68 protein-coding genes and 1 other annotated feature (2 of these 69 running past the window's edge) are annotated in these 56,265 nt (G+C 48.8%); of the genes, 63 read left to right on the top strand and 5 right to left on the bottom strand.

Annotation, left to right across the window (positions count from 1 at the left end):
- Window positions 1-35 carry the 3' portion of an ATP-binding protein gene (locus tag MKY48_RS11780; RefSeq protein ID WP_076320939.1) on the top strand. The gene continues 1,399 nt to the left of window position 1, outside the view, so only the last 35 of its 1,434 coding nucleotides appear in the window; its start codon lies beyond the left edge, outside the window; it ends in the stop codon at window positions 33-35.
- Window positions 36-158: 123 nt separating this feature from the next.
- On the opposite strand, the gene serA is transcribed toward MKY48_RS11780, so the two are convergent.
- On the bottom strand, window positions 159-1,751 hold the full coding sequence (serA, locus tag MKY48_RS11785) for a phosphoglycerate dehydrogenase (protein ID WP_076320940.1): 1,593 nt from the start codon (window positions 1,749-1,751) through the stop codon (window positions 159-161).
- 191 nt (window positions 1,752-1,942) lie between these two features.
- Window positions 1,943-2,173: a binding site (T-box leader), on the bottom strand.
- Between the two features lie 225 nt (window positions 2,174-2,398).
- On the opposite strand from serA, the gene MKY48_RS11790 reads away from it, so the two are divergent.
- The 3 genes from MKY48_RS11790 to MKY48_RS11800 are packed head-to-tail and all read left to right on the top strand — an operon-like array spanning window position 2,399 to window position 4,210.
- Window positions 2,399-2,983 (top strand): CPBP family intramembrane glutamic endopeptidase, encoded by a 585-nt coding sequence (locus MKY48_RS11790; RefSeq protein ID WP_339272142.1) that lies wholly within the window; start codon window positions 2,399-2,401, stop codon window positions 2,981-2,983.
- 1 nt (window position 2,984) lies between these two features.
- Window positions 2,985-3,395 carry a hypothetical protein gene (locus tag MKY48_RS11795; RefSeq protein ID WP_339292967.1) on the top strand — a complete coding sequence of 137 codons (411 nt, stop codon included), beginning with the start codon at window positions 2,985-2,987 and terminating at the stop codon, window positions 3,393-3,395.
- Window positions 3,392-4,210 (top strand): metallophosphoesterase, encoded by an 819-nt coding sequence (locus MKY48_RS11800; RefSeq protein WP_339292968.1) that lies wholly within the window; start codon window positions 3,392-3,394, stop codon window positions 4,208-4,210. The genes MKY48_RS11795 and MKY48_RS11800 overlap by 4 nt, the downstream gene beginning before the upstream one ends.
- A 51-nt stretch (window positions 4,211-4,261) precedes the next feature.
- Here the strand turns inward: MKY48_RS11800 and MKY48_RS11805 are convergent, their stop codons facing one another.
- Entirely contained in the window at window positions 4,262-5,173 is a 912-nt protein-coding gene (locus tag MKY48_RS11805; RefSeq protein WP_339292969.1) for a polysaccharide deacetylase family protein, read from the bottom strand.
- A 93-nt stretch (window positions 5,174-5,266) separates the two neighbouring features.
- Here MKY48_RS11805 and MKY48_RS11810 point away from each other — a divergent pair, with 93 nt between their 5' ends.
- The 45 genes from MKY48_RS11810 to MKY48_RS12030 all read left to right on the top strand — a co-directional run bounded on the left by MKY48_RS11810 (window position 5,267) and on the right by MKY48_RS12030 (window position 43,533).
- A complete protein-coding gene (locus MKY48_RS11810) occupies window positions 5,267-5,641 on the top strand; it encodes a hypothetical protein (RefSeq protein WP_339272146.1) in 375 nt (124 codons plus the stop codon).
- Window positions 5,642-5,842: 201 nt separating this feature from the next.
- Entirely contained in the window at window positions 5,843-6,454 is a 612-nt protein-coding gene (locus tag MKY48_RS11815) for a genetic competence negative regulator (RefSeq protein WP_076320946.1), read from the top strand.
- 57 nt (window positions 6,455-6,511) lie between these two features.
- Window positions 6,512-7,207, top strand: coding sequence for a glutamic-type intramembrane protease PrsW (gene prsW / locus MKY48_RS11820; protein WP_076320947.1), 696 nt, complete (start codon window positions 6,512-6,514; stop codon window positions 7,205-7,207).
- A gap of 73 nt (window positions 7,208-7,280) precedes the next feature.
- A complete protein-coding gene (locus tag MKY48_RS11825; protein ID WP_009595221.1) occupies window positions 7,281-7,427 on the top strand; it encodes a hypothetical protein in 147 nt (48 codons plus the stop codon).
- 90 nt (window positions 7,428-7,517) lie between these two features.
- A complete protein-coding gene (gene ypeB / locus MKY48_RS11830; protein WP_339272147.1) occupies window positions 7,518-8,867 on the top strand; it encodes a germination protein YpeB in 1,350 nt (449 codons plus the stop codon).
- A gap of 198 nt (window positions 8,868-9,065) precedes the next feature.
- Entirely contained in the window at window positions 9,066-9,728 is a 663-nt protein-coding gene (locus MKY48_RS11835; RefSeq protein WP_339292970.1) for a flagellar brake domain-containing protein, read from the top strand.
- A 64-nt stretch (window positions 9,729-9,792) separates the two neighbouring features.
- On the top strand, window positions 9,793-10,080 hold the full coding sequence (locus tag MKY48_RS11840; protein WP_076320950.1) for a DUF5359 family protein: 288 nt from the start codon (window positions 9,793-9,795) through the stop codon (window positions 10,078-10,080).
- A gap of 176 nt (window positions 10,081-10,256) precedes the next feature.
- Entirely contained in the window at window positions 10,257-10,937 is a 681-nt protein-coding gene (cmk, locus tag MKY48_RS11845; protein ID WP_076320951.1) for a (d)CMP kinase, read from the top strand.
- A gap of 21 nt (window positions 10,938-10,958) precedes the next feature.
- A complete protein-coding gene (locus MKY48_RS11850) occupies window positions 10,959-11,549 on the top strand; it encodes a lysophospholipid acyltransferase family protein (protein ID WP_076320952.1) in 591 nt (196 codons plus the stop codon).
- 120 nt (window positions 11,550-11,669) lie between these two features.
- Complete coding sequence (gene rpsA, locus MKY48_RS11855; protein WP_076320953.1) at window positions 11,670-12,887, top strand: 30S ribosomal protein S1; 1,218 nt, start codon at window positions 11,670-11,672, stop codon at window positions 12,885-12,887.
- A 211-nt stretch (window positions 12,888-13,098) separates the two neighbouring features.
- Entirely contained in the window at window positions 13,099-14,421 is a 1,323-nt protein-coding gene (gene der, locus MKY48_RS11860; protein ID WP_076320954.1) for a ribosome biogenesis GTPase Der, read from the top strand.
- Between the two features lie 11 nt (window positions 14,422-14,432).
- Window positions 14,433-15,059: a glycerol-3-phosphate 1-O-acyltransferase PlsY gene (gene plsY, locus MKY48_RS11865; RefSeq protein ID WP_076320955.1), complete on the top strand. Its 627-nt coding sequence runs from the start codon at window positions 14,433-14,435 to the stop codon at window positions 15,057-15,059.
- The gene (locus MKY48_RS11870; RefSeq protein WP_076320956.1) at window positions 15,052-16,092 is read left to right on the top strand and encodes an NAD(P)H-dependent glycerol-3-phosphate dehydrogenase; all 1,041 of its coding nucleotides are present in this window, start codon (window positions 15,052-15,054) and stop codon (window positions 16,090-16,092) included. The genes plsY and MKY48_RS11870 overlap by 8 nt, the downstream gene beginning before the upstream one ends.
- 63 nt (window positions 16,093-16,155) lie before the next feature.
- A complete protein-coding gene (locus MKY48_RS11875; protein WP_006209456.1) occupies window positions 16,156-16,431 on the top strand; it encodes a stage VI sporulation protein F in 276 nt (91 codons plus the stop codon).
- Window positions 16,432-16,573: 142 nt separating this feature from the next.
- Window positions 16,574-16,753, top strand: a complete 180-nt coding sequence (locus tag MKY48_RS11880; RefSeq protein WP_071223929.1) for a DUF2768 family protein — start codon at window positions 16,574-16,576, stop codon at window positions 16,751-16,753.
- Window positions 16,754-16,794: 41 nt separating this feature from the next.
- Window positions 16,795-17,379: a hypothetical protein gene (locus MKY48_RS11885; protein ID WP_339292971.1), complete on the top strand. Its 585-nt coding sequence runs from the start codon at window positions 16,795-16,797 to the stop codon at window positions 17,377-17,379.
- A gap of 69 nt (window positions 17,380-17,448) precedes the next feature.
- Window positions 17,449-17,808, top strand: a complete 360-nt coding sequence (locus tag MKY48_RS11890; protein ID WP_071223933.1) for a 2Fe-2S iron-sulfur cluster-binding protein — start codon at window positions 17,449-17,451, stop codon at window positions 17,806-17,808.
- A gap of 23 nt (window positions 17,809-17,831) precedes the next feature.
- Window positions 17,832-18,584: a hypothetical protein gene (locus MKY48_RS11895; protein ID WP_339293498.1), complete on the top strand. Its 753-nt coding sequence runs from the start codon at window positions 17,832-17,834 to the stop codon at window positions 18,582-18,584.
- 603 nt (window positions 18,585-19,187) lie between these two features.
- The gene (gene spoIVA, locus MKY48_RS11900) at window positions 19,188-20,666 is read left to right on the top strand and encodes a stage IV sporulation protein A (protein WP_076320959.1); all 1,479 of its coding nucleotides are present in this window, start codon (window positions 19,188-19,190) and stop codon (window positions 20,664-20,666) included.
- Between the two features lie 259 nt (window positions 20,667-20,925).
- Window positions 20,926-21,198, top strand: a complete 273-nt coding sequence (locus MKY48_RS11905; protein ID WP_006209463.1) for an HU family DNA-binding protein — start codon at window positions 20,926-20,928, stop codon at window positions 21,196-21,198.
- Window positions 21,199-21,282: 84 nt separating this feature from the next.
- A complete protein-coding gene (gene mtrB / locus MKY48_RS11910; RefSeq protein WP_071223937.1) occupies window positions 21,283-21,507 on the top strand; it encodes a trp RNA-binding attenuation protein MtrB in 225 nt (74 codons plus the stop codon).
- 172 nt (window positions 21,508-21,679) lie between these two features.
- Complete coding sequence (locus MKY48_RS11915; RefSeq protein ID WP_339272151.1) at window positions 21,680-22,252, top strand: DoxX family membrane protein; 573 nt, start codon at window positions 21,680-21,682, stop codon at window positions 22,250-22,252.
- A gap of 127 nt (window positions 22,253-22,379) precedes the next feature.
- On the top strand, window positions 22,380-23,342 hold the full coding sequence (locus tag MKY48_RS11920) for a 1,4-dihydroxy-2-naphthoate polyprenyltransferase (RefSeq protein WP_339292972.1): 963 nt from the start codon (window positions 22,380-22,382) through the stop codon (window positions 23,340-23,342).
- A gap of 113 nt (window positions 23,343-23,455) precedes the next feature.
- Window positions 23,456-23,998, top strand: a complete 543-nt coding sequence (locus MKY48_RS11925) for a hypothetical protein (protein ID WP_339272153.1) — start codon at window positions 23,456-23,458, stop codon at window positions 23,996-23,998.
- 112 nt (window positions 23,999-24,110) lie between these two features.
- Window positions 24,111-24,971: a heptaprenyl diphosphate synthase component 1 gene (locus tag MKY48_RS11930; RefSeq protein WP_339272154.1), complete on the top strand. Its 861-nt coding sequence runs from the start codon at window positions 24,111-24,113 to the stop codon at window positions 24,969-24,971.
- A gap of 36 nt (window positions 24,972-25,007) precedes the next feature.
- A complete protein-coding gene (locus MKY48_RS11935) occupies window positions 25,008-25,739 on the top strand; it encodes a demethylmenaquinone methyltransferase (protein WP_339293499.1) in 732 nt (243 codons plus the stop codon).
- A complete protein-coding gene (locus tag MKY48_RS11940; RefSeq protein ID WP_339272155.1) occupies window positions 25,732-26,604 on the top strand; it encodes a UbiA-like polyprenyltransferase in 873 nt (290 codons plus the stop codon). Before MKY48_RS11935 ends, MKY48_RS11940 begins: the two co-directional genes overlap by 8 nt.
- A complete protein-coding gene (locus MKY48_RS11945; protein WP_213645127.1) occupies window positions 26,604-27,206 on the top strand; it encodes a flavin prenyltransferase UbiX in 603 nt (200 codons plus the stop codon). The genes MKY48_RS11940 and MKY48_RS11945 overlap by 1 nt, the downstream gene beginning before the upstream one ends.
- Window positions 27,207-27,394: 188 nt before the next feature.
- Window positions 27,395-28,369 carry a polyprenyl synthetase family protein gene (locus MKY48_RS11950; protein WP_339292973.1) on the top strand — a complete coding sequence of 325 codons (975 nt, stop codon included), beginning with the start codon at window positions 27,395-27,397 and terminating at the stop codon, window positions 28,367-28,369.
- 112 nt (window positions 28,370-28,481) lie between these two features.
- The gene (ndk, locus tag MKY48_RS11955; protein WP_098743022.1) at window positions 28,482-28,925 is read left to right on the top strand and encodes a nucleoside-diphosphate kinase; all 444 of its coding nucleotides are present in this window, start codon (window positions 28,482-28,484) and stop codon (window positions 28,923-28,925) included.
- A 40-nt stretch (window positions 28,926-28,965) separates the two neighbouring features.
- Window positions 28,966-29,766: a protein-glutamate O-methyltransferase CheR gene (locus tag MKY48_RS11960; RefSeq protein ID WP_339292974.1), complete on the top strand. Its 801-nt coding sequence runs from the start codon at window positions 28,966-28,968 to the stop codon at window positions 29,764-29,766.
- Window positions 29,767-29,936: 170 nt separating this feature from the next.
- Window positions 29,937-31,106: a chorismate synthase gene (gene aroC, locus MKY48_RS11965; RefSeq protein ID WP_339292975.1), complete on the top strand. Its 1,170-nt coding sequence runs from the start codon at window positions 29,937-29,939 to the stop codon at window positions 31,104-31,106.
- Window position 31,107: 1 nt separating this feature from the next.
- On the top strand, window positions 31,108-32,202 hold the full coding sequence (gene aroB, locus MKY48_RS11970) for a 3-dehydroquinate synthase (RefSeq protein WP_339292976.1): 1,095 nt from the start codon (window positions 31,108-31,110) through the stop codon (window positions 32,200-32,202).
- Window positions 32,203-32,205: 3 nt separating this feature from the next.
- Window positions 32,206-32,580, top strand: coding sequence for a chorismate mutase (gene aroH / locus MKY48_RS11975; protein WP_009595253.1), 375 nt, complete (start codon window positions 32,206-32,208; stop codon window positions 32,578-32,580).
- Between the two features lie 355 nt (window positions 32,581-32,935).
- Window positions 32,936-34,489: an anthranilate synthase component I gene (trpE, locus tag MKY48_RS11980; protein ID WP_339292977.1), complete on the top strand. Its 1,554-nt coding sequence runs from the start codon at window positions 32,936-32,938 to the stop codon at window positions 34,487-34,489.
- A gap of 19 nt (window positions 34,490-34,508) precedes the next feature.
- Window positions 34,509-35,549, top strand: coding sequence for an anthranilate phosphoribosyltransferase (trpD, locus tag MKY48_RS11985; protein ID WP_339292978.1), 1,041 nt, complete (start codon window positions 34,509-34,511; stop codon window positions 35,547-35,549).
- The gene (gene trpC / locus MKY48_RS11990) at window positions 35,539-36,348 is read left to right on the top strand and encodes an indole-3-glycerol phosphate synthase TrpC (RefSeq protein WP_076320971.1); all 810 of its coding nucleotides are present in this window, start codon (window positions 35,539-35,541) and stop codon (window positions 36,346-36,348) included. The genes trpD and trpC overlap by 11 nt, the downstream gene beginning before the upstream one ends.
- 12 nt (window positions 36,349-36,360) lie before the next feature.
- Entirely contained in the window at window positions 36,361-37,035 is a 675-nt protein-coding gene (locus MKY48_RS11995) for a phosphoribosylanthranilate isomerase (RefSeq protein WP_339292979.1), read from the top strand.
- Window positions 37,032-38,228 carry a tryptophan synthase subunit beta gene (gene trpB / locus MKY48_RS12000; protein WP_076320973.1) on the top strand — a complete coding sequence of 399 codons (1,197 nt, stop codon included), beginning with the start codon at window positions 37,032-37,034 and terminating at the stop codon, window positions 38,226-38,228. Before MKY48_RS11995 ends, trpB begins: the two co-directional genes overlap by 4 nt.
- Entirely contained in the window at window positions 38,225-39,031 is an 807-nt protein-coding gene (gene trpA, locus MKY48_RS12005) for a tryptophan synthase subunit alpha (RefSeq protein WP_339292980.1), read from the top strand. Before trpB ends, trpA begins: the two co-directional genes overlap by 4 nt.
- 40 nt (window positions 39,032-39,071) lie before the next feature.
- The gene (hisC, locus tag MKY48_RS12010; RefSeq protein WP_339292981.1) at window positions 39,072-40,169 is read left to right on the top strand and encodes a histidinol-phosphate transaminase; all 1,098 of its coding nucleotides are present in this window, start codon (window positions 39,072-39,074) and stop codon (window positions 40,167-40,169) included.
- A gap of 55 nt (window positions 40,170-40,224) precedes the next feature.
- A complete protein-coding gene (locus MKY48_RS12015) occupies window positions 40,225-41,313 on the top strand; it encodes a prephenate dehydrogenase (protein WP_179090573.1) in 1,089 nt (362 codons plus the stop codon).
- 411 nt (window positions 41,314-41,724) lie between these two features.
- Window positions 41,725-42,318: a sigma-70 family RNA polymerase sigma factor gene (locus MKY48_RS12020; protein WP_076321323.1), complete on the top strand. Its 594-nt coding sequence runs from the start codon at window positions 41,725-41,727 to the stop codon at window positions 42,316-42,318.
- Window positions 42,315-42,917, top strand: coding sequence for a zf-HC2 domain-containing protein (locus tag MKY48_RS12025; protein WP_076320977.1), 603 nt, complete (start codon window positions 42,315-42,317; stop codon window positions 42,915-42,917). Before MKY48_RS12020 ends, MKY48_RS12025 begins: the two co-directional genes overlap by 4 nt.
- 28 nt (window positions 42,918-42,945) lie before the next feature.
- Window positions 42,946-43,533 carry a histidine phosphatase family protein gene (locus tag MKY48_RS12030; RefSeq protein WP_339272166.1) on the top strand — a complete coding sequence of 196 codons (588 nt, stop codon included), beginning with the start codon at window positions 42,946-42,948 and terminating at the stop codon, window positions 43,531-43,533.
- Between the two features lie 85 nt (window positions 43,534-43,618).
- Here the strand turns inward: MKY48_RS12030 and MKY48_RS12035 are convergent, their stop codons facing one another.
- Window positions 43,619-44,074 carry a hypothetical protein gene (locus MKY48_RS12035; protein ID WP_076320979.1) on the bottom strand — a complete coding sequence of 152 codons (456 nt, stop codon included), beginning with the start codon at window positions 44,072-44,074 and terminating at the stop codon, window positions 43,619-43,621.
- Between the two features lie 153 nt (window positions 44,075-44,227).
- On the bottom strand, window positions 44,228-44,986 hold the full coding sequence (locus tag MKY48_RS12040) for a class I SAM-dependent methyltransferase (RefSeq protein ID WP_339292982.1): 759 nt from the start codon (window positions 44,984-44,986) through the stop codon (window positions 44,228-44,230).
- A 364-nt stretch (window positions 44,987-45,350) separates the two neighbouring features.
- On the opposite strand from MKY48_RS12040, the gene MKY48_RS12045 reads away from it, so the two are divergent.
- The 8 genes from MKY48_RS12045 to MKY48_RS12080 all read left to right on the top strand — a co-directional run bounded on the left by MKY48_RS12045 (window position 45,351) and on the right by MKY48_RS12080 (window position 51,346).
- Window positions 45,351-46,502, top strand: a complete 1,152-nt coding sequence (locus tag MKY48_RS12045) for a hypothetical protein (protein ID WP_339292983.1) — start codon at window positions 45,351-45,353, stop codon at window positions 46,500-46,502.
- A 112-nt stretch (window positions 46,503-46,614) separates the two neighbouring features.
- Window positions 46,615-46,794: an IDEAL domain-containing protein gene (locus MKY48_RS12050; protein ID WP_006209497.1), complete on the top strand. Its 180-nt coding sequence runs from the start codon at window positions 46,615-46,617 to the stop codon at window positions 46,792-46,794.
- 104 nt (window positions 46,795-46,898) lie between these two features.
- Window positions 46,899-47,324 (top strand): DUF2487 family protein, encoded by a 426-nt coding sequence (locus tag MKY48_RS12055; protein ID WP_339292984.1) that lies wholly within the window; start codon window positions 46,899-46,901, stop codon window positions 47,322-47,324.
- A 181-nt stretch (window positions 47,325-47,505) separates the two neighbouring features.
- Window positions 47,506-48,051, top strand: coding sequence for a ubiquinol-cytochrome c reductase iron-sulfur subunit (locus MKY48_RS12060; RefSeq protein ID WP_015734548.1), 546 nt, complete (start codon window positions 47,506-47,508; stop codon window positions 48,049-48,051).
- 15 nt (window positions 48,052-48,066) lie between these two features.
- Complete coding sequence (locus MKY48_RS12065; protein WP_006209500.1) at window positions 48,067-48,738, top strand: cytochrome b6; 672 nt, start codon at window positions 48,067-48,069, stop codon at window positions 48,736-48,738.
- A gap of 21 nt (window positions 48,739-48,759) precedes the next feature.
- Window positions 48,760-49,647, top strand: coding sequence for a menaquinol-cytochrome c reductase cytochrome b/c subunit (locus tag MKY48_RS12070; RefSeq protein ID WP_076320983.1), 888 nt, complete (start codon window positions 48,760-48,762; stop codon window positions 49,645-49,647).
- A 139-nt stretch (window positions 49,648-49,786) separates the two neighbouring features.
- Complete coding sequence (locus MKY48_RS12075; RefSeq protein ID WP_098743039.1) at window positions 49,787-50,419, top strand: DUF1405 domain-containing protein; 633 nt, start codon at window positions 49,787-49,789, stop codon at window positions 50,417-50,419.
- 66 nt (window positions 50,420-50,485) lie between these two features.
- Complete coding sequence (locus MKY48_RS12080) at window positions 50,486-51,346, top strand: sporulation protein YpjB (RefSeq protein ID WP_339292985.1); 861 nt, start codon at window positions 50,486-50,488, stop codon at window positions 51,344-51,346.
- A gap of 45 nt (window positions 51,347-51,391) precedes the next feature.
- On the opposite strand, the gene MKY48_RS12085 is transcribed toward MKY48_RS12080, so the two are convergent.
- Window positions 51,392-52,261, bottom strand: a complete 870-nt coding sequence (locus MKY48_RS12085) for a YitT family protein (RefSeq protein WP_076320986.1) — start codon at window positions 52,259-52,261, stop codon at window positions 51,392-51,394.
- A 224-nt stretch (window positions 52,262-52,485) separates the two neighbouring features.
- On the opposite strand from MKY48_RS12085, the gene MKY48_RS12090 reads away from it, so the two are divergent.
- The 6 genes in view from MKY48_RS12090 to bshA are tightly spaced (at most 49 nt apart) and all read left to right on the top strand, a layout consistent with a single transcriptional unit that may run on beyond the window.
- Complete coding sequence (locus MKY48_RS12090) at window positions 52,486-52,815, top strand: nucleotide pyrophosphohydrolase (RefSeq protein ID WP_076320987.1); 330 nt, start codon at window positions 52,486-52,488, stop codon at window positions 52,813-52,815.
- A 49-nt stretch (window positions 52,816-52,864) separates the two neighbouring features.
- Window positions 52,865-53,404 carry a tetratricopeptide repeat protein gene (locus MKY48_RS12095; protein ID WP_339272179.1) on the top strand — a complete coding sequence of 180 codons (540 nt, stop codon included), beginning with the start codon at window positions 52,865-52,867 and terminating at the stop codon, window positions 53,402-53,404.
- 17 nt (window positions 53,405-53,421) lie between these two features.
- Window positions 53,422-54,225: a 4-hydroxy-tetrahydrodipicolinate reductase gene (gene dapB, locus MKY48_RS12100; RefSeq protein WP_339292986.1), complete on the top strand. Its 804-nt coding sequence runs from the start codon at window positions 53,422-53,424 to the stop codon at window positions 54,223-54,225.
- A gap of 18 nt (window positions 54,226-54,243) precedes the next feature.
- Complete coding sequence (gene mgsA, locus MKY48_RS12105; protein ID WP_098743043.1) at window positions 54,244-54,663, top strand: methylglyoxal synthase; 420 nt, start codon at window positions 54,244-54,246, stop codon at window positions 54,661-54,663.
- On the top strand, window positions 54,663-55,370 hold the full coding sequence (bshB1, locus tag MKY48_RS12110) for a bacillithiol biosynthesis deacetylase BshB1 (protein WP_339292987.1): 708 nt from the start codon (window positions 54,663-54,665) through the stop codon (window positions 55,368-55,370). The genes mgsA and bshB1 overlap by 1 nt, the downstream gene beginning before the upstream one ends.
- A 31-nt stretch (window positions 55,371-55,401) precedes the next feature.
- Window positions 55,402-56,265, top strand: the 5' portion of a protein-coding gene (bshA, locus tag MKY48_RS12115) for an N-acetyl-alpha-D-glucosaminyl L-malate synthase BshA (protein ID WP_076320991.1). Its footprint extends 300 nt past the window's final position; 864 of the gene's 1,164 nt are visible here — the first part of the coding sequence; its start codon is at window positions 55,402-55,404; its stop codon lies off the right edge, out of view.

Raw genomic sequence — 56,265 nt, forward strand, 5'->3', positions numbered from 1 at the left:
CGATGATCATTCCAACAAAATCGGCAGAATCTTAGGGAATGTCTCCACAAAAGACAAAACACGCTCACAGGGAGCGTGTTTTTTTGTTGAAATTAAGAGGTTAATCTTGTTCTACGTGGAACAATGATTAACCCCTTATATCTTAAATTGGCCTGAATTTAGCCCAGCGCGATTTGCTGCGCGGTGTTCAGTTCCGGCAGCCCGGTAAGCTTGATCAGAACGTCCTTAGGAACGTCTTTATCCACCGTCAGAAGCATGATGGCTTCCCCACCGATGACTTTACGTCCAACCTGCATGGAGGCGATGTTGACATCGTTCTCGCCGAGCAGCGTTCCGACACGACCGATAAGGCCCGGTTTGTCGTTATGGGAAATCAGAATCAGATGACCTTCCGGAGAAATATCGACCGGGAATTTATCCAGACGGACGATCCGTTCGCCGTAACCCAGCAGGAGGGTACCTGCAACAATTCGCTCCAAACCGTTTTGCGTTTTAAGCGTAACGGTAACGAGGTTGGTAAAGTCTTTGGTTTTTGGTGTCTGAGACACAACGACGTGCAGATCACGGCTCTTCGCCAAATGCATGGAGTTTACAATATTCACTTCGCTTCCGAGGTGGCGTTCCAGCACACCCTTCACGATGTATCGGGTCAGGGCTTGCGTATCGACTTCAGCCAGCTCGCCTGCATAGTCAACGTGAATCTCCTTCACCGCGTGTGCGGTGATCTGAGCAGCTACACTGCCCAGTTTCTCGCCGAGCGAGAAGTATGGCTGCAGCTTGTTCATCACGCTAGCCGCTACAAGCGGGAAGTTGACCGCATTCTTAAACGGCTCGTTGCGCAGGATATGAAGCACTTGTTCCGATACATCAATCGCAACGTTCTCCTGAGCCTCAACGGTAGATGCACCCAAATGCGGGGTTACAATAACCTTAGGATGGTTCAGGAACGGATGATCGCTTTCAGGCGGCTCATGTTCGAACACGTCAAATGCGGCTCCGGCAACAATGCCTTCATCGATGGCTTCCACGAGGGCACGTTCGTCAATAATGCCGCCACGGGCGCAGTTCACGATGCGCATGCCGCGCTTCATGACTTCGAATTGCGGTCTTGCGATCATATGGCGGGTTTCCGGCGTAAGCGGAGTATGGACCGTAATGAAGTCTGCGCTGCGGATAATGTTATCTACCGAGGAGAGTGTCACGCCCAGTTTGTCCGCACGCTCTTCCGTCAAGAACGGATCGAAGGCAAGGATGTTCATGCCGAAAGCCTTGGCGCGTTTAGCTACCTCGCTGCCGATCCTTCCCATTCCCATAACGCCCAGCGTTTTGTTGCGCAGCTCAACGCCGAGGAAGGATTTGCGGTCCCAGGATCCACCTACCGTCTTGGCATAGGCCTGCGGGATGTGGCGGGCGAGGGCAATCATCATGGCAAATGTATGCTCTGCAGTGGTAATCGTGTTACCGTCAGGCGCATTAATAACAACGATCCCGCGTTTCGTAGCGGCTTCAAGATCGATATTGTCAACGCCAACACCAGCACGGCCGACAACCTTGAGATTGGTTCCTGCATTCATAATGCGTTCTGTCACACGTGTCTGACTCCGTACGAGGAGCCCGTCATATTCACCGATAATGGCAGTGAGCTCATCTTCATTAAGCCCCGTTTTTTTGTCTACCTGCACATCGGCGGCATCCATTAATTGCTGGATCCCCAAATCACTGATCGGATCCGATACCAATACTTTAAACATGGTTTCTCTTCCTCCTTAAAATCCTCTATAAATTGCGGTATTGCAATATTGAATAAGGATTACGCTGGGCGTATTCCGTTATACACCAAAGATTCCAATAGAGCTGCAAGAGGTCTATACAGGTTTGACGCGGTGTCGTGGCAAAGAGACAGGAACATAAAAAAACTCCCAATCCGCATACTACCTCCGTAGTAAGGGACGAGAGTTATTCGTGGTGCCACCCTTATTCGCTGCCAAGATGCGGCAGCCTCAAGCGGTCTGTTCAGACCATGATTGGTAACGGATATCATCCGATTTGCGCCTACTTCAAGTTTCAGCGAAATATCTCAGGAACGCTTAAGAATACTTTTACGCCACCGATTTACACCAACCATCGGCTCTCTGAGGACGTTACAGCTTCTCTTTTCCATCATCGGTTTTCACAGATTAATTTTTTCATAATGTATCATGGCTCTAACATTGTGTCAATAGGTGTTTATTCCGTCCATAGGCCTTATAGTAGGGAAGAATCAAGGGTTAGCCTTGAATGTCATGCCGTTAATTTGCTATGATGCATATGCCCGCCTATGATTGAATTATTCTGATATTACTATGGTTGTCCACGAAAATATCTTTAAAAATCAAGATGAAAGACAGGCCCATCTTCTATGAAAAAATTTAAAATACGCGTAAAAAGAATCGAGGCCCATCAATTAAATGATCGGCTGCTGCTTATTAATCTGTATCTTACCCAAGCATTGACGCTAATTGCAGGTTTGATCTGGATCCTGTTTCAGCAGAGGAATCCGTTTGGGCTCTTTATCATTCCGAAGGATATCGAGTTTGTATATTGGGGGCTCGGACTTGCTGCAGCAATGCTGGTCGTGGATTTTGTATTATCCCGGTTTGTGTCAGAGGATAGTATGGACGATGGCGGAATCAATGAAATGTTGTTCCGAAAAAGGCCGGTTTGGCATATTTTTATTATAGCTCTGATCGTATCCATCTGTGAGGAGTTATTGTTTCGAGGAGCCATCCAGCATGCGTTCGGACCATATTGGACTAGTATCTTGTTCGCACTTATTCATGTCAGATATTTAAAACATTGGCTTCCAACCGGATGGGTTTTTTTGAGCAGTTACGGTCTGGGTTACGTTTATATTCAAACGGGTACCATTTGGGCGCCCATCTTGTGCCATTTTCTGATTGATTTCATATCAGGAATGTTGATTCGGTTTCGGAGGAAAGAGTAACATGAACGAACTTAGCAGAATGCAGCGACATCAGAGCCGAAAAAAAAGCCGCAAGAACAAGTCAACGGCTCAATCAGAAAAAAGAGCGGCAGCGAAATCGCGACAAGCAGATGAAACATCGAGTCGATCTACATCGCCACCTTCCACAAGTTCCGTGGAACAAAAGCACCAGAGAAGCAGCACAGGGGATGGATTGAGTCGTTCCAGATCGACCCGGTCCCGCCAGCGTCAAGCAGAGGAAGAAGCGTCTGCTCCTAAACGAACGAATACATATTCCTCGTATCGCGTAAGAATGAGCAAATGGTTTGTGAACTCATTGATCGTCATTTTCATATTGTTAATGGTGGGTCTTCTGTGGTGGGGACTTATCGGAGCGCCTCCATTAAAGGAATTATTAAAGGAGTTATTATGAGTGTGTTGATGTGGATAGCAGGTGCTGCGGTACTTGGTGCAGGCGCTATCGGCTGGATGAGGGCTGAAGCCAGGGGCTATCGGGTGCGTGAAGAAGAAGTGGTATCCGAACGTGTCCCTCACTCGTTTGACGGGTTTCGGATATTGTTCATTACCGATATACATCGCAGACAATTATCAGAAGAAAAGCTATTATCCAATCTATCATCGGTGGATTGCGTACTGCTTGGTGGAGATATTACGGAAAGAGGCGTGCCCCTTCAGCGTATGAGGCATAATATGTCGGTGCTGGTCCGTATCGCACCCGTGTATGCCGTCTTGGGGAATCATGATTTGAATGCAGGCAAGGACGCCGTCCGTAAAGTATTACGGGAGAGCGGCGTTACTCTGCTGAATGACAAGACCGTTACGTTAAAGCGCAGTAACGAGCTTATGGTTCTCAGCGGGGTAAGGCAGCCGGCAAGCCGGAAGCACCCGTATACAAGATTTCGGGGTAAGGCAGCCGAAGACCAGTATCACATTATTCTGGTGCATGATCCAATATGGGTCAAAGACAAGGATGCGGTGCATGGGGATCTCGTGCTGGCGGGACATACCCATGGGGGGCAGATTGTACTGCCAGTTGCAGGAGCCGTTCGATTGACACGTTTCTACAAGAAGTTTAAATCCGGATGGTATACGCTGCCGAGAAAGGCGGGCGAAACCAAGCATTCTTCCAGGATGCTGATCAGCCGGGGATTCGGCACTTCACATATCCCGCTGCGCTTGCAATGTCCCGCAGAATATCATGTGATTACACTACGCAAAAAACCTTAATTCGATCGTCAGATGGTGACGGCAGAATTAAGGTTTTTGTGTTTTCTCGGATTATCTTATTTTAGGTTCGATGAATTGCGGATCCACGAAGCCATACCCTTTGGCTTCAAGCTTGGTCAGTAAGGTATCGAGGGCCTCTACGGTCCACGGAAGCTCATGCATCAGAATGTTGCTGCCAGGGTGAAGCTGTTCCAGCACATTACTGACTACGGCATCGGGTTTATTTTTATTTTTGCTTTCCCAATCGAGCGAACCGTTGGACCAGGTCATGAACAGCAGGTCATGATTCAGGGCAACTTCCTTTACAGTATCTCCGCCGGAGCCGAACGGAGGACGGAAAAACTTCGGTTCCGATCCGGTCGCTTCCTTAACGATTTGCTGCACATCCCCAATCTGTTTCTTCACTGTCTGTTTGGTTTCTTTTTTCAGGTCGATATGATCCCAGGAATGATTCCCAATGATTTGACCGCGGTCATGGATCAGTTTCAACAGCTCTGGATGAGCCTTCGCACGGTATCCATTGACGAAGAAAATCGCTTTGGCATCATGTTTGTCCAGCGTGTCGATCATTTGGTTGATCATGGTTTCGTCCTTTGGGCCGTCATCAAACGTGAGCAGCACGACTTTTTCGGGGACGGACTCATGATTGGGGACGATGCGATACACCTTATTCATGTGATACTTCGGTTCAACCGGTGCCTCGGCATCGGGACTTTTATCGGTTCCATCTGATGGGTCCGCGGATTTATCCACGTCAGGCTCGGCTTCAGGCTTGTCTGTTTCGGTTGCCTTCTCGGTACCTTCTTTCGGAGTGGACACTGCTCCAGAGGTTTCATTTTGCTGCGCTGCTCTGTCATTACCGACTTCCGTGGCCGTGCCTTGCTTTTGATCCATTCCGTTGTTGCCGCATGCGCTGAGCATAAGGCAGCAAGCCAGCAGAAGTACTGTTCGTGTTTTAACCATGATTCCATCTCACTTTCCTGTATTTATGTAGCATGAGTTTCTGGCGGTGCGAGAACAATAATCTCGAGTTTATCATAGAAGGAGGTATCATGTGTGAAGACTTCGTCATTTCTATATGGTGTCATTATCGGTGCCGTTGCATGCCGAATCATTTCCCGGAATAACAGCAGACTTTTCTCCTCGATGATGAAAGATGCGAATCTTGGCCGATTTGCGGATACCGCGATGAGTAAAATTCAGGGCACTAAGAGCCAGAAGTACTCTGGCTCGAGCCGAGAAAGCGTGTCTCCCAGTTCAGGCCGACATGATTCCACTCATTCCAATGGAACTGCAGGGGTACAGACATCGACTCATTCGAAGGCTGCCAACCTGAAACAAGTCAAGGATTTCATCCGAAACAACCCTGATGTCAAGAACGAAGTCGAACAGATTTTGAAAGAGACCCACACCGTCATACCGGGTTTGTAAACGGCATGAACCATTTTGAATCATTCACGGGGAGCGGCCACATGAATCCCTGTGAATGATTCTTTTTTCTTCAGCTACATATTTGCGTGCATTTGTGGTTATTAAATGATAAAATCAATTATATAAAACCATTTTTATCACGTCATAATCCAGACATCATAATTTGTTATAAACTTTTGTTTACGTAAGGAGGATCCTGTCATGAAAATAGAGCGTTTGAGTCAAGATAAGATACGGATTTTCCTCACGTTTGACGATCTGAGTGAGCGAGGGATCCAGAAGGAAGAGATGTGGCAGGAAATACCGAAAGTTTATGACCTGTTTACGGAGATGATGGATCAGGCATACAGTGAACTCGGATTTGATGCCACCGGACCTCTTGCCGTTGAGGTGTTTGCACTGCCTGCCCAGGGCATGGTGGTTATTGTGACGAGAGGGAAATACGATCATCATTTCGGCGGCTTGTCCGAAGAAGATATGCCGGACGAGATTTATGAAATGGAAGTAACGCTGGATCAAAGTGATACTATCGTCTATGTTTTTCAAGATTTTGAAGTGCTCATTGAAGCATCGCATATGTTGAAGGATCTTGTAGGCGGAGCGGGTAAGCTCTATCACTATATGGATAGATGGTTTTTGTACTTCGACCCTGAGGAATTGGATAGCGAGAAGCTGCCGGCGGTGATTGCGATGCTGGCTGAATTCGGTGAATCCTCCTCAGTAACGGAGGCTATGCTGGAGGAATACGGGAAGAAAGTCATGCCTCAGCAAGCGATTGAGGTAATCTGTACACACTTCCAGCGTCAGCATTAATCAAGGTGGGCGTGCGTGCCGGACTTCAGGCCCGCAACTAACGGAAGGGGAATTTTAGTGCTGGTGTTCTCGGTAATTGCGTCAGCTTTGGCGCCGGGACTCGCATTGCTCACGTATTTTTACCTGAAAGATAGGTATGATCAAGAGCCCCTGCACATGGTGATCAAGGTGTTCATGCTAGGGGTTCTGATCGTTTTCCCGGTTATGATTTTGCAGCGGGGAATGATACTATGGCTTGGCGACAATCCGGTAGTCAACTCATTGTTCGTTTCGGCGGGCGTTGAGGAATTTCTGAAATGGTTCGTGATGTACCATATTATTTTTAACCATACGGAATTTGACGAGCCTTATGACGGCATCCTTTATGCAGTGGCGATATCGCTGGGATTTGCTACGGTAGAGAACTTGCTTTACGCCTGGTACAGCCAGGCGGCCTTTGGTCCGATGTTCTTGCGAGCCCTGCTGCCCGTTTCGGGGCATGCGATGTTTGGTGTCATCATGGGATACTACATGGGACATGCGAGGTTCACGGAAGGGAAACGAAGAAGGTTCTTTCTCGTTCTATCCTTGTTCCTGCCTTGGATGTGGCATGGTCTGTACGACCTGATTCTGAATCTGCTGACCCACACATGGGTATGGTTTATCGTACCGCTTATGGTGCTGCTATGGTATGGCGGCATGGGCAAAATCTCTAGAGCTAACAACCGTTCTCCTTTTCGTTTCATCAAGCGGGAGGAAGAGGTTAACACTTAACAAATCAGGGCACACTTCTTTCTATAGACCTCGGTTGACAGCCAGGGAATCATAGAAAGGGAGGTGTCTTTTTTTGCGTGTAAAAGTGAAAATTCTTTGTAAGGATTGCGGTGAACGTTTTGTGCTGCGGGGAAAAAAGGAACAGGGCCGGATCGAAACTGGATTTAAGCAGTGTCTGTGCAACAATCGTGATCACTTCGATATTGAGGAAGATTTCTAAAGGATGAAGGAATTATACAGATATGCATAAGACTTCTTTCTTCTAGTCAAACTAACGGCAGTGAGTAGAAGAAAGGAGACTATAAGCATCATGTACAAACGATTAAGCGCTATTCTGTTTCCTGTGGCCACAATTTTATTGATCGGGGCTCTGGTATGGGGTTATCAAGAGAATAAAGAGAAAAACGCCATATTGATTAATGCGGAGAACCAATACCAACGGGCATTCCATGACTTGTCTTACAATATGGACAGGATTCATGCCGAGCTCGGCAATACGCTTGCGGTAAGTTCTACCTCCCAAGGGATGCACCGGAAGGGCTTGATGAATGTATGGCGCCTAACCAGCCAGGCTCAGAATGAGATCAGCCAGCTGCCGCTTACGCTCCTTCCTTTCAACAAGACGGAAGAGTTCCTTTCCCGAATTTCGAATTTTGCTTACAAAACAGGTGTACGCGATTTAACGAAGGAGCCGCTCAGTGAGGGTGAAGTCAAAACGTTGAAATCCTTGTACGCCAACTCCGGTGAAATTACGAAGGATTTGCAGCATGTGCAGAATAAGGTTATCGCAAACAGTTTGCGCTGGATGGATGTAGAGACGGCTCTGGCTACGAATAAAGTCCAGGACAACTCCATTATTGACGGCTTCAAAACGGTGGATAAAAAGGTGGAGTCCTACCCTGAGCTTGACTGGGGACCATCGGTAAGCAGCATTTATGACCGCCGTTCTGTGAAGCAATTGGCGGGTATGCCGATATCGGAAGCGGATGTGAAGCGTAAAGCGCTGAAGTTCTCCGATGTGGGTAATAATGCCAAAGTACAAGTGACGAAGAACGGCAGTGGCACCGAGTGGGTATCTTATACGGCGAAGGTGCAACATCCGAAGGGTCATATGCTCAGCATGGACTTTACCGAAAAAGGTGGACAGCTGATCTCTTATACAGATGAGCGGAATGTTGGTGCGAAGAAAGTGTCCGTTCAAAATGCTATCGACAAAGCCCAGCAATTCCTGACAAAAAAAGGCTATTCCGACATGACGGTTGTTTCGGCGGACCAATATGACAACCTGGCCAACTTCTCCTTTGTCCGCGAAGAGGACGGCGTGCTGATTTACCCTGAAAAAATTACCGTTCGTTCGGCTCTGGATAATGGGGATGTCATTGGATTCCAGGCCAGCGACTTTGTGTACGAGCATCAAATCAAGCGAGAAATCCCGCAGCCGAAACTTAGTCTTGCCGAAGCGGAGAAGGTCTTGAATCCTGAGTTCAAAGTGCTCTATCACCGTAAGGCCTTAATCAAAAACGATCGCTCCGAGGATGTTCTGTGTTATGAGTTCGGCGGGCGAATCAATGGGTCCCAATACCGAATTTACATTAATTCGGATACCGGCCTTGAGGAAACTGTTGAGGTCGTCAAGGATGCACAGGCAGGAATTAGATAATCAAAGTATTGCGCGATTGAAGCCGGTTCAGGAGATAACCTGAATCGGCTTTTTGCTTGGATGAAGGAGCTGAAAGAGCGGGGAGAGCCCCATGTTTCCCAAGGTTAGACAGGATTCGACCTTAATTTGAAGATTTTGTCCTATGGACCGCGGCATCCCATGATATAATGGAAAATAATGATTATGATAAATTAGTGGGTGAGCGCATTGTATCCAAAGATTAACGACATCCTTTATATCCAGTTGGATACGGGGGATGAGAAGGAAGCCAATATTGTATATAAATCCCGCATCTCCGACATGGATGACGAATCGATGTATATGGAGGTTCCGCTGCAAGAAGGGACAGGCAAGCTGAAAAAGCTATACATCGGGGACGAGCTGTCCGCTTATTTTTTAACGGAAGGGGGAGTTAAGAATTTCTTCAATTCCTACGTCCTGAGTCACCATGAGGATATTATCCGTCTGGTTCGTATCAAGAAGCCGGAGCAGGATCAAATTACGAAGGTACAGAGAAGAAGCTTCCTAAGGGTGCAAGCCGAGCTCGAGGTAGCAGTCATGACCAAAGAAGGCACCCAGTTTTTAGCCAAAACCGATGATGTCGGCGGCGGTGGCGTATCCTTTTATCTGCAGCCGGATCATACGATTGCGGAAGGGAGTATACTGACATGCTGGATACTCATCCCGTTTAAGAACGGATCCGTGGAGCATGTTCCGTTTGAAGGCGAGGTTGTGAGGGTGAAGGAGCTGCCCACCAATCGACGCATCGTGATGCTGAAGTTTAGTCAGATCGCGGATATGGAGCGCCAGAAGCTGATTCGTTATTGTTTTGAGAGACAGTTTGATTTTCGCAATCGTTAATGCATAAATAGGACATGCCGGTGGCACACTATCCGAAAAAATTGTCCCGGAGGGGCTGTCTGCCATGTCAGAAGTAGTAAACGATCAAGACCGTCTGCTTGAAAAAACAAGACTGGAAGTTAAGCATGAAGAGAAGGGACAAGCTCTGCATGACCGATATGGAATCATGCTGCTTAAGCTGCTGATCTGGCTTGTACTTGCCCTGGTGATCACCCAGCTGCTATTACATTATGAGCCTAGCCGGCCCTATATTTCGCCCATTCAGCAGATGGAGGGTGTTCCCGTTAACGAGCCAAATGTAAACGATTGGATGGGGGAAAACACCCCTTCTCTTTTGCATCACTCTAGCTAGTGTGGTATAATTTTCACGTCGCAGGCGGGCGCCTGCTTTTTTCTTGAAATATAAGATTGCGCCTTTGTTTCATCCGCGCTTTCTTATAAGTTTTCACTAGAGAAACGGTGATCCCGTCCGTAACGGATGGTAAGCCCTTTCGATTTCGAGGTATATGTTTGAGGAGGAATGCCCCGTTGGTTACGCAGGGGACAGGTTATCGCGACAGAATTAATATTGCCATCGACGGTCCGGCAGGCGCGGGTAAAAGCACCGTAGCGCGTATGGTAGCCAGCAGGCTCCATTACATCTACGTGGATACCGGAGCCATGTACAGGGCAGTCACCTGGTTCATGCTGAACCAAGGGATTTCTCCAGAAAATCCCGAAAAAGTGCTTCAACATGCACAAAACATGGTGATTGAATTAAAACCGCATGAACATGGTCAAATGGTCTGGCTGAACGGGGAAGACGTCACACCATATATTCGTTCACATCAGGTTAGTGCAGTGGTATCCCAATATGCACGAATCGAGGGTTTGCGGATAAAGCTTGTCCGTTTACAGCAGCAAATGGCACAAGACAAGGGCGTTGTCATGGATGGACGTGACATCGGCACAACGGTTTTGCCGGATGCCGAGGTGAAGATTTTCATGACGGCCAGTGTCAAGGAACGTGCTCTCCGCCGCTTCAATGAGTTGAGTGATGAAGGTATATCGCTGGAACAACTGGAAAGAGATATCGCAGAACGTGACAGGCTTGACCAGGAACGTGAAGTGTCGCCGCTTCGATGCGCAGAGGATGCCATCATACTGGATACGACACATATGGATATCAACCAGGTTGTGGAAGCAATTCTTTCATATTGCGAAACTTAAGTGGGATGGGGAGAAATGGGCATGATTTATATTTTTTGCAGAGCGGTGGTCCGCGGTTTGTTCGCTATTCTCTACAGATTCGAATCTGTCGGCGTACATAACATACCTTCAGAAGGCGGCGTGCTAATCTGCAGCAATCATATTAGCATTCGAGATCCGATATCTGTCGGCATTCACGTCAAGCGCCAGGTTAAGTTCATGGCCAAAGCGGAACTGTTCAACATCCCGGTGTTCGGATGGCTGGTTCGTCAGCTTGGAGCATTTCCGGTCAAGCGCGGCGGAGTAAGTAAAGATTCGATCAAAACCGCGCTCACGATATTGCGCACGGGTGAGATCATGGGCATTTTCCCTGAGGGGACGCGTAATTCCGATTCAACGGCGGCCAAACGGGGCGCGGCAAGCTTCGCTCTCCGCAGCGGGGCGACGGTCATACCGGCTGCTATCATTGGAGATTACAAGCTTTTTCGCAAAGTGAAGATCATCTATGGTGCACCTGTGGATCTATCTCAGTTTGAAGGTGACAAGTCACCGGAGGCTCTGGATGCGGCAACCGAGTTGATCATGGCCAAGATTCACGAAATGCGCGCAAGTGGCAAACCAACCATGAACTGATTTATTCGCTACATGCATAAAAAGCATGGGAAGATTGGAAAGATACTACAGCAATTATGTTTTGAACTTCGCCAATGCGAGTTTAAATAAATGGGGTTTGAATTGAGGAGGTTATTTGACATGTCGGAAGAAACAAGAAATCAAGAGGCTGCTGAAAACCAAGAGCAGCTGGACCAAATCGTATCCTTGAAAAAAGGGGACACCGTGAAAGGGACGATCGTCAAACTGGAGGACAACCAAGCTTATGTAAGCATTGGATATAAATATGACGGCGTAATTCCTGTTCGCGAACTGTCTTCTGTACAACTTGATAACGCATCTGATGCGGTTCAGGTTGGCCAAGAGGTAGAGTGCAAAGTCGTTAGCATTAACGACGATAAGGAAAGCCTGGTTCTTTCCAAGCGCGCGATCGACACCGAGAATTCATGGGAAGAGCTTGAGAAGCATTTTGCGGATCAGGACGTATTCGAAGTAACGGTGGCTGACGTGGTTAAAGGCGGACTCGTAGCTGATGTTGGTGCACGCGGATTTATTCCTGCATCCATGGTAGAGCGTCATTTCGTTGAAGACTTCAGCGACTACAAAGGCCGCACGCTTCGCGTGAAAGTGAAGGAATTGGACCGCGAGAACAACAAAGTGATTCTTTCCCAGAAGGATGTTCTGGAAGAAGAGTTCGAAGCTAACAAACAAAAAGTGATGTCCGAGCTTCAAGATGGCCAAGTGCTGGAAGGTACAGTACAACGTCTTACGCAATTCGGCGCATTTGTTGATGTTGGCGGCGTAGACGGATTGGTTCACGTATCCGAGATCGCTTGGAGCCACGTCGACAAGCCTGCTGATGTATTGTCCGAAGGCGATCAAGTGCGTGTGAAGGTACTGAAAGTGGATCCTGAAAAAGGAAAAATCAGCCTCAGTATCAAAGCAGCGGCTCCAGGTCCTTGGGAAACAGCTGGCGAGCAATTCAACACTGGCGACATCGTAACTGGCGTTGTTAAACGTTTGGTTAATTTCGGAGCTTTCGTTGAACTGGCACCAGGTGTTGAAGGTTTGGTTCATATCTCCCAAATTTCTCACAAGCATATCGGTACACCGCAAGAAGTATTGAAAGAAGGCCAAGAAGTTCAGGTTAAAGTGCTTGATATCAACACTTCTGAGCAACGTATCAGCCTGAGCATCAAAGAAACGGAAGAAGCACCAGCTCAAGCTCCTCGAGCTGAAAAACCGTCCAAAGGTCCTAAAATCGACCTGAAAGACAATCCGAACGTTTCTTTGAACAATCAAGGCATGAGCGTTACGCTTGGAGAGCGTTTCGGCGATAAGCTGAGCAAATTCAAGTAAGCCCGGGAACAGTTTTGTTCGGTCTATTGACCTATCATAACGAAGTCGGCGAACCCAGAAATCTGGGTTCGCCATTTGTTTTTTTAGGGGACGAACGTTTGCGGATGTTGTAACATGGGGAAGAGCATAATAGAAATAAAGATGAAAGGTTAGCCAATTGTAACGTTTTTTGCTATGATGATAATCGTAAGAATTGACAGGAGGAGTGACTATGGCAAGACCCGTAGTGGCTATCGTTGGACGGCCTAACGTCGGTAAATCGACTATATTTAACCGATTGATTGGCGACAGATTAGCCATCGTTGAAGATAAACCGGGTATTACCCGTGACCGGATTTACGGTAGTGCCGAATGGAATGGTAAAGCGTTCAGTGTCATTGATACCGGCGGTATTGAAATTGATGGCGATGACATGATATTGAAATCCATACGCATGCAGGCCGAGCTTGCAATTGAAGAAGCAGACGTCATCGTATTTATGTGCGATGCAAAGGCAGGGGTTACCCAATCGGACGAGGAAGTTGCACAGATTCTGTTCCGTTCAGGTAAACCTGTCATTCTAAGTGTAAACAAAGTGGATAATTTGAAGCGCGTTGATGATATCTATGAGTTCTATTCCCTCGGATTTGGCGATCCTGTCGGAATATCGGGCAGTCACGGCACAGGGATTGGCGACCTGCTGGACGTTGTAGTTGAGAATCTGCCTGAGCTGGAAGACGATGGATATGACGAGGATGTTATTCGAGTTGCCCTGATTGGCAGACCGAATGTGGGCAAGTCCTCCCTAGTTAATGCCATTTTGGGAGAAGAGCGTGTCATTGTCAGTGACGTTGCCGGCACTACACGTGATGCGATCGACACGCCGTTCGAGAAGGATGGGCAGCGGTATGTGCTCATCGATACGGCAGGCATGCGCAAACGCGGGAAAGTCTATGAGACCACAGAGAAATACAGCGTCATGCGTGCCATGCGCGCCATCGAGCGTGCGGATGTTGTTCTCGTCCTCATAAACGGGGAAGAAGGCATCATCGAACAGGACAAGCATATTGCCGGTTACGCCTATGAGGCCGGTAAAGCATCGTTGTTCGTTGTGAACAAATGGGATTTGGTCGAGAAAGAGGACAAAACGATGCAGCAGTTCGAGAAAAAGATTCGGGATCATTTCTTGTTCATGACCTACGCGCCGGTTGTGTTCCTGTCGGCCAAAACGAAGCAGCGCTTGCAAAAGCTGCTCCCTGTCGTTAAGCATGTGGCCGATCAGCATTCACTTCGCATACAGACACACCTCCTTAACGATGTCATATCCGATGCGATTGCCATCAATCCGCCTCCAACGGATAAGGGAAGAAGATTGCGTATTAACTACTCAACACAGGTTGCGGTTAAGCCGCCGACCATGGTCGTATTCGTCAACGATCCTGAATTGATGCACTTCTCATATGAGCGTTACCTTGAGAACAAGATTCGGGCCGCGTTTGACTTTGAAGGTACACCCATCAGGATATTTACTCGAAGAAAGTCTGATGAGAGTTAGGGGAGAATAGCTTGATTTTGGAGATCGTAGCGATAGTAGTGTGTTATTTACTCGGTTCGGTAAGCTTTAGCGTACTGTTTGCCAAAATCCTGAAAGGGATTGACATTCGTCAGCATGGCAGCGGCAACGCTGGGGCAACCAATACTCTTCGCGTCCTGGGAAAGGGACCTGCGATACTTGTATTGGTCTTGGATGTAATTAAGGGCATCGCTGCGGTTTGGATCGGACGATGGCTTGGGGGGGACAATGCATGGCTGCCGGGATTGTGCGGTATTGCGGCCATTATCGGTCATAATTGGCCTCTATACTTCCGCTTTCGAGGCGGCAAAGGGATTGCAACCGCCATTGGGGTGCTTGCTACGCTTTGCTTTATACCAGCGGTTATAGCAGGCATTATCGCAATTCTATCCATTGTTTTTACCCGTTATGTATCTTTGGGTTCCCTTATTTTTGTAGTGCTTACCCCTGTTTTTCTATTGATCGCGGATTATTCGTGGCCAATCTTTTGGACGAGCTTCATCATATGTGTATTCGCCTTCTGGCGGCATCGCTCGAACATCGTGAAGCTTGTGCAGGGGCGTGAAAACAAGCTGGGTTCTGGAAAAGGAAAGGGCAAAGGAGGGAAGCGCGTTGTCTGACAAAGTCGCTGTTCTGGTGGCAGGCAGTTGGGGAACCGCTTTGGCAAGTGTTCTCGCTTCTAATAATCTGGATGTTGTCGTCTGGACAAGAACAGAGGAACAGACTCGTGAAATCAACGAGTCCCATACCAACAACCGTTATTTACCCGGGGTGGAGTTATCACCGAATATCCGCGCTACAACCGATATGAAAGAGGCTGTCTCGTCGGCTGCTGCTGTGGTTATCGTTGCACCTTCGTCCGCGATGCGGGAAGTGTCGGGGCAGCTGAAGCAGTTTTGGACCGAGGACATGCTGGTGATTCATGCGACCAAAGGATTTGAAATAGAATCCTTGAAGCGGATGTCCACCGTCATATCCGAGGAGCTTGGCTGTGAGGAAGGCCGCGTGGTAGTATTATCAGGACCCAGCCATGCGGAGGAAGTGGTCAGACGCTGCCCGACAACGGTCGTTGTGGCGTCTTTGGATGCCGAGGCGGCTGTAGCCGCTCAGGATTTGTTTATGAACACATATTTCAGAGTGTACACGAATCGGGATATGATTGGTGTTGAGCTGGCCGGGGCCTTGAAGAATATCATTGCTTTGGGCGCCGGGATGTCCGACGGACTGGGCTTCGGTGATAATGCCAAGGCAGCGCTTATTACGAGAGGTTTGGCAGAAATTTTGCGAATCGGCATGGAAATGGGGGCGAATCCGCTGACATTTGCCGGGCTGGCCGGGATCGGTGATCTCGTGGTTACCGCCACCAGCCAGCATAGCCGAAATTGGCGAGCTGGCTCGATGCTGGGTCAGGGTAAGAAGTTAGACGAGGTTCTGGGTTCCATGGGAATGGTTGTGGAAGGCATTCGAACGACCCAAGCCGCACATGCCATCTCCGAGAAATACGGCGTACAGATGCCGATTGCCGATCAGCTGTACCATGTGTTGTTTAAAGACCGCAATCCCCGCATTGCCGTTGAAGCCTTGATGGGCCGGGACCCCAAGACCGAGATGGAATTGATGCCGCTTGAAACTTGGGAGCAATGGCACACTTAGCTTATTCACCATTCCGATGATTGACTCATATATTGATGTGAGGATGTCGGAGGAGGGGTGGATATGAGCAAAAGCTTTCACAAGGATGTACTGAATGCGATTAACAAGAAAAGCGGCAAGAAAATTTCTTCAGGGGCTGTCAATAAGCTGGCTAGCACGGTTAAGCCGTCTACAATGCAAAATGAAGCCCAGCTCCGCCAGCTGATCAAGCAGGTATCTTCGATGGCGAACATACCTGTTAGTGAGGACACGATCCAGGAGATTGTCGGTGCGGTGAAGAAGAGTGGCATGAATCCGAGCAATATGGAAGCCTTGATGAAAATGATGATGAACAAATAAGATACGATGATAATGTTGAACAAAAGACGCTCCTGATGGGATAGCGGCTTTTGTTCTTTTTTTCGACATACCTGAGGTGAGGCGCTATCATTTTCGTGATATAATAGGTTGAAATTGATGAGAGATTGGAGAGTTTCGTGACATGGATCCAATGCAAAAGATGTGGCTGTCCCTAGTCGCATTATTGATTATGGCACTATCGGTCATCGTGGTTACGCTTGCGCGAAGCAAGACCAAGGGTTTTCTGCGCGGGGCACTGTCGTTCGTAGCCTTTATGATGATGATTTTCGGTTTTATTATTGGACTGGCCTCCATCATATAACGTAGGAAGCCGATCTGGACGATACGGTAAAGGGGTGCAGCATGACGCTGAATGATCTGCCGGAATTGGAGAATGTGTTAGCTACCGCCATTCATAAGATGAATGAGGCGCCTATTGCTTGGCTGCTAGGTGGAAGCTGCAGCTTGCTTCTTCAGGATGTAACATTGGACAAGCCGCCGAGGGATATCGATATCTATACCGATGCAGGGGGTGTACAGCCTTTGCATGAGTCGCTGGCTTCTATGGCCGTGGATGCTCCCCACTTAGACCAAGAAGGGATATATTCCTCGATACTGAGCCACTATGAAATAGAGAAAGTCCCGATTGAACTGGTAGGCGGATTTGAAGTGAATTCAAACGGGTCCTCCTACTGCGTTGAGATCGATCAATTGCTGTATCCTGCAGCACTAGAGAGTCATATACAGGACGTCCCGGTGCGCCTGATGCCGTTATCCCATGAACTGGTGTTTAATGTGCTTCGAGACAGGCCGGATCGATACGTCGCCATTGCTGAAGCGATCCGGCGGGACATGGACCGTCATATGCCGCTTCTGCAGCAGTTGTTAAGCCGGAACCATCTGCATGGGGAGCATCGAATGGTTTTGAACCGATTAACTGGATTGTAACCGAAGTGCGGTGAAAAATGGCCAGGGAGCTTAGCAGAATGTGTACATAAGAAAAGGAGCGCGTTACCGTTGGACTACGAGGTATTATTTCAGCCGGATCAGAAAAAGGTCAAGGTTCGTCCGCACACGAATGTTCTGGATGCCTCGCGTCGGGCGGGTGTGCGTATTCCTACCCGTTGCGGAGGCAAAGCCGGTTGTTTGATGTGCAAGATCATCGTTCCGAGCGAGGAACGCGATCATTGCTCTGCGCCTGAGCCCAAGGAAATCAGGAAGCTGGGGACATCGATGATTGAACAAGGCTACCGGCTATCCTGCCAGACGAGAATTACGAATCACATTAAGGTAATGATTCCCGAGGATCCGCTCAAAGCTGCGATACGCAAACAGCTGGAAGCTGCGAGAAACCGGGAGTCCGATGACTTTATTTAAAGCGAGGATGATGTTAGTTGAGTATGATCACTTGGATGATCCAAGCGGCAGGCCGTTCGAAGCGGACGTCTGCAGTCTTAATCCTGGTGCTGTTTCCGATGTTGCTGACAGGATGTCTTTATCCTGACGAGAAATTGCAGGAGAACAAGGTTTCGTATAGAGAAAGTGTCAAACGGATACAATCGGCTGTAGATGACTTTTATAAAGAACAGGGAATCTTGCCGATAATTACAGCGGGTCCGGAAATTCCGCGGTATGAGAAATACCGGGTCGATATGGATCAGCTGAAGAACCGGGGATACATCGACCAAATTCCGGATACGGCATTTGAGAAGGGCGGCAGCGGATATTTTCTCATTATTAATGAGGAAACCGAGCCAACCGTGAAGGTGATGGACTTAACCACGGCCCAGAAGGTGAATGACGTTCAGAGAGCCGTGAATTTGTACAAAATGGCGCATGACAACGCTCTCCCTGCAGGAGAAGCCCTCTACCCGGGGTATACGGCAGTTGACCTGTCCAAGACCGATGCCAAATCCATTACATTGATGAGTGTATACTCGGGTCAGGAGATGGCCTTTATGATGGATGAAGAGGGAACGGTGTACGCCGATTATGCCTTTGATATTATGCAGGCGATCCAGAAGAACGATTCCGACCCTCAAGAAGGAGAGGACTTACGGGTGTTCCTGGAGCAGGAATCCTATTATGTCCCTGTAAAATCCGTACCTTATACATGGAAGGATGGGCAGCCCGTTGCTCAGCCGCTATCCTAAACCTATACCCGCCGTTATCGGCGGGTATTTTTGTTGTCTCTGCATGGTGACCCATATCAGTAGAGGAATGAGTATGCGGAAGCCATAATGCAGCCTACATTTTATCCTTGAGACCCTTCTTCGATAGACTTTTTTGAAAATGGTTGAATCTCTTTGGAATATCTATTAAAGTGCGCGCATATTCATAATCTGAAAGAGTAGTGCGGGCAAGAGCCGGTTGCCCACATCATGAGGCATACGAAAACGTCTGAAGGCGCACAGCATGAAGATAAACCGCGCCCCAGCGGTAGTTTTCTTTACGGTATTCGATGACGGTGTCTAGTTGGTTTAGGCCTGTTCGATATCTTAAAAAAAACTGGACGGACTTTAAGGGGCAACCGTCATATTTTTGAACCCGGTACATATGATGTTACTAGTCCAAATGCATGTACGAGTTACGCCGCTTTGCCGTTTCCATCAAAACTCATGGAATACCGGCGGCGGGATGCTGGCGACATTGTAAAGGCTGCTCATCTGTTGCAATGGCTTTGGCTATGAGTGGAACACGAAGCGGATGCTCTTAAAGCATTTTTCCTTCGGAGTAATTTGAGGAGGGGATCTCTTTTGGAAAAAGTGGACATTTTTAAGGACATTGCCGAACGGACCGGAGGGGACATTTACTTAGGTGTTGTCGGTGCCGTCCGTACGGGAAAATCAACCTTCATCAAGCGGTTTATGGAGACGGTTGTTCTCCCGAACATTACGAACGAGGCGGATCGAGTAAGAGCTGTCGATGAGCTGCCTCAAAGTGCTGCAGGGAAAACAATCATGACAACCGAGCCGAAATTTGTGCCAAACAACGCGGTACAAATCAAAGTTACGGAAGGTCTTGAGGTCAACGTAAGATTGGTGGATTGTGTAGGCTATGCCGTTGAAGGCGCTAAGGGCTACGAGGACGAGAATGGCCCGAGAATGATCTCGACGCCATGGTTCGAAGAGCCGATTCCGTTCCAGGAAGCGGCAGAAATCGGAACCCGCAAAGTCATCCAGGAGCACTCCACACTTGGCGTGGTCGTCACAACAGACGGAAGCATTGCGGAAATTCCGCGAAGCTCTTATGTTGACGCTGAGGAACGCGTCATCGAGGAACTGAAGGAAGTCGGCAAGCCATTCGTGGTGGTCATCAACTCGACACGACCACGCAGTGAAGAAGCGCTTCAACTGCGCAATGAGCTGGCTGAGAAATACGACATTCCGGTAATGACACTAAGTGCAGCTACGATGACCGAAGATGATGTAACCGGTGTTCTTCGTGAAGTATTGTATGAATTCCCAGTGCATGAAGTGAACGTCAATCTGCCTAGCTGGGTTATGGTGCTTAACGAGAACCACTGGCTGCGCAGCAACTATGAGAACTCGGTCAGAGATACCGTGAAGGATATCCGTCGTCTGCGTGACGTGGATCGGGTGGTCAGCCAGTTCATGGAGTATGACTTCATCAACCATGCTGGACTTAGCGGCATGAATATGGGTCAGGGCGTTGCCGAGATCGATCTCTTCGCACCTGACGAACTGTATGACCGGATCTTGATGGAGGTTGTGGGTGTCGAGATTCGCGGTAAAGATCATTTACTGCAGCTGATGCAGGAGTTCTCCCATGCCAAACGGGAATACGACCGCTTCGCTGAAGCGCTTGAAATGGTTAAAACGACAGGTTACGGTATCGCTGCTCCTTCCCTGGCTGAGATGGCGCTGGATGAGCCTGAGCTTATCCGTCAAGGCACTCGCTTCGGGGTAAGATTGAAAGCGACCGCGCCTTCCATCCATATGATTCGAGTCGATGTGGAATCCGAGTTCTCGCCGATTATCGGCACAGAGAAGCAGAGCGAAGAGCTTGTGCGCTATCTGATGCAGGATTTCGAGAACGATCCGATCAAGATTTGGGAATCCGATATATTCGGACGCTCGCTGCACTCGATCGTCCGTGAAGGCATTCAAGGCAAAATCGCGATGATGCCTGATAATGCGAGATATAAATTGCAAGAAACTTTAGGTCGGATCATCAACGAAGGTTCCGGCGGTTTGATCGCGATCATTCTTTAAGTGAGTATCGATAAGGTGTTGAATACGCAGTCGCTAACGGGTCTAAAGTCCCGATTAGCGGCTGTTTTTCGTGTTTTCTTTGGTTGGGCAGAGCAAAACGCTTGAAATTATGAGGTGGCTGTATTACTATAAATTTGTTCCGCGTCATGCATTCTAAACGCGAGATAGGGGTAAAATACCCGATTGCACGTATAATTTGCGGTAAAACGGAAACAGTGAATAGCAAGTGGAGCACATTCCTTGTTAGGGAGGTGAAAGAATGAATAAATCGGATCTGATTACACAAGTAGCTGAATCTACTGAGCTTTCCAAGAAGGATGCAACTAAAGCGGTTGATGCCGTTTTCGATGCAATCTCCGAAGCTTTGCAAAGTGGAGACAAGGTACAGCTGGTCGGCTTTGGCAACTTCGAGGTTCGCGAGCGTTCCGCACGGAAAGGCCGCAACCCGCAAACAGGTGAAGAAATCGAAATCCCTGCGAGCAAAATTCCTGCATTTAAACCTGGTAAAGCGCTCAAAGACGGAATCAAATAAAGATTTCTACATATTACCTAAGAGCACAGGTCGTGAATTCGTTCACGGCCTTTTCTTTTAGCTTACGGTGAGGAGGTCTGAACAATGGAGAACGTTCAAAACGGGGATTATTTTATCGTTAAAGCGCTGGACCATGGCGTGCAGGTGATTGGCCTTACCCGCGGTCAGGACACCCGGTTTCATCATACCGAAAAGCTGGACAAAGGCGAGGTCATCATCGCCCAGTTCACGGATCATACATCTGCGGTCAAAATCCGCGGCAAAGCTGAGGTCATGACCAAACACGGGAAGATTGAGTCCGGCATCTGATTAGACTTATCATTTTGGCAAAGCCCCACCAAATTGGTGGGGCTTTTTTATGTTTGATGTGTCCGTGGAAAGATTGTGTGTTAATCAATTGTTAAATGACCCTTGTTGGATTCGCGAACGTTGTATATACTAGCGGAATGAATAAAAATACGAAAGGATGTTTAAAGAAATCATGGCAAAGCAATTTAGAGAGGGACAATATGTGGTGGTCCCTGAAAATCCGGTATCCCTGTTTCTGTTCAGCAGTACTCGCTCCGGCTGGATTTGGCTGCTCGTGAGGCTGTATCTCGGTTATTCTTGGTTAACGTCGGGGCTGAAAAAGCTGACGGCGGAAGCCTGGACGGGAAGCGAAGCCGGCGCGGCCATTCAGGGGTTTGTCGGGGGAGCGCTGGCTAAGGCGGAAGAGGGGAAGGACGTCACCGGATGGTATGCTTCTTTTCTCGAAGGGTTTGTGCTTCCCAACGCCAAGCTGTTTTCGTATATGGTGTCCTTCGGCGAGGTGCTGGTCGGACTCGGGCTGATTTTGGGTCTGCTGACGGGCATTGCCGCGTTTTTCGGCGGATTAATGAATGCCAGCTTTTTATTCGCGGGCACGGTAAGCTCCAATCCGTTATTCTTTATATTGGCCACATGGCTGGTAATGGCTTGGAAAGTGGCGGGCTGGTATGGTCTGGACCGTTGGGCGCTGCCGCTGCTGGGTACGCCTTGGAGCCGCAGGCGCAAGGATCAGGACATTTCGGAATAAATTTGATTTTACTCTAAAAGTAACATTCGTCACTTTTGCAACGCGTTTGTCAAGTACAATTCCAACAGACCGCGGCCATGAAATCCTTTAATCTGAAATCAGATCAATTGGATAAAGGATGATGGTCATGGGAATCCGAGCTTTTTTTAAACTGGTGGAAATTCAGACAAAGGTAGCCAGCATGATTCCGTTTCTGTTCGGAACTTTGTATGCACTGTTTCGTTTTCAGCAGTTCGATGGGTATCATTTTGCCCTGATGCTTGCATCATTGCTGTCGTTTGATATGGCAACGACGGCAATCAATAACTATTACGATTATAAAAAAGCGATTAAAAAGAACGGCTTCGGTTACGAGGAGCATAATGCCATTGTACGATATAATCTTAAGGAGCCTGCGGTGGTGTCCGTCATCATCTTGCTGCTCTTGACAGCCATTGGTGCGGGGATCGCACTATTCCTGTCTACGGGCTGGTTGATCCTGCTGCTCGGGGGATTGTCTTTTGCCGTAGGGATATTATATTCGTTCGGACCGATTCCGATCTCGCGGATGCCGCTAGGCGAGCTGTTCTCCGGATTGTTTATGGGATTTGTCATTATATTTATTTCGGCTTGGATCCATGCGGAGGGCAACCATCTGGCGGTTTTGGACCTGCACGGCAGCGTTCTGTCCCTTCAGGTGAACCTTCCTGAGGTACTGCTGCTGCTGGTGGTATCACAGCCGGCCATACTTGGGATTGCCAACATCATGTTGGCCAACAACATCTGCGACATGGATGAGGATATGGAGAACAAGCGGTATACGCTGCCGGTATATATAGGATTCAGACCTTCTCTAAAGCTGTTCCGAATTCTGTATTGCCTTGCTTATCTGGACCTGGCGGCTCTTCTCCTGATGAAAGTGCATCCCGTGTTAGTGCTTCTGGTGTTTGTCACCCTTGTCCCGATTTATAAAAAAAGCGCCGTTTTCACCGCCCATCCATCCAAAGAGAAGACATTTGTGATTGCGGTGCAAAATTTCGTGCTCATGAATCTGGCGCGGATCGCCGCGCTGGGGGTAGCAGTGGTATGGACTTCTCGACCCTTTTTCTAAACCGAATACGGTTCGTTTTACCTGAAGCAGGCATAGCCTGCTTTTTTTCTTTATACAATGAGGTATGGACTAATGAGGACCGGAAGAAACTAGGAATAGAGGAGGTTTAGGATATGAAGCACTGGCAATCTGTACGAGCCGTACTCCTGCCCGCGGCGATTGCATTCATCATACTCGCACTGTTAATGGGGCTTCAATCACAAGCCCGTTATAAGGTCGGCGCTGTGACAGCGGCGATACCCTATCACAGCCGCGAATTAAGCGATGCCGGATTAGTGGACTCCCTAAAGAATCTTCCTCTTCATCTAAAAATAAGCCGGGCAGATTATGATGAAGGCGCGTTGACGCTGGATATCAAATTGAGCGACCCCGCGGAGACGGCCGCCGAGGTTTATGAGGATATCGCCAGCATTATGTCCTTTACGTTCGAAGGAACGGATAATGTGCAGCAGTTGTATCTAAGAGTAGTAGCCATCGATCGTTGGGGAGGGAAGCGGTATATGCTGCTGGCTTCGAATATGAGCAAGGATACCTGGAACTCGCGCTATGCAGAAGCTCTAACCCAACTTGAGAACGGCGATGTTCCGCCATCTATTGCTGCCGCTCTTAACCTAACGTTTACGAATCTTTGGCTAAAGCAGTTCAGCAGCCCATGATAGGGGTAAAATAGTAAGTGACAGGGCATGTACGTGTCTTGAACATGTGTTATAATAGATTGGATTGTGGGCTCAATTGGACAAAAGAACATCAAGTGCACGGAGGCTGAGAATGAAATCGTATCGCGTACCAGAACTGGCAGAGAAATATTTAAATTATGATATGATTCAAAACCACACGGAACTTCCGAATTTTCCGGATGCCCGTGTTCATTTGCTATACATATTTTTAAAGGATTCGGGACGAAATCTTGCCGGTCATGAAGAATTGTACGCACTGGTTACCTCACTGGTTCAAGTGGGACTCGATACGCATGAGAGCATCGACGTTACGGAGGGCAATCAAGGAGAGGCGATGATGCGATCCCGGCAGTTAAAAGTGCTTGCAGGGGATTACTTCAGCAGTCGTTTTTATCAACTCCTTGCCTTAAAGGGCGAAATTGCTGTCATCTCGCTTCTTAGCAAGGCTGTTAGCGATGTGAACGTGTTGAAGATGAGATTGTACGGCAAAATGAAAAAAACGCTGCTGCCTTCTGAAGAATATCTACGGCTAACGGTACAGCTGAATATGCAGCTGTTTCTTTCTTTTACTCCGCTGCTTGAGAAGTCCGTACAAGAAACATGGGAGAAGTTGCTCAAAGAATTTACGGAATGTGAAACACTTGTGCGGGAGATGGAACGCTGTGCGACGCCTGAAATTGGCAGATGCGGTTACGTGTACTGGCATCTGATCGAATCGGGGAGCGACGAGGAACGGAGAATGCTGGTTGGCAAGAAGACGGATATGAAGGACTGGAGGAAGCTGATCCTGAAGCACAAGGTTTCTGAGAAGCTGCTGGACAAGCTGCGCGAATCCGTTAATGCCGTACAGCTGCTGCTGGCAAGCCGTGTAGGAGAGAGCCCGTACGCCGGTATGCTGGACCCGTTCCTGAAACGGCTCAGCACGTATAGGTCCGTCGTAAGTGAAGGGTAGGGGGATGCTGTGGATAATCAAGCAACGAAGTTAGACATGAATAAGCATGATGGCAAAAATCCGAAAGAGCAATACGTCCACTCCGTCTTTGAAAGCATTTCGGGAAAGTATGATATTATGAATGATATTCTGAGCTTTCGAAGACATAAAGCCTGGCGCAAGTTTACGATGAAAAAGATGAACATGCGCCAAGGCGATACAGCTATCGATTTATGCTGTGGTACTTGTGACTGGACGATCAGTATGGCCCAGGCAAGTGAATCAGGACACATAGTCGGACTCGATTTCAGTGAGGGGATGCTGAATGTCGGCCGGGGGAAGGTTGCCAAGCAGGGGCTGGACCAACAGATAGACCTGGTTCAGGGAAACGCCATGAACCTGCCGTTCGAAGACAATCAGTTCGATTACGCGACGATCGGTTTCGGTCTTCGCAATGTGCCGGATTACATGCAGGTTCTGCATGAGATGAAACGCGTGGTTAAGCCTGGCGGGATGGTTGTATGTTTGGAATTGTCCAAGCCGACTTGGCAGCCGTTCAAAGGCATTTATTATTTCTACTTTCAACAAGTGCTGCCTCGGATGGGGAAACTGGTAGCCAAGCGTTACGAGCAGTATAAGTGGCTGCCGGAATCGCTGGCTTTGTTCCCAGGACGAGAGGAGCTTGCCGAAGCTTTCCGTCAGACCGGACTTCAACAGGTTCAGGCCTATCCCTTGACTGGTGGCATAGCAGCCTTACATATTGGGATCAAGGAGAATCTGGATGTTTAAGAAAATAGGAACTTATCTTGAAATGATTAAAGTGGAGCATACACTGTTTGCTCTGCCTTTCGCTTTTATGGGGGCGATTCTAGGATCGGCCGTTGTGTTTGACCAATTACCATCCTGGGGAGATATCGGCTGGATCTTTCTTGCCATGTTCGGTGCACGCAGCGCTGCGTTCGGATTGAATCGGCTCACGGACCAGCATATCGATGCCAAGAACCCCCGCACCGTAAATCGCGCCATTCCGGCAGGGCTGCTGAAGCCGCTGGAAGTTATCTTATTCATTATTCTGTCTTTCGCGGTGTTTTTCTGGGCCACTTACATGCTGGATCCATTTGCTTTCCGTTTGCTGCCTATTGCTATTTTTATGCTTATTATTTATTCATACACCAAACGGTTTACTTGGCTTTGTCATCTGGTGCTCGGGCTTACAACAGCATTGGCTCCACTTGGGGGATGGGTTGCGGTAACCGGTCAAATCGACTGGAAGGCCATTGTGTTCTATATCGCGCTTGCGTTCTGGACAGCGGGATTTGATATTGTCTACGCTTGCCAGGATGAGAAGTTTGATGCAACAGAAAAGCTGTATTCGATTCCATCCCGGTTCGGCTTGCATAAAGCATTGTGGTTCGCACGCGGATTTCACGTTGTAACAGCCATCGGCTTTGTCATTCTTTTCTTTGTCACACCGGTTGGCTGGTGGTATCTGATCGGCATGATCATCGCCTGCGGAATTTTGTTCTATCAGCATTACATCTTATCGCCTAACGATATGAGCCGTCTGCAAACTGCCTTTTTTACGATGAACAGTACACTGAGCATTATCCTGTTTGTATTCACTTTAATTGATTTGGTGGTGCGGTATATCTGATGAAATCCATGCGCAGAAAAAGCTGGGTTGTCGGTATTACGGGAGCCAGCGGCAGCATCTACGGTGTTCGTCTTACCGAGAGCCTGCTCTCGCTGGGATATGATGTGCATTTGATCATTTCCAATGCGGGGTGGCGTGTCCTGAAGGAGGAAATGGGCTTTCAGGCAGGCAACCGCGAAGAAGTGCTGGCCGAGAAATTCGGCGGATACGAGGGGAGTGTGATGTACCATCCTATCTCCGACATCGGGGCCACGATCGCCAGTGGATCTTTCCTGGTGGAAGGCATGATCATCATGCCATGCTCCATGGGGACATTATCCTCAGTGGCACACGGATCTTCCGACAATCTGATGGGACGCGCCGCGGATGTGATGATGAAAGAAGGCCGTCCTCTGGTACTTGTCCCGAGAGAGACGCCTTTGCATGCCATTCACCTGGAGAACATGCTGACGCTGGCCAAGCTTGGCGTTAAAATCATTCCCGCGATGCCCGCGTTCTATTACGGACCGAAGACCATTGATGATATCGTGAATTTTCTGGTCGGCAAGGTATTGGACAGCTTGCGCATCGAACATCAACTGTATACGAGATGGGGAGATTAGCAGGCCGGGGTGCATCGAAGGCGTTAGCGGCTGTTGAAATGACGACTCTACGAACCTGTGCTGCGATTTTGACGAACGACAACAGGAAGGTTAAGCTTATATTTCAAGTCGTAGATCAACTTGGCCTGCTAAGATCGCAAGGTAGTGCCGGAGTTATGGAATGAGAATCTAAGCATATGGGTGAAAAGATGAAACGATTTGACATATTCGGAACATTAAAAAAAGATATGGACGTTATCGAGAAGGAACTCTATCTCAGCGTCGAGGGCGACAGCCCCGAGCTGACAGAGACTTCCTTGCATCTGCTTAGAGCAGGAGGCAAGCGGCTCCGTCCTGTTTTTGTACTGATGGGCGGTAAGTTCGGCGACTATGACATTGACAAGCTGAAGCATGTGGCCGTGCCGCTTGAGCTGATTCACAGCGCATCGCTCGTTCACGATGATGTGATCGATGATGCGGACACGCGGCGCGGCAAGCCAACGGTAAAAGCGAAATGGGACAACCGGATTGCCATGTATACCGGCGACTATATTTACGGCAAGGCGCTGGAGCTGACGACCCACCTGAAGCAGCCAGAGATTCATCAGATTCTCGCCAAAGCCATGGTTGAAATGTCCATCGGCGAAATGGAGCAGATTCGCGATTTCTTTAATACCGATCAGGACGTCAGAAGATACCTTCTTCGCATTCGCCGCAAGACGTCGCTCTTGATCGCAGTCAGCTGCCAGCTCGGAGCACTGGCTGCGGATGCGGACCGCAAAATCGCAAACAGCCTGTATCGATTCGGATATAACGTCGGCATGGCCTTTCAGATTCAAGACGATCTTCTGGATCTATGCGGGACGGAGAAGCAGATTGGCAAGCCGCCGGGGAGTGATATGAGGCAGGGGAATATTACGCTGCCTGTTATATTTGCGCTCGGAGATAGCAAACGGAGGGAGCCTCTGCTGCAAGAGCTGGATCGGATTCATACACTGAATGGTCAGTGTGATGTGACTGACGCTGTGAAGCTTGTAACCTCTAGCGATGGTATATCGAGATCTGAGGCACTAGCTGATCGGTATATCCGTAAAGCATTGGACGCATTGGATACTTTGCCTGACATCAAGACCAAAAAACAGCTTAGAGATATCGCAAATTTTATTACAAAGCGGTCATATTAGCTCTTAACCATGAGGTTGCTTTCTGTTAAAATACGGGTACAAACATGTAACATCACCTGAGCATGGAATGATTGTTCAATATCCTAGAATGAAGGGAAGCGTGATGAGGCCAATGGAACGTACTTTTTTGATGATTAAACCGGATGGTGTACAGCGTGGGCTGATCGGCCGAATCGTCGGCCGTTTGGAGGATAAAGGATTCAAGCTGGTTGCAGGCAAGTTTCTGCAGATTTCAGACGAGCAGGCCAAGCGCCATTATGCGGAACATGAAGGCAAAGATTTTTTTGAAAATCTGGTTGGATTTATAACGTCTGGACCGGTGTTTGCGATGGTGTGGGAAGGGGATGACATCATTGCATTGTCCCGCCAAGTGATCGGCAAAACGAATGTGAAGGATGCGCTGCCCGGGACGATTCGTGGGGATTTTTCAGCCCATACACCGCACAATCTGATTCATGGATCGGATTCACCGGAGAGTGCGCAACGCGAAATTGCCAATTTTTTTGAAGAGAAGGAATTGGTTGAATATAACAAGACGCTGTCCCCTTGGCTGTAAGCGAAGGAAGAGGCATAATCTGATTAAACAGGATGATACGATGACGGAACATGAACTTGTGCTGGATGATCCGGATTATATAGGCTTTGTTCGCAGTATCGAACGAAGCACGGGGATCAATCTGGCAGATTATAAAGAAGCGCAGATGAAGCGAAGGCTGACAACGCTTCGTTTGAAGAAAGGGTTTGAAACCTTTTCGGCCTTCTACGACGCGATGATGAAGGACAAGCCATTATTTCATGAGTTTTTGGACCGAATGACAATTAATGTCTCGGAGTTTTGGCGCAATCCCAACCGGTGGGAAGTTCTCCGCGATAAAATATTGCCAGAGATATCCCGGCAGAATCCCGGGGTATTGAAAATATGGAGCGCTGCCTGCTCCACGGGTGAGGAGCCATATACGCTTGCCATGATACTGTCCGAACAGAACATGCTGAGCCGTGCGCGTATCGTGGCGACAGACATTGATGATGGGGCATTACATAAAGCGAAGGAAGGCCTATATGTCGAGAGGTCATTGAAAGATGTGCCTCCGGATGTAGCCGCCCGCTATTTTAAAGAAGAAGGCTCGGTGTATCGCTTCAGTGAGCATTTGAAGAAGGAAGTAACCTTTCATAAGCAGAATTTGCTGACGGACCGGTTTGAGACGGGATATGATTTGATTGTTTGCCGAAACGTGATGATTTATTTCACGGAAGGGGCCAAGCATAAGCTGTACCAGAGGTTTGCGTCAAGCCTGAAGCCAGGCGGATTTTTGTTTGTGGGCAGCACGGAGCAGATCTTTAATCCTGGACAATATAATCTGGAGAGCAACGAGACTTTCTTCTACCGTAAAATTTAATAGAAATGGCTATCATAACGCATAAGCGCTTTTCAATCCGGAGGATGAGAGGCGCTTTTGCTTGTCCTGCGGCATTCTTGTCAAAGCGTTAGACCTATACTATAATGAGCAGAAGATATTTACGGAGTTTAGCGGTTTAACGCTTAAAAGTTTAAAGGGGGAAAAGCATCATGAGCTTACGCTTTTTAACTGCTGGGGAAACACACGGTCCTCAGTTGACTACCATAATCGAAGGACTTCCAAGCAATTTGGAGCTTGATTTTGAAGCATTGAACTTTCAGCTTCATCGGAGACAGAAGGGGTATGGCCGAGGACGCCGCATGCAGATTGAGAAGGATACCGCGCAAATCCTTGGTGGTGTGCGTCACGGATATACAACGGGTGCACCAATTGCGTTGGTCGTGCAGAATAACGACTGGAAGCATTGGCAGAACATTATGAATGTGGAGCCGATTGAAGGTAGCGACGAGGTGAAAAGACGGGTGCACCGCCCAAGACCGGGGCATGCCGACTTGAACGGCGGTTTGAAGTATAACCTGAAGGATCTGCGTAATGTGCTGGAACGCTCCAGTGCCCGTGAAACCACAGTCCGCGTAGCGGTTGGCGCTATCGCCAGACAATTCCTGGCACAATTCGGCGTTAAAGTGGCTGGCCAGGTCATTCGGATTGGCGAGATCGAAGCTCCCCCGCACAATCTTTCGATTGATGAGCTGATCGAGCGTACGGAAGCCTCCTCGGTTCGCGTCGTGGATGAAGAGACGGAAAAGAAGATGGAAGCCTACATAGATCAGATCAAAAAAGAAGGCGACTCCATTGGCGGCATCGTGGAATGTATCATCGAAGGTTTGCCGGTCGGACTGGGCAGCCATGTCCAATATGACCGCAAGCTGGATGGCCGCATCGCACAAGGCGTGATGTCCATCAATGCCTTTAAGGGTGTTGAGGTCGGCATCGGATTTGAAGCAGGCGAACTGCCCGGTTCCCAGGTGCATGACGAGATTATGTATAGTGAAGAGCGCGGATACTACCGCGCAACCAATCGCCTAGGCGGATTTGAAGGCGGGATGACTAACGGCATGCCGATCGTTGTTCGCGGCGTCATGAAGCCGATTCCAACGCTGTACAAGCCGCTTCAAAGCGTGGATATCGATACGAAGGAAGCTTTCACGGCTCAGGTTGAACGCTCGGATGCCTGTGCGGTTCCGGCAGCCAGCGTTGTTATGGAGCATGTGGTGACCTGGGAGGTAGCGAAGGCGTTTCTTGAGAAGTTTGGCGGTGATTCGATGGAAGAAATTCATGCGAATTACCAGAACTACCTGAAGCAGCTGGAGAACTACTGATATGAGAACACTTCAGGTGGAGCTGGGAGAGCGTTCATATCCGATTTATATCGGAGCTGGGATTTTGGATACGATTGGTGAGTTAAGCACGAAGCATGGGATCACACGCAAGAGTCCGCATTTGATCGTAACGGATGATAAAGTGGCGCCTCATTATTTGTCTCAAGTGGAGGAGCAGTTAAAGTCGAAAGGATATACGGTTATTTCTCACATAGTCCCTTCCGGTGAATCCTCCAAATCGCTTCAGGTCTATGAAGAGGTAATGACGACAGCGATCAACGGTAAACTGGACCGCAGCTCGGCAGTATTTGCGCTGGGCGGAGGCGTTGTAGGTGATTTGGCTGGATTCGTCGCGGCAACGTACATGCGCGGCGTGACATTTGTGCAGATCCCGACTACTATCCTGGCCCATGACAGCAGCGTCGGCGGCAAAGTGGCGGTCAACCATCCGTTAGCTAAAAATATGATCGGCACGTTTCATCAACCCGTCATGGTAGTTTACGATGTAAATACGCTGATGTCTTTGCCTCCGCGAGAGGTATCTTCTGGTCTTGCGGAAATGGTGAAGCATGGCTTGATCCTGGACCGTGATTTTGCCTATTGGTGCCGGGAGAACGGCTCGAAGCTGCTGAGCCTGGATCCCGATACGTTGATATACGGCCTGGAGCGCGGATGTGCGATCAAGGCGGACGTGGTATCCCAGGACGAGCGGGAAGGCGGTTTGCGTGCCATCCTTAATCTGGGGCATACCATCGGCCATGCCATTGAAGCCGTTGGCGGCTATGGACGCTTTTTGCACGGTGAGGCGATTGCAATCGGAATGGCTGGTTCGGCCCGCCTTGCAGAAAAGCTTGGCAGATCTGCGAATCTGCACAACGAGACAGTGAGCATGCTGAAGGCGGTGAATCTGCCGGTAATCTTGCCGGGTGACGTCTCGGTTGAGCGGATTATGGATGCGATGCAGCACGATAAAAAGTTTGCCGAGGGGAATATGGTATTTATCGTACCGGAATCCATCGGCTCCGTCAGCATCGTTAAGGATGTACCGGTAGAAGCTGTTCGATCTGTGGTTGAGCAGTTGAAGGGAGAGGGATAGTTCATGATGAATCGGGGAATCCGGGGGGCGACAACCGTCACCCGTAACGATGAGCAGGAGATTGTACAGGAAACGCTGCGGCTGCTTGAAGAGATGGTGAGGCGCAACGAGCTCCAGCCGGAGTATATCAGCAACATATGGATTACGATGACACAGGATCTGGATGCGACGTTTCCAGCCAAAGCGATACGCCAGCTGGAGGGCTGGGATCTCGTTCCTTTAATGTGTTCGGTTGAAATACCGGTTCAAGGCAGTCTGCCGCGCTGCATCCGCTTCATGGTGCAGGTCAATACGGATAAAAGCCAGAGCGAGATCAAGCATGTGTATTTGAACGAAGCCAAGCGGCTGCGTCCGGATTTATCAGGCTCCAACGCTTGATGTTGAAATTTAGGGTTGCAGTAACACGGCATCATCCTGTATAGTGATATCAGAATAGCTGAGTAGAGTTAGGTTTTACAGATGAGTTGAGTTGAGAAGAGCTGAGGCATTTTAGGCAATAACATAATCGGGATTAAGGATGAACTTGATTTCATGATGAATAGTACAGCACGTTCACACGGCTGGTTACAAGCCTATTTCTTGTATCCGTCTAAGAACAACAGCCGCTGTAGTTTGTCGTTGAATAGTTGGAATTCCTTGACCGCGCTCTTTTTTCATAGACTTATTCTGAACGTTAACCTCTACTTCGGTAGAGGTTTTTTTGTTGTATACCATCAATTAAGGAGGGATTGACATGGCGAATCCATCAATGGAGCAAGTGGTGGCTATGGCAGGTGAATATAACCTGATTCCGGTAGCGATCAGACTGTTAGCCGACATGGAAACCCCGATTCGCATTTTTCAGCGGTATGCGGAACGGAACCGGGCATTTTTACTTGAAAGCGTTGAGGGTGGAGTACAGTGGGCACGGTATTCGTTTATCGGAACAGACCCCTTCTTAATGATCACGGGTAAAAAAGGCAAGATCGAAATTGAAAGGAACGGAGAGCGTTCCCTGCTGAAAGGAAAGCCTGTCGAGGAGTTAAAGGCGCTCCTGCGAACGTACCGCAGCCCGCAGCTGAAGGAGATGCCACCTTTTACTGGAGGGGCAATCGGATTTTTCGGATATGACCTGCTCCAATATTATGAGAAGCTTCCGGCACATGCGATGGACGATCTCGGAATGGATGATATAAGGTTCATGTTTTGCGATCAAGTCATTGTCTTCGACCATGTGAAACAGCAGATCATGCTGGTTGGCAACGTACACGTGAAACCGGGTGATTCGGATGAAAACATTCGGCAAAGCTATCGGGATGTATGCCGTACCTTGGAAGCAGCAGCCGAGCAGCTGCAAGAGCAGGGACCGCGGGAGAACGTGAACTCCAAAGGCATTCCAGCGGATGTTGATATGGGCGACATTAAATCCAATATGACAAAAGAGAAGTACCTCTCCAATGTGGAGCAAGCGAAGGAATACATTCGCGCAGGGGACATTTTTCAGGTGGTATTGTCCCAGCGCTTCCATATTGAGACCGAAGTATCGCCGCTTCACGTATACCGGGTGCTGAGAACGCTGAATCCTTCGCCGTATATGTATTACCTCAAAATGGACGACGACATTATCGTGGGCACATCCCCGGAAGCCCTGGTGAAGGTGGATGGACGAAGATTGGAAACTAGACCGATTGCAGGTACCAGGCCTAGAGGAAGCGATGAGGCCGAAGACCAGGCACTGGCCGATGATCTGCTGCAGGACGAGAAGGAACGCGCCGAGCATTTGATGCTGGTGGATCTGGGGCGTAATGACCTGGGCCGTGTGTCAGAGTTCGGCACGGTGAAGTGCGACACGTTCATGGAGATTGAAAAATACTCCCATGTGATGCATATGGTATCCAGCGTTTCGGGTCAGTTGAGTGAGGATAAGGATTTCTTCGATGCTTTTCTGTCCTGCTTGCCAGCAGGAACGGTATCCGGTGCTCCGAAACTAAGGGCCATGGAAATTATTGCGGAGCTAGAGCGGGAGGCTAGAGGCGCGTATGCCGGGGCCATCGGTTATCTCGGCTTTGGCGGCAATATGGATTCCTGCATTACGATCCGGACGATCATTTTCCGTCAGGGCAAAGCTTATGTTCAGGCGGGGGCAGGCATCGTATGGGACTCGGTACCGGAGAAGGAATATGAAGAAACCGTCAACAAAGCCAAAGGGATGCTGAAGGCGATCCGCGTCGCTGAAGCGATGTTCCCGTCCAGCACGGATGCTAACGATTTAATTAATCAGGATTATCTGTACCAATACACACCTTAAACCGAAGGGGGAGAACGTAATGAACGTCATGGAAACGATGCAATCCAGCCTTACGAAGCTGATTCAAGGTCAAGATTTGAGCCGGAATGAAGCACGCGGGGTCATGCAGTCCATTATGGAAGGCCAGGCAACCCATTCTCAAATCGGGGCGCTGCTTACTGCCCTGAGAATGAAGGGGGAGACAGTTGAAGAGATCACCGGCTTCGCCGAGGCGATGCGTGGTGCGGGCGGGCGCGTCGTTACCGAGCGGAACCAGCTGCTGGATACATGCGGCACAGGAGGATCCGGGATTCACAAGTTTAACATTTCTACCGTATCCGCCATTATTTCCTCCTCGGTTTCGGTCAGAGTGGCCAAACACGGCAACCGCTCGGCATCTGGACGGGCGGGCAGCGCCGATGTGCTGGAAGCGCTGGGCGTGAATATCCACTTGACGGCAGAGCAAGCGACAGCCTGTCTGAATGATATCGGAATCTGTTTCCTGTTTGCCCAGATCTATCATCCATCGATGAAATATGCGGCAGCTCCTCGCAAAGAGCTCGGGGTTCGAACCGTATTTAACATGCTGGGGCCTTTGACAAATCCGGCGGGCGCAGATCGGCAGATGCTCGGGATATACGACATGAACAAAACGGAAACCATCGCACAGGTGCTCAAGGAGCTTGGCTTAAAGCGTGCCATGGTGGTGACCAGCCATGATGGTTTGGATGAAATCAGCATTTCCGCCCCTACGCGAGTCTCCGAGCTCCGTGGCGGAGAAGTCCGTACTTATGATATTCATCCGCATGATCTGGGACTGTCAGTTCATCCGATGAGCGATATTCTGGGCGGTGATGCCAAAGAGAACGCAGCCATTATCGGATCGGTGCTGCGCGGTGAGCGCAATGCTTATCGGGATATCGTGCTTGCCAATGCCGGTGCCTGCATCTATGTGTCTGGGCTTGCGGATAGTTTGGCTGAAGGTGTGCAGCGCGCAGCGGGAGCCATCGATTCAGGGCTGGCTCAGTCTAAGCTGGAGCAGCTGATCTCAAGAACGGGGGAAATGAGTTATGTATCTTGATCGAATAGTCGAAACGAAGCGCAGGGAGGTTGCCCAACTGCGGGAAACATTCAGCATCTCGGAGGCCGAGAGGCAAATCGCGGATTTACCGCCGACTCTCGGTTTTGAGAAGGCGTTGTCCACAGGGCGTAAACGTAGCATGGGATTAATCGCCGAGGTGAAGAAGGCTTCGCCGTCCAAAGGGTTAATTCGTCCGGACTTTGACCCGATTATGATCGCCAAAGCTTATGAGGCAGCCGATGCCGATTGCCTATCCGTGCTGACCGACAAGGACTATTTCCAGGGCAGTGGAGAGTATTTGAAAGCGGTAAGGGCGGCTGTCAACATTCCTTTGCTGCGCAAGGATTTCATTATCGACGAGACTCAGATTTACGAAGCGCGCCTGTTAGGTGCGGACGCGGTTCTCTTGATCGCGAGCATACTGGAGCCGCAACGGATCGCGGAGTTTATAGACATCGCCGGTTCTATTGGCTTGGATTGCCTGATTGAGGTACATGATGGGCAGGAGCTGGAATCGGTTCTTAAGCTGGGAACAGCTCATCTTATCGGAATTAACAATCGCAATCTGCGGACCTTTGAAACATCGCTGCAGACAACGGCGGATATCGCGGCACAAGTTCCGCAGGGAGTTACGTTGATCAGCGAGAGCGGAATATCAGGCCCCGCCGATATTTCCTACTTGCATTATGTTGGGGCACATGGTGTTCTGGTAGGGGAGCATTTCATGCGCCAGCAGGATGTGTTCCGTGCAGTAAACGATCTGATGGGACCCTTGCCGATCGCTGCAGACATAGAATAAAGGGGATATTAAGTGATGAGTACGACGCTAAAAATATGTGGACTTCAAAGCGTTGAAGTGCTAAAATCTATGATAAACTTACCTGTGGATTATATCGGATTCGTATTTGCCAAGAGCCGGCGGAAGGTATCGCCGCAGCAGGCTGCGCAGCTTATTCAAGTATTGCGGGGATGGGATCATGACATGATTCCCGCCGCCGTCGGCGTCTTGGTTAACCCTGATTTGAATGAGCTGGAAGAGCTTCTACGAGAAGCAGCGCTCGACGTCGTGCAGCTGCATGGTCAGGAATCGCCGCAATTTTGCCGGGAAGTGAAGGAGCGCTTCCCGGTTTCCGTTTTTAAGGCGGTATCGATCGAGAGTGACCGCTCAGAAGCGGAACGTCTGTCAGCACTTGATCCGTATGCAGGCAGCATCGACGGATTGCTGATCGACACGTACGATCCGGTATATGGCGGAGGGTCTGGTAAGACATTTGCCTGGGATCTCATCCCACCTTACCAGCAGTGGGCGAAACGGCAAGGGATCCCCTTGTTTGTAGCCGGCGGATTGGATTCGGATAATGTATCGCATTTAATAGGTCAATACGCTCCGTACGGCGTGGATGTATCCAGCGGCGTTGAGAGTGAACCTGGCGTGAAGGACATAAACAAAGTGATTGCATTCGTAGAAAGGGTGAAGGGGAAATGACACAGCTTCCTGATCGTAATGGACGTTTCGGAGTGTTTGGTGGCCGGTTCGTACCGGAAACACTCATGAACGCTTTAATAGAGCTTGAACAAGAGTATAACCGCTTTTCGGAGGATCCTGCGTTCAAAGAGGAGATTGCTTATTTGCTTAAACAGTATTCCGGACGGGAAACGCCGTTATATTATGCCGAGCGGCTCAGCAAACACCTCGGCAAGGCTAAAATTTATCTGAAGCGTGAGGATTTGAACCATACCGGTGCACACAAAATCAACAACGCCATTGCTCAGGGCGTGTTAGCCAAGCGTATGGGCAAAGGCAAGGTCATTGCCGAAACGGGAGCCGGACAGCATGGTGTTGCCACTGCAACCGTGGCCGCTCTGCTCGGTCTCGAATGTAAGGTGTTCATGGGCGAAGAGGATACCAAGCGGCAGCAGTTGAACGTATTCCGTATGAAAATGCTTGGAGCCGAAGTGATTCCGGTGACGTCGGGAAGCCGAACGCTGAAAGATGCCGGCAATGAGGCGCTTCGCTACTGGGTCAGCAACGTAGAGGATACCTTCTATGTACTTGGCTCCGCAGTAGGTCCGCATCCGTATCCGATGATGGTGCGGAACTTCCAGCGGATTATCGGTGACGAGACCCGCAAGCAGATTCTAGAGACGGAAGGAAGACTGCCCAACGTGATTCTTGCACCAATCGGTGGAGGGAGCAATGCGATCGGCATGTTCTACCCGTTCCTGGAAGATAAGGAAGTCGGTTTGATCGGTGTCGAAGCGGCTGGCAAAGGGGTAGATACCGATTTTCACGCGGCTACCATGTCCAAGGGGACCCATGGCGTCTTCCAGGGATCGATGAGTTATTTGCTACAGGATGAGTATGGACAGGTTCAGGAGGCGCATTCCATTTCTGCCGGCCTTGATTATCCCGGCGTTGGACCTGAGCACTCCTACTTAAAAGATATTGAGCGTGTGCAGTATGTGCCTATAACCGACCAAGAGGCATTGGATGCCTTGCAGCTGCTATGCCGTACGGAAGGCATTATTCCTGCGCTGGAATCCGCGCATGCCGTAGCGCAAGCAGTAAAAATGGCGCCAGCGTGGACCGAAGACGATATCGTCGTCATTAATTTGTCCGGTCGCGGTGACAAGGACGTGGAGTCCATCATGGCTTACACGGGAGGGAAAACCGAATGAACCGAATTGACCAGACCTTTGCGTCGTTGAAACAACAAAACAAGACGGCCTTGATTCCTTATTTGACCGTTGGGGATCCGGACGTGAAATCGACGCTCGATATCATTCATGAGCTTGAAATTGCAGGAGTCGATATTATCGAACTCGGTGTTCCTTATTCGGATCCCCTCGCCGATGGCCCGGTCATCCAGCGTGCTTCCGAGCGCGCCCTAAAGAGCAAGGTGACCATTCGCACTTGCATGGAGACTGCGCGCCTGGCGAGAGAACGGGGCAGCAAGCTGCCGTTCATCCTGTTTACCTATTACAATCCGGTTCTGCAGACCGGACTGGATGTTTTCTTTGAAGAAGTGGTAAGGAATGATATCAGCGGGCTGATTATTCCGGATCTGCCGGTGGAAGAATCCGCAGAGATTCGGAAACGGGCTCATGCTGCAAACGTTCACCTGATTCCGCTGGTGGCACCTACCTCACATGAGCGGATTGCGAGCATCGCTTCGGAAGCGACCGGCTTTGTGTATTGCGTATCCTCGCTTGGCGTGACAGGCGAACGCACCGATTTTTATTCGGGAGTGGAAGCCTTTCTTGAAACGGTGAAGCAGTACAGCAACGTGCCCATCGCGATTGGCTTTGGCATTTCGTCCGGGGAACAGGTTGCCAGATTCTCGAAAATTTGCGACGGCGTCGTTGTTGGCAGTGCCATCGTGCGTCAGATCGAATCGACGATTCCTCTTCTTGAGAAGGAAGAGACAAGACAGCAGGGACTTTTGCAAATCAGGGAGTTTGTGGCACAATTAAAAGGTTAGTGTTGTCCATAGCAGTTATGAAAGGTGAGGCGAATATTGTATGAAACCAAAAGCGCAAATTGTTAATCTTCCTGTATATCAACCGGGGAAGCCCATCGAAGAAGTCAAAAAAGAACTAGGCCTGGATGTTGTCATTAAACTGGCCTCCAACGAGAATCCATACGGCTGCTCGCCGCGAGCAACCGAAGCAATTACCGCTGAACTCGGTACGCTCAGCTTGTATCCGGATGGAAGTGCGGCTGATTTAACGGCGGAGCTTGCTGAGCAGCTTGGGATTGAACGCAATCAGATTATTTTCGGATGCGGATCCGATGAAATCATCGCCCTCATTATTCGGGCGTTCCTGGAGCCGGGAGACGAAACCATTATGGCCGATCAGACCTTCTCGGTCTATAAAACGAATGCGGATATTGAAGGCGCAACAAGCATTGAGGTACCTCTGGTTAACGGGAAGCATGATCTGCCGGGCATGACCAAAGCCGTCACGGACAAAACCAAAATCATCTGGGTGTGCAATCCGAATAATCCGACCGGAACTATCGTTTCCGAAAGCGAGCTGGTATCTTTCTTGGATGAAGTCCCGGCTCACGTGATGGTTGTTCTCGATGAAGCTTATTTTGAATATGTAACGGACGCTTCGTATCCGGCCAGCATCAAGTTAATGGAACGTTATCCGAACTTGGTAATCCTGCGTACCTTTTCCAAAATATACGGCCTGGCTGCCCTTCGCATCGGCTACGGCATCGGGCAATCTGAGGTTATTTCCTTGATTAATCGGGTACGTGAGCCGTTTAATACAGGACGCCTGGCCCAAGTGGCGGCGAAGGCAGCCCTGAAAGATCAGGAATTCGTAGCTAAATGCCGACAATTGAATGCCGAGGGAATCACATATGTCCAGCGGGAGTTTGATCGTCTTGGATTATCCTATTTCCCTGCGAACGGTAACTTTATCATGGTGGATGTGAAGAAGCCGGGCACCGAAGTGTTCAAGTCCCTGCTAAGTAAAGGCATTATCGTACGTCCGGGATTTGAAGTTTACCCGAACTACATTCGCGTAACCGTTGGCTCTGAAGAACAGAACAAGGCTTTCATCGGCGCATTGGAACAAGTGCTCCAGGAAGTGAATGCTCCAGCCTAATCTAATGACATAACAATAATCGCAGCTTGAAACGAGTGAGAGAGAGAACATGACCATGCAAATTTCTATATTCGGCGTCGGCTTGATCGGCGGTTCGTTAGCATTAAATTTCAAAGGAAAACCAGGCATAACCGTGACCGGTTATGCCCACACGCAAGAGTATGCCGACCAGGTTATCGCCAAGGGCGTTGTCGATAAAGTTACGCTTTCGGTAGAAGAAGCTGCGCAGGGCGCGGACATTATATTTTTGTGTGTTCCGGTAGGAAGTCTCGAGATGTACATAAAACGTCTGAGTGAATTGCGGCTTAAAACCGGATGCATTATTACGGATGTAGGCAGTACCAAAGCGAGTATTGCCGAATGCGCATCACAACTTGCGCTGAAGGATGCCTACTTTATCGGAGGACATCCGATGGCTGGTTCGGAAAGATCCGGTGTAGGCGCTGCTTCCACCGTATTATTCGAGAATGCATATTATGTGCTTACTCCGCCGGATGAAGTCCCTCAGGAGAAGGTGGACGTACTCGTAGAGCTTCTATCGTATACGCGTGCACACATTGTAAAGGTGGAGCCGAGACTGCACGATGAGATTGTTGGAGCCATCAGTCATCTGCCTCATGTGATCGCAGTGGCTTTGGTGAACCAGATCAGCTCCTACAATGACGATAATCCGTTATACCGTACGCTGGCTGCAGGCGGCTTTCGGGATATTACCCGTATCGCTTCCAGTGACCCGGTCGTTTGGCGGGACATTCTATTAAATAACCGCAATGTCATGCTGCCGCTTTTACGAGACTGGAACGAAGGAATTCAGCGTTTCATGGATATGCTGGAGTCGAAGGACGGGCCAGCTATCGAAGAGGCCTTCCGCAGAGCGGGGGAATTCCGCAGCGTGCTCCCAGAGCGACGGAAGGGGATGATTGTATCCCAATACGATCTGTATCTGGACGTGCCTGACCATCCGGGTATCATCGGCCGCATAGCGACGGATTTGGGGACAAATAGCATCAACCTCAGCAACATGCAGATTATCGAGAGTCGGGAAGATGTGCCGGGCGTGATGCGGCTTTCCTTCCGCAATGAAATTGAGCAGGAGCGGGCTAAGGAGCTATTGTTGTCGCAAGGGCACTCGGTGTACCAGTAATATTTCCGGTTGTTTTTAAACAACCGGAAATAAATGCGTTTTCAGTGTTGACAAAATGAAAACGTATACATATAATAAAAGTACAGTATGGTTTCTCTCCACTCCTATCCAAAATATTGCACTGTGTGCAACCGCCTTCAATGTTGAAGGCGGATTTTTTTTGTCCTTTTTCCTATCAGTGGGAAATCTACTGCCACAAACCTGAACTTTTCTCCAATATGTGCTATAATGCTAGAGTGCTAGTGTAGAAGATTTGGGGAAATTGCCAAATACATAGAATAGTCAGACATCTTGAGGCGTAACTATATATGGTTTGACGGTACTTTTGCACAAATCCTTGATCATTGCATCCGTGGAGATGTATTGGACAGGGAAGAGGCACCGGATGGTGAAGGAGGAACGAAAAATCATATGACGGATTCCCAACTAATCCAAGAAATTAAGCAAGGCAACACCGAACTTTATTCCGAATTAATGCGGCGTTATCAGAGAAAAATATTAGCATTTGTCTATCATATGTTAAAAAGTTCGCACATGGAGCTTATGGCTGAAGACTTATGTTCGGAAACATTTTATAAGGCTTTCCGGAGCTTGCACTCATTCCGGGAAGTGGATGCATCCTTCTCGACCTGGCTCTATACGATTGCCCGCAACACCGTGCTCAGCGAATTGCGCAAGCATCGAAGCGGCACATTGCCGCTGGAGGAGAGCGGGGTCGTGCCAGTGGCTCCGATGGAAGTTGCTCCGGAGCAGGCCATACTACGCAGTGAACGAGTACATATGGTAAGGGAAGCAATAAATAATTTACCGGAGAAACAGAGGTCGGCGCTGATTCTTCGGGAGTATGATCAACTGGATTATCAGGAAATCGCAGATATTTTAGGTCAAAGTGTCAGTTCGGTTAAGTCGTTGTTGTTCAGAGCTCGCGGCAGTGTCAAAATTCAGCTCGAACCCTATTTTTATGAGCCGGTTTTTGAGGATCTGAGAGGGATGAAGAATAGATGACTTGCGATGAAGCCCAAGAGCTGATGGAAACTGTCTGGGATTTGCCGGACAATGATCTGCGGCGACAACGGCTGATCGCACATGTTCAAACCTGCAGCTCATGTGCAGCGGAGTACGAAATGTGGGTGGAAAGCCAGAACATGGTTCATGTTCTGGAGCATGAGATCCCCGACATGGACGCTGAACAGATCAACCGAAACGTGATGGACCGCATTTATCGTGATTTCCCATGGCTGGTGGAGGAAACGTCTAAGAGTCGGGCGGTAAGCCGAGTGTTCCGCAAACGGCTGACACTTATGATTGCCGGTTTTTTGGCTCTGTTTGTATGCAGCTTCGTTTATTTTGCAGCGACTGGCAACCAGCCGAAGCCGGTTCCGGAAGCGGTAACGACAGGGATAATCCCTACAGGGGTGGCTGACACGGCCCAAACCCTGAACACTAAGGACGATTATAACATTCCGAAAACCAACAGCGGCATTATTGATCCTTTTGTGGTTGATATGAGCCCGACTCAGCCAGAATATTGGATGATACTATCCTTATTGGGCATCGGATTCGCCATGTTTTTCCTGAAGAAGTTAAATCGGGTCCGAAGATAAAAAGTGGTTAGGATGGAGGAGATGCGGCATGCAAATCGGCTTGGTTCGTCATGGATTAACGGATTGGAATGCGTTAGGCAAAATCCAAGGTCAAACGGACATTCCACTGAATGAGGAAGGCCGTCGTCAAGCGCGTTTGCTTGGGGAAAGACTTCTGCAAGAGCCTTACCGATGGGACTTTGCGGTTAGCAGCGGACTTTCCCGTGCTGAGGAAACAGCAAAGATCATCTCGTCCATGCTGAACATTCCATTGATACCACCGGATAATCGTTTGCGCGAGCGCAAGTACGGTCAGGTGGAAGGGTTGACAGCGGAAGAGCGTGAATCGCGGTTTGGTGCCGATTGGCACCTGCTCGATTTGGGACAGGAGACGGATCTGGAGCTTCAATCCAGGGGGCTTGTCTTTCTGGATGATATGTGGCATAAACACCCGGATGCCAATATTCTGGTTGTCAGCCACGGTGGTTTTTTAGCGCAGCTATATAAGCTGGTGTGCCGCGGCGTCCTGAGCGAGCGGATCGGCAATCTGTCGCTCACCGTCTTGGAGAGAAAAGATGATGACTGGTCTCCCTTGCTGTTTAACTGTACCAAACATCTGTTGACAAAACAGTCGTAGCATGGAACTTCATGAATAGTAAAAAGAGCCTTCCCGCGGGAAGGCTCTTTTTGTATCTATACTGGCGGTAGCTGACGGCCTTTTACTATATAGTCACACACGAATCGGTCAGTTCAAAATACCACTCTAGGAAGGAGTTAAAGCTTTCCCATTGCGATTTCAATTTACCAGCAAAAAAATCCTCCATCGGCTGGCCCAATCCTAAGCCTAACACTTCGTCTGCGTTCTTATTATAAAAAAAGCCGAACTCTCCTTCAAAGCTATCCAACGGAATATATTCTTCAGGCAGGTTTAAAACGACATGAGTTCTATCCACGCCTAACATATAATCCGAAGAATTGATCATAAACCAACAAATCTGATAAATTTCACGTCGTCTACTATAGAAAGTCGGACCATCCTCTGCATGCAAATAAAACGCAGCAAAATCTGAACTCAAATCGATGCCTAACTTTACTAATGCGTGTTCATACTCCTCTGCAATGTCTTCAAACCACCAGTTTTTGCTTTTGCAATAATGGATCACTTTTTCCGATAGCATCTCGACTGCTCCTCCGATATAAAATAAACGATCAGAATGATTTCCTAAGCATATCACATCGCCTTTTCTATCGTTGTTCGTATCTTGCTAAATTACGCTTTATAAGTCATACGGGTACAGTCGATAAAATGGATAACTATATAGGACAAAGTTTTACGCTTCTGCTATTATAATAAACCGATGCTGCTGCACCTCGAAGTAGCCCTTCGTTCGGATAACCTGATGAACCTGATATAAAGGTTCGAGGTGGCGTTCCACCGTAAAATCAGGAATCTGCCAAGGGATCGCCTGTAGGTAATAAATCAGTGCACCGATGTCGTAAAACCGCTGCGGTGAAAAGTCCTCCCGGCTGAAGGTGACGTTGAAACCGTGATCCTGCAGCTCTTGAACAGCGGTTCCCAGATTCCAATGAGCGAACTCTTCATTCAAGGGAACGCCAAACCACTCGTTGATGCCATAACAGTCGGTTCCTCCGGATTGCTGGGTTACGAACACGCCATGATCGTTTAGAATTCTTTTGATTTCCGGCACGGAATAGGATTCATGCTGATTGATGATCAGATCAAAAAAATGATCCTTTAACGGAAGTGAGGAATCTTCTTCAAAATAGACAACCTTTACGCCAAGCGGTTCAAGTTTTTGCTGTGCAATCGGTACGTTTGGTTTATAGCCTTCGGTTGCATAGACCGTTTCCGGCAGTGGCTGGAGAGAGGATAAGAACTCTCCTCCGCCCGTACCCATGTCCAGCATCGTAGCGGCATTTCGCATCAACGGAATTACCATGCTGCCCAAAGACCAGGGGAGAGCATGGGACTGCATGCGGCCTGAAGCCGTAATTCGTGAGAAGTCCCATCCTGAAAATTGTTGATCCATATCTTGAATAAAGGCCATAAATTCTGCTTCTTTTATCATTTCACATATCCTCCAAGCTTTTATAATGAATGGTACTTTCATTTTTATAAAATGCTCTTAAGGGAGGCCCTCGAATTCGATTTGCACCTAGTTATATCTCATGTTCTGGAGTTCTCATGATTTTATTCCTCCTGTAGTGATTGAATAATTCCTTCATATAAAGCGGTTTTTTATTTGATTTAGATGTAATACATTATATGTAAATTCTCTGCAACACTTAGTAAGTATTCTATCATTTAATAAGAGAGCATAGTCATTTCTATATACAAAAAAACAAAAAAATATTTCGTTAAACCGAAGCGTATCAGGTATCAAATGTCTCAAACCTTCCCATAATGGTTGTAAAACGGCGAGGCGATGGAAGATGAATCTAGCGGATATGCTCACATATGCCGATATTGGACAGCTTAGCAATATAGCGAATCACTATGATTGTGACGCTAAGCGGAATTCAAAGCACGAACTGATCCAGAGTATTCTGTCCAAGCTCGGACGCAGAGAGTTTTTCGAGGAGCAGGTCAGCAGCTTGTCACCAAGCGATTTGCGTTTTCTGAACAACCTGGCATTTGACACTCGAACAGGCTACAGTCTGGAAGAATTGACGGCTGCGATCCGTCATGCGGCAGAATTGGAGGAGAAGGATGATCAAGCCTCTTCAAACAAGAAAGCTACCGCCGCCAAAACGGAAAGTCCGCGTGAGGCGGTCGCACGTTATCGCCGAAGCGGCTGGTTGTTTAACGGTTTTACCCATTCCACCAAGTATTTGTTTCAAGTGCCATCGGATTTGAAGGAGCGGTTTCGTGACGTGCTTCGGGAGCGGCTTCATCAAAATCTGCAGCGATTAAGTGATGACCCGGAAGCGTACCGGGATGAGCAGGGACTAGCCGCAGAAGATCTCATGCTGATTCTTAAATATGTCGGCAGACATGATATTGAGTTGAATCAGGAAGGATTTATGTATAGGCGAAATCAGCAGCAGCTCATGAGTACGCTGCATATAACGGAACCGCCCATTACCAAGGGAGCATGGCGGTTCGGGTATGGCCGCTCTTGCATTGAATATCCCGATCGGTTTGCGCTGCTGTACGATTATGCTTACGCTAAAAAATGGATCAGGGAAAACAATGCCCGGTTGATCCTCACCGAAAGTGGAACTGCGTTTATGGAGGAAGGAAATCAAGTTAGCGTGATACAGATATTCCGCTTTTGGTTAAGACTTTATAAAGGCGCAATTCCCAATATCTCTTCTCTTGTATACTGGATCAGTCAATGCGCAAGAGATTGGGTCACCGCAGCCTCTCTTTACGAATCGCTGGGCTGGCTAATCCGTCCTTTCTATTATGACAGTCCGCAAAATATTTTGGAGCAGCGGATTATCCGTATGCTAATGCATTTGGGGATGCTCAGAATAGGGGAGAGTCAGAGCATGGGAACTTCGTACAAAATGACCGCGCTTGGCCTCAAGGCCGCGGAAGCCGGCATACATATCAGCGATTCGAAAGATTTGATCCTCTAGCATGGTTGTTTGGTTACATTTATTTGCAGCAGCCGTAAAATTTTTTGAAAGTAAAGTATTTAAAGGGAAAGAATATAAGGTATACGCAAATTTAGTTTGGAGGTGCATCCTAATGGATAAGATGAAGGTTACTTACGAGGTTATGTTAGGTCTGGCGGCCGAAATGGTGTGGGACGAAGCATTGCGCAAGCATCGGAGTGAAGAGCTGTATAAAGAAATTGATGAAGCGCTGGCTTCCGGCGACGAAGTGGCTTTCCGAAACCTGACGGATGAACTGAGGACTTTGAATTGAAGAAATGCTTCATCGCATTTCTTCTTTTTTTTTGCTTTGCCCGTCCTTCCACTCGTATAATGATAACAAAATGATGATGAGTGAGCAGAAAGGATGTACCTTGCATGAAATTTAGTGAAGTAGACGAGCAGACTTGGCCGGAACTAAAACCTTTTTTGGATACGTGCCTCATTCCGTTTACCGGATTATCGGGTTCGGAAACGCCATGGGAGGCTACAGCTGCGCTTGAACGGCTGCGGGATTTTATGGATTTGGCAGAAATTCCGTTTAAGGGAAGATTGGTTACATATCCTGCTATACAATATGGAAATACTGAAGATATAAAGCTTCTAAATGAAGTTTGTCACAATGTCAAATCCATCGGGTTTAAATTTGTTGTTATCATGACAGCGGATGTTGAGCTCTCTAAAGAGGATGTGCCTGAAAGTACGCTTGTACTGTCCCGGCGCAGGTTGGAAGGCAATGAAGGTATCCCCCTCTCAGCCACCGTTTCCGGACAAATCAGTGAAATGTGGCAGCAGGAAAGCTAAGTTCAAATGTGACAAAAAACCAACAATTTGCGAAAGGGCTATTGGAAGCGAACCCAAATTTGGGGTTCAAATTCTTGACGGTCTTGGGTGCCTAAGATATTATTAGTATGTCCTAGTAAGTCGTGTGATTTTAATCATTGATGACACTTAAGAACGGTTGACAAAGGGGGTTGAACACAGAATGAGCAGCAACCACAATGACGAGCATGAAGAATCGCACAATCCACCCCGACAGAAAGAGATGTCCCGCAGACAATTTCTTACATACACGTTGGGCGGTGCCACAGCTTATATGGCTGCTGGAGTAGTTTTGCCAATGCTTCGCTTTGCCGTTGATCCGATTCTTCAAAATAAAGAAGAAGGGTCTTTTGTAAAGGTCGCGGAAGAGAGCAAAATTACTAACGATCCACAGGAATTCCATTTTGAGCTCAAACAGCAGGACGGCTGGTACAACAGTACAGCTACTTTGACGGCGTGGATTCGTAAGAACGATCAGGGTGAAATTGTAGCGCTTTCACCAATTTGTAAGCATTTGGGATGCCTTGTTGGATGGAATAACAACAAAAATTTCCCTGATGAATACCACTGCCCTTGCCACGGTGCGCGTTATACACCGGACGGTAAGAACCTGGCAGTCGCGCCGAAGCCGCTTGACCAGTACGAGACGAAAATCGAGAACGGCTGGATTTACCTCGGCGCCATCGTGCCAAATACCGTAGTTAAATAGGAGGCGTAGATTCAGATGTTGAAGAATGTCTACAACTGGATTGATGAACGTCTCGATATCACGCCGATTTGGAGAGACGTTGCAGATCACGAGGTACCGGAACACGTAAACCCGGCGCATCATTTCTCCGCGTTTGTGTACTGTTTCGGCGGCTTGACGTTTTTTATCACAGTCATCCAGATTCTGTCGGGGATGTTCCTGACGATGTATTATGTACCGGATATCATAAACGCTTACAACAGTGTTGAGTACCTGCAAACACAGGTAGCCTTCGGACAAATTGTTCGCGGCATGCATCACTGGGGCGCAAGCTTGGTAATCGTGATGATGTTCTTGCATACGATGCGCGTGTTCTTCACAGGCTCTTACAAAGCGCCGCGTGAAATGAACTGGGTCGTTGGTATGCTCATTTTCTTTGTTATGCTCGGTCTTGGTTTGACAGGTTACCTGCTGCCATGGGATAACAAAGCTTACTTCGCTACAAAAGTTACATTGGAGATTGCGAACTCCGTACCTTGGCTGGGACCTATCATTAAAGAATTGCTGCAAGGCGGTACGATCGTAGGTGCCGAAACGTTGACGCGTTTCTTCGCGATTCACGTATTCTTCCTTCCGGCTGTCCTTCTTGCTCTATTGGTAGGACACTTTATCATGATCCGCAGACAAGGTATTTCCGGTCCACTATAAGAAGAAGGGAGGCGCATATTTATGGCACATGGTCATAAATCTGATGAGAAAGTAGTTTATGTCGGCGATTCGCGTGTGAAAAAAGGCAGCGGTTGGGTTACGCCGCCGGATTACACCGCTTATCCCGGCAAATCAGAAGCGTTCATTCCTAACTTCTTGTTGAAGGAATGGATGGTTGGTGTAGTTGTATTGGTCGGTTTCCTTGTGCTGACCATCTCGGAGCCGGCTCCGCTCGGTTATCCGGCGGATCCGGGAGCTTCTGTAATCCCGATGCCGGACTGGTACTTCCTGTTCCTGTATGAATACCTGAAGCTTCCATACGCTTCCGGTGATTATGTAGTACTGGGTACCCTTGGCGTTTCGGGCGTTGCCTTTGGCGCATTGCTCCTAGTTCCTTTCCTTGATACGGGGAAAGAGCGACGCTTCTACAAGCGCCCTATTACTTCTGCCCTTATGATTCTGTCGTTATTTGCAGTCATCTATCTGACAAATGCAGCATGGACCCACTATGCGCATGAGCTGGAAGCGACTGGACAGAAGCCTGAGCATATCCAGCGTGAAGAAGAGGCGGAAGAGAAACATGCAGCTGGTCTACCAACGACTAGTGGCAAGCAGGCTGAAGACAGTGTTGTAGCGATCGTTGATAAGGATAATCCCGCGATGGAAACCTTTAAGACAGCTACCTGTATTTCTTGTCATGCTGCAGATTTGAAAGGGGCATCTGGACCGTCGCTTCGCGGTGTCGGGGATACCCACACGAAAGAAGAGATCGTGGCTATTATTGCAAATGGCCAAGGCGGCATGCCGGCTATGAAAGACACGGCGCTTGCGGCTGGTGTCACCGAAGAACAACTTGATCAGTTGGCTGATTGGCTTGCAAGCCAAAAGGCAGAAGCAGCTGCAGAGTAAGATGCATAGAAGAACCTGACCGAATGCGGTCAGGTTCTTTTTTAAATGTTGTACATAGATGAAAAATATGCACAGTTTGGGTATAATCGGCATTAGTCGTAAAAGTAAGAATACAAGGAACAGGACAGGAGGACGGAGCTTGTCGATTTCGTATTTTTGGAGCCGAGAATTTCTAAGCAAGCGATCGATTCTCTGGCTGCTGCTCATCTGCAACATCCTTGGAACGATCTATGGATACATATGGTACGGGGGGCAAATGGTCGATACGGTGGATCATGGCTTGCTATGGCAGGTCATATTCGTCCCGGATAGCCCGACGGCCAGTTTATTCTTCAGTTTGGCGCTTCTGCTGCTCCTCTACCCGCCTCGGGGGCTTGGGGGCTCTTTGTTTCAGCAATTCATTGAGGCGCTGGCGGTCGTGACATCAGTGAAGTATGGGATTTGGGCTGTTGCCATCATATTTGCCGGACAAGCCCAAGGGGATGTGCTGGGATGGCAGGATTGGATGCTCGTCGCTTCGCATACGGCAATGGCAGTGGAAGCGTTATTGTTCGTACGATTGTTTCATTATCGCTGGACAGCGCTCACCGGGGCCATTGCCTGGACACTGCTGAATGATACCGTAGATTATACGTACGGCGTATTTCCTTGGCTGCCGGGGCAGTTATATGACGACCTATCAGCGGTCGAGCTGTTTACTTATCTTTTGACTCTTTTCAGCGGTTTTGCCGGCTGGATCTTCATGAAATATGGGAATTCCAAACAACGTTAGCCGTTTAGGTTATACAGTTCTATGAGCATCCCTTCTGCCATACATATACGGTAGGAGGGATGTCCCATGTTTCGAACCTTTCCGAAACTCCTGCTGTGTCTGTTTGCACTGCTTATGCTGGTTACTGTCAGCATGGGTGATCCTGTTGTGTGGGCTACCCCGGCAAACGGACAGTCGGAGACTTCGCCCGCTGCATCCATACAGGCTAAGGCGCTGAACAAGGAAGTGGAGCAGCTATACCGCCATGTGGAGGAAGGCAATGTACAAGCCGTGCTGGAGGATGTTCGCCGGGTATCCGGGATGTTTGAGGCTTCGTCATTTCAGGGATTGACCGGTGTAGAAGGAATTCATGCGTTGGCTGAGAGCATTTTGGAGATGAAAGAAGCTACGGCAAGGGCCACGCAGGAGCCGCAGCACTGGATGGTGTCCGCAGGAAAACTCCGAATGGCAACCGATAGCCTGATTCATACCAGAGATGCGTTATGGCTGCAATATTACAAGGTCATTCGTGAAGACCTGAGGGTCATGGGGGAGTATGCCATCCAGCAGGATCAGGCTGGCATGAGACGAGCGTATGACAGCCTGAGTGAACATTATGAACTCATCCGTCCTTCTGTTGTCATACAGCGAAAGCCTGAGGAGGTTAACATGATGGAGTCCTGGATTTCTTATGCCGGGGGTCTGGTGTCATCTGGGGACACAGCTCAGGTGCAAAAAGTGGTTCCGCAGGGTGAGGAAATGATCAATACGCTGTTTGGCAAGAAAAAGGATGAGCCCGCCCTAGCTCCGCTGGGAGAGGTCAAGGAGCCATGGACGTGGCAGCTGGTCATCGGGGCTTTCATTTTGGCGGCATTAACGTTTGCGGGATACCGCAAATACCGAGGTCAGTTGTATAGCGCAAAACCCATGTTCCCTCGCAAAATGTAGGCGGGAATCCATAGTTGTTCCGATTGAGGCCCGGTGCAAACCGGGCTATTCTTCTTTAAATCCTTCGCCATGCACATCATTGACATCATTAATGATAATAAATGCCCGAGGGTCCAACGATTTGGCGATTCCCGTTAGGCGGCGAATTTCCTGCCTCGATACGACGCAGTATACCATATGCTTGGCTTGCTTGGAGTAGGCGCCGATGGCCGGGATTAGTGTTACTCCGCGCTCCATCTCGGTTGATATGCGATGGGCAATATCGGGTGCGTGATCACTGATGATGGTGAAGGCTTTGGCGGCATAAGCCCCCTCCTGTATGAAATCGATGACCTTGGAAGCGATGAATACGGCAACGAGGGTATACAATATTCGCTCGAGCGGGATAAAGAATAAAGAAAGCCCGATGATCAAGATATCAAGAGATAGAATGATCTGGCCCATACTGAAGCCGAATTTTCGGTTGATGATTCTGGCAATGATGTCTGAACCGCCTGTCGTCCCGCCGAACCGGAACACAATGCCGAGTCCGGCGCCCAATGTGACACCTGCGTAGAGCGCAGCAAGAATATAATCCTGCTCGGTCTGAAACGGTACAACATAGCCGCGATCGATCAAAGCTTCAAACAGCCACAGAAACAGGGTTAATGAGGCGATACCGAGACCTGTGTAAATCGACTGGCGTTTACCGAGGATTTTCATGCCGACCAAGAATAACGGGATATTGAGCACCATAGTTGAGATGGACGGCGATATGTTAAAGGCATAGTTCAACAGTACGGTAATGCCGGTGACGCCCCCCTCCATGAGTTCATTCGGAATGATGAAATACAGAAGGCCGAATGCGTAAATGGCGGAACCGGCGATGATCGGAATGATGGTATGAAGCTGATTTAACAACTTGGACGTTTTCATAAGACCCCTCACATTTCCAATTGTGGATATTACCCGTATGTCAGGTTGCTTGTACCTGCTTAGTATGTGCCGATCATGTTCCAGCCATAAAAAATTATTTGTTTTCAAATCCGCTTTACGATAACATAGGTTTAAAACCAATCGCTCGTCATAAGAGAATGCTGCTTACAGCTTGGATATTGCAAGTTGGGGGCAGACTGCGCAGTGAAGGGAGTTATAGAGTCTTGGAAAAATCAATGGCTGAAATGCAGCAGGAAGTCGATCAATACATATCACAATTCAAGGAAGGTTATTTCAGTCCTTTATCCATGATGGCCCGGATGTCCGAAGAGGTGGGCGAACTCGCCAGAGAGGTTAATCATCAGTTCGGTGAGAAGCCGAAAAAGGCCGATGAAGCAGACAATTCCATCGAAATGGAACTTGGAGATATATTGTTTATTACGATTTGTTTTGCCAATTCCCTTGGCATCGATCTCGCGGAAGCGCACGCTAAAGTCATGCATAAATTTGCGACGCGTGATGCTGATCGTTGGACGAAAATAAACACCGATTAGGCTGCTGCTACATATGCTGTACCAAACCCGCTGTGGGGAGGGACAGCCCGTGAAACCTGAAAGTTATATACAAAAAGCATATCGATGCATCCTTCAAAATGATTTCGAAGAGGCGTTACGTTGGTTTGAGCAAGCGATCATCGCGAATCCGGGAGATGCCGAAGTGCATTATCGGTGCTCCATTACCTACGGCAGAAGCAATAAGCTGGAGATGGCGATTACGCATGCGGAGGAAGCCGTCAGGCTGCAGCCGGACAAACCGGAATATGCTCTTCATTTACAGCATATCAAGGCTGCGGAGCTGGTGCAGCGAGCAAGAAAGATGGTGGAGAACCGCAAGGATGTGACCAAGGCAGAATTGTATCAAGCCGTGGGACATCTGAAATCAGCCGTAGCCATGGACCCTTTGTATGCTCAGGCTTATGTATGGCTTGCTCTTGTTTATAGTGAACTCGATGAGCATGCGCTCGCCATTTCCACGCTTAAAGAGGTAATTTCGTTGTACCCGCAGGAGAGCGGGCTGCAGCATATAATGGAGGAACTCAAACAGCGCTTGAAATCATATATGCAGGATACAGCATCGGATTGAAAGTGAGGACATGTACAATGGCAAACAAATGGACAGTTGCGGTCGTCGGTGCCGGCGGCCGTATGGGTAAAGAAGTAGTGAAGCTTGTTTTGGGCGATGAGGAACTGGAACTGGTTGCTGCTGTGGGCCGATCGGATGAAGGTGCTGATGCAGGGACGCTTGTGGGTCTTCCTGCCTGCGGCATTAGGGTGACATCCGATCTGGAGATGGCGTTGGTCGAATCGAAACCAGATGTTATGGTTGACTTTACAGCACCGCAATTTGCCTATAGCAACACGGCTCTGGCCATTAAGCACGGCGTCCGTCCGATCATGGGCACTACCGGCTTCACGCCAGAGCAAATCGAAGAGTTGGACAAGCAGTGTATGGAGCAGGATATCGGCGGTTTGATCGCACCGAATTTCTCCATCGGAGCGATCCTGATGATGAAGTTTGCAGCTGCAGCAGCAAAATATTTGCCCCATGTTGAAATCATTGAAACCCATGGCGACCAGAAGCTTGATGCGCCATCCGGAACATCGATCAAGACAGCGGAAATGATTGCCGCAAACCGCGAGGAAATCCGGCAAGGCAATCCAAAGGAAGAAGAGGTCATTGAAGGCGCCAGAGGCGGGTACTATAACGGCTTCCGTATTCACAGTGTTCGTCTGCCAGGTGTATTTGCTCAGCAGGAAGTTATATTTGGCGGTTACGGACAAAGCTTGAAGATCCGACATGATTCCTATGAGCGTGCAGCTTATATGCCGGGCGTGAAGATGGCTATAGAGAAAGTAATGGGGTACACCGGCTTGGTCTATGGATTTGATCATTTTATCGACTAACATAGGGGAGAAATTACTATGAATATTTCATTTATCGCTCATGACCGTAAAAAAGAGGAAATGGTCAACTTCGTTATTGCTTATGAAAATGTATTCGAAGATCATAATCTTTACTCGACGGGAACGACGGGGACCCGTATTATGGAGCAAACCAAACTCAGCATTCACCGTTTCGCTTCGGGACCGCTTGGTGGCGACCAGCAGATTGGCGCGCTTGTTGCGGACAATGAGATGGATCTCATCATTTTTTTACGGGATCCTTTGATGGCACAACCTCATGAACCAGACATTAATGCACTCCTTCGTCTGTGCGACGTGCAGGGAATTCCACTTGCTACCAATGTGGCAACGGCCGAGATTCTTGTTAAAGCGCTGGACCGTGGCGATTTTGCATGGCGGGAACTCGTTCATAAATACAAACCGGGTGTGGATAGCTAATGAACAGCCAACTGGACATCTTAATCTTCGGAGCACACGCTGACGATGCCGAGATCGGAATGGCAGGAACGATTGCGAAGCATACAGCAGCTGGACTGTCGGTCGGGATCTGCGATCTGACGGAGGCTGAGATGTCGTCGAACGGCACCGTCGACATTCGCAAGCAGGAGGCTGAGCAAGCAGCCCGGATTTTGGATCTTACGGTCCGGACGAATTTGGGACTGCCGGACCGCGGTTTATTTGTGACACCGGAGAATATTGAACGGGTCACGGCCGAGATTCGCAAGTTTTCTCCCTCGATTGTGTTTGCTCCCTACTGGGAGGATCGCCATCCGGACCATGTGGCTTGCAGCCGTTTAGTTGAGGAAGCGGTATTTAATGCCAAGCTTCGTCGTTATATGCCTGAGCAGCCACCGGTTAAGGTGGACGAGCTTTATTTTTATTTCATTAATGATATCGGAAGAACGGATCTGGTCGTTGACGTTACGGATCAGTATGCCGTTAAGGAGCAGGCCCTGTCTTGTTACCGTTCCCAGTTCCAGAAGGCTGAAGAAAATGCAGTCTCTACCCCGTTGACTGAGGGGTACATCGAGCGTGTGCGGGCCAGGGATTCACTGCTTGGAGCGCGCAGGCTTATTCCTTATGCAGAAGGTTTCGCTTGTAAAAGTCCGTATGTTGTTCATCTATTCGGCTCCAAGCAGGCATAATATATAGAGGCGTACGTAAAGGAGGCCTGACATGAATCAACAACCATTAAAAATCGGCATTACCTGTTATCCTTCATTGGGCGGGTCGGGCGTGGTGGCGACAGAGCTGGGGAAACTCCTGGCCGAGCAAGGACACCAGGTTCATTTTATTGCTCACAGCATTCCGTTCCGGTTAGGGACTTTCCATAAAAATATTTTTTATCATGAAGTTGAAGTGAACGACTACTACGTGTTTCGATACCCGCCATATGATCTGTCGCTAGCGACAAAGATGGCTCAGGTAGCCAAAATGCAGCAGCTTGATGTGCTGCATGTGCACTATGCGGTGCCACATGCCGTGTGTGCCTTCTTAGCGAAGCAGATGGTCGGAGATCAGCTGAAGGTCGTCACGACGCTGCATGGAACCGATATTACGGTTCTGGCGCAGGATGAATCGCTGAAGGACTTGATTCGACTCGCTATTAATGAAAGTGATGCGGTTACGGCTGTTTCTCAGGATCTCATCCGAGAAACGCGGGAGTTGCTGGATATAAGCCGGGATATTGACCTTACCTACAATTTTGTGGATCCGCGGGTATATTATCCACGGGATTCGGAATCACTGCGTAAAGATTATGCAGATCCGAATGAGAAGATCTTGATGCATATTTCCAATTTCCGACCGGTAAAACGGGTAGCGGACGTGTTGGAAATATTCGCCCAGGTTCAGGAACAGGTCCCGGCGAAACTGCTGCTTGTCGGGGAAGGGCCCGAGCTTCCGAAAATTCAGTGCCGGATCAATGAGCTGGGACTCGCCAGCAAAGTGCATTTTCTAGGCAAGCAAGATGAAATTGCGCACGTCATATCCATGGCGGATGTGCTGCTGCTTCCTTCCGAGAAAGAAAGCTTTGGCCTG

Origin of the sequence: Paenibacillus sp. FSL W8-0187, assembly GCF_037969755.1 — a bacterium.
Lineage (GTDB): Bacteria > Bacillota > Bacilli > Paenibacillales > Paenibacillaceae > Paenibacillus_AQ.

Bases quoted from the DNA above. Each gene is read 5' to 3' on its own strand.
- serA (WP_076320940.1), bottom strand. From the start codon at position 1,751: ATGTTTAAAGTATTGGTATCGGATCCGATCAGTGATTTGGGGATCCAG.
- MKY48_RS11790 (WP_339272142.1), top strand. From the start codon at position 2,399: ATGAAAAAATTTAAAATACGCGTAAAAAGAATCGAGGCCCATCAATTA.
- MKY48_RS11795 (WP_339292967.1), top strand. From the start codon at position 2,985: ATGAACGAACTTAGCAGAATGCAGCGACATCAGAGCCGAAAAAAAAGC.
- MKY48_RS11800 (WP_339292968.1), top strand. From the start codon at position 3,392: ATGAGTGTGTTGATGTGGATAGCAGGTGCTGCGGTACTTGGTGCAGGC.
- MKY48_RS11805 (WP_339292969.1), bottom strand. From the start codon at position 5,173: ATGGTTAAAACACGAACAGTACTTCTGCTGGCTTGCTGCCTTATGCTC.
- MKY48_RS11815 (WP_076320946.1), top strand. From the start codon at position 5,843: ATGAAAATAGAGCGTTTGAGTCAAGATAAGATACGGATTTTCCTCACG.
- ypeB (WP_339272147.1), top strand. From the start codon at position 7,518: ATGTACAAACGATTAAGCGCTATTCTGTTTCCTGTGGCCACAATTTTA.
- MKY48_RS11840 (WP_076320950.1), top strand. From the start codon at position 9,793: ATGTCAGAAGTAGTAAACGATCAAGACCGTCTGCTTGAAAAAACAAGA.
- MKY48_RS11850 (WP_076320952.1), top strand. From the start codon at position 10,959: ATGATTTATATTTTTTGCAGAGCGGTGGTCCGCGGTTTGTTCGCTATT.
- rpsA (WP_076320953.1), top strand. From the start codon at position 11,670: ATGTCGGAAGAAACAAGAAATCAAGAGGCTGCTGAAAACCAAGAGCAG.
- der (WP_076320954.1), top strand. From the start codon at position 13,099: ATGGCAAGACCCGTAGTGGCTATCGTTGGACGGCCTAACGTCGGTAAA.
- MKY48_RS11875 (WP_006209456.1), top strand. From the start codon at position 16,156: ATGAGCAAAAGCTTTCACAAGGATGTACTGAATGCGATTAACAAGAAA.
- MKY48_RS11880 (WP_071223929.1), top strand. From the start codon at position 16,574: ATGGATCCAATGCAAAAGATGTGGCTGTCCCTAGTCGCATTATTGATT.
- MKY48_RS11885 (WP_339292971.1), top strand. From the start codon at position 16,795: ATGACGCTGAATGATCTGCCGGAATTGGAGAATGTGTTAGCTACCGCC.
- MKY48_RS11895 (WP_339293498.1), top strand. From the start codon at position 17,832: ATGATCACTTGGATGATCCAAGCGGCAGGCCGTTCGAAGCGGACGTCT.
- MKY48_RS11905 (WP_006209463.1), top strand. From the start codon at position 20,926: ATGAATAAATCGGATCTGATTACACAAGTAGCTGAATCTACTGAGCTT.
- mtrB (WP_071223937.1), top strand. From the start codon at position 21,283: ATGGAGAACGTTCAAAACGGGGATTATTTTATCGTTAAAGCGCTGGAC.
- MKY48_RS11915 (WP_339272151.1), top strand. From the start codon at position 21,680: ATGGCAAAGCAATTTAGAGAGGGACAATATGTGGTGGTCCCTGAAAAT.
- MKY48_RS11920 (WP_339292972.1), top strand. From the start codon at position 22,380: ATGGGAATCCGAGCTTTTTTTAAACTGGTGGAAATTCAGACAAAGGTA.
- MKY48_RS11925 (WP_339272153.1), top strand. From the start codon at position 23,456: ATGAAGCACTGGCAATCTGTACGAGCCGTACTCCTGCCCGCGGCGATT.
- MKY48_RS11930 (WP_339272154.1), top strand. From the start codon at position 24,111: ATGAAATCGTATCGCGTACCAGAACTGGCAGAGAAATATTTAAATTAT.
- MKY48_RS11935 (WP_339293499.1), top strand. From the start codon at position 25,008: ATGAATAAGCATGATGGCAAAAATCCGAAAGAGCAATACGTCCACTCC.
- MKY48_RS11940 (WP_339272155.1), top strand. From the start codon at position 25,732: ATGTTTAAGAAAATAGGAACTTATCTTGAAATGATTAAAGTGGAGCAT.
- MKY48_RS11945 (WP_213645127.1), top strand. From the start codon at position 26,604: ATGAAATCCATGCGCAGAAAAAGCTGGGTTGTCGGTATTACGGGAGCC.
- MKY48_RS11950 (WP_339292973.1), top strand. From the start codon at position 27,395: ATGAAACGATTTGACATATTCGGAACATTAAAAAAAGATATGGACGTT.
- ndk (WP_098743022.1), top strand. From the start codon at position 28,482: ATGGAACGTACTTTTTTGATGATTAAACCGGATGGTGTACAGCGTGGG.
- MKY48_RS11960 (WP_339292974.1), top strand. From the start codon at position 28,966: ATGACGGAACATGAACTTGTGCTGGATGATCCGGATTATATAGGCTTT.
- aroC (WP_339292975.1), top strand. From the start codon at position 29,937: ATGAGCTTACGCTTTTTAACTGCTGGGGAAACACACGGTCCTCAGTTG.
- aroB (WP_339292976.1), top strand. From the start codon at position 31,108: ATGAGAACACTTCAGGTGGAGCTGGGAGAGCGTTCATATCCGATTTAT.
- aroH (WP_009595253.1), top strand. From the start codon at position 32,206: ATGATGAATCGGGGAATCCGGGGGGCGACAACCGTCACCCGTAACGAT.
- trpE (WP_339292977.1), top strand. From the start codon at position 32,936: ATGGCGAATCCATCAATGGAGCAAGTGGTGGCTATGGCAGGTGAATAT.
- trpD (WP_339292978.1), top strand. From the start codon at position 34,509: ATGAACGTCATGGAAACGATGCAATCCAGCCTTACGAAGCTGATTCAA.
- trpC (WP_076320971.1), top strand. From the start codon at position 35,539: ATGTATCTTGATCGAATAGTCGAAACGAAGCGCAGGGAGGTTGCCCAA.
- trpB (WP_076320973.1), top strand. From the start codon at position 37,032: ATGACACAGCTTCCTGATCGTAATGGACGTTTCGGAGTGTTTGGTGGC.
- trpA (WP_339292980.1), top strand. From the start codon at position 38,225: ATGAACCGAATTGACCAGACCTTTGCGTCGTTGAAACAACAAAACAAG.
- hisC (WP_339292981.1), top strand. From the start codon at position 39,072: ATGAAACCAAAAGCGCAAATTGTTAATCTTCCTGTATATCAACCGGGG.
- MKY48_RS12015 (WP_179090573.1), top strand. From the start codon at position 40,225: ATGCAAATTTCTATATTCGGCGTCGGCTTGATCGGCGGTTCGTTAGCA.
- MKY48_RS12020 (WP_076321323.1), top strand. From the start codon at position 41,725: ATGACGGATTCCCAACTAATCCAAGAAATTAAGCAAGGCAACACCGAA.
- MKY48_RS12025 (WP_076320977.1), top strand. From the start codon at position 42,315: ATGACTTGCGATGAAGCCCAAGAGCTGATGGAAACTGTCTGGGATTTG.
- MKY48_RS12030 (WP_339272166.1), top strand. From the start codon at position 42,946: ATGCAAATCGGCTTGGTTCGTCATGGATTAACGGATTGGAATGCGTTA.
- MKY48_RS12035 (WP_076320979.1), bottom strand. From the start codon at position 44,074: ATGCTATCGGAAAAAGTGATCCATTATTGCAAAAGCAAAAACTGGTGG.
- MKY48_RS12040 (WP_339292982.1), bottom strand. From the start codon at position 44,986: ATGATAAAAGAAGCAGAATTTATGGCCTTTATTCAAGATATGGATCAA.
- MKY48_RS12045 (WP_339292983.1), top strand. From the start codon at position 45,351: ATGAATCTAGCGGATATGCTCACATATGCCGATATTGGACAGCTTAGC.
- MKY48_RS12050 (WP_006209497.1), top strand. From the start codon at position 46,615: ATGGATAAGATGAAGGTTACTTACGAGGTTATGTTAGGTCTGGCGGCC.
- MKY48_RS12055 (WP_339292984.1), top strand. From the start codon at position 46,899: ATGAAATTTAGTGAAGTAGACGAGCAGACTTGGCCGGAACTAAAACCT.
- MKY48_RS12060 (WP_015734548.1), top strand. From the start codon at position 47,506: ATGAGCAGCAACCACAATGACGAGCATGAAGAATCGCACAATCCACCC.
- MKY48_RS12065 (WP_006209500.1), top strand. From the start codon at position 48,067: ATGTTGAAGAATGTCTACAACTGGATTGATGAACGTCTCGATATCACG.
- MKY48_RS12070 (WP_076320983.1), top strand. From the start codon at position 48,760: ATGGCACATGGTCATAAATCTGATGAGAAAGTAGTTTATGTCGGCGAT.
- MKY48_RS12080 (WP_339292985.1), top strand. From the start codon at position 50,486: ATGTTTCGAACCTTTCCGAAACTCCTGCTGTGTCTGTTTGCACTGCTT.
- MKY48_RS12085 (WP_076320986.1), bottom strand. From the start codon at position 52,261: ATGAAAACGTCCAAGTTGTTAAATCAGCTTCATACCATCATTCCGATC.
- dapB (WP_339292986.1), top strand. From the start codon at position 53,422: ATGGCAAACAAATGGACAGTTGCGGTCGTCGGTGCCGGCGGCCGTATG.
- mgsA (WP_098743043.1), top strand. From the start codon at position 54,244: ATGAATATTTCATTTATCGCTCATGACCGTAAAAAAGAGGAAATGGTC.
- bshB1 (WP_339292987.1), top strand. From the start codon at position 54,663: ATGAACAGCCAACTGGACATCTTAATCTTCGGAGCACACGCTGACGAT.